General features: G+C 65.7%; 52 protein-coding genes, 4 tRNA genes and 1 pseudogene (2 of these 57 only partly in view). 38 read left to right on the forward strand and 19 right to left on the reverse strand.

Translation table 11 applies throughout. The features are described from left to right. On the reverse strand, positions 1–866 hold the 5' end (the start) of the coding sequence (locus CAG41_RS05650; protein ID WP_085578292.1) for a response regulator. The gene continues 1,888 nt to the left of window position 1, outside the view; only the first 866 of its 2,754 coding nucleotides appear in the window; the start codon lies at positions 864–866; its stop codon lies beyond the left edge, outside the window. A gap of 217 nt (positions 867–1,083) precedes the next feature. Here CAG41_RS05650 and CAG41_RS05655 point away from each other — a divergent pair, with 217 nt between their 5' ends. The 7 genes from CAG41_RS05655 to CAG41_RS05685 all read left to right on the forward strand — a co-directional run bounded on the left by CAG41_RS05655 (position 1,084) and on the right by CAG41_RS05685 (position 9,417). Next, positions 1,084–1,806, forward strand: coding sequence for a response regulator transcription factor (locus tag CAG41_RS05655; RefSeq protein ID WP_085578181.1), 723 nt, complete (start codon positions 1,084–1,086; stop codon positions 1,804–1,806). Further along, positions 1,793–3,211: a sensor histidine kinase gene (locus tag CAG41_RS05660; RefSeq protein ID WP_085629645.1), complete on the forward strand. Its 1,419-nt coding sequence runs from the start codon at positions 1,793–1,795 to the stop codon at positions 3,209–3,211. The genes CAG41_RS05655 and CAG41_RS05660 overlap by 14 nt, the downstream gene beginning before the upstream one ends. Positions 3,212–3,331: 120 nt before the next feature. Next, complete coding sequence (cysM, locus tag CAG41_RS05665) at positions 3,332–4,234, forward strand: cysteine synthase CysM (RefSeq protein WP_170929933.1); 903 nt, start codon at positions 3,332–3,334, stop codon at positions 4,232–4,234. Continuing rightward, a complete protein-coding gene (gene rlmD / locus CAG41_RS05670) occupies positions 4,234–5,586 on the forward strand; it encodes a 23S rRNA (uracil(1939)-C(5))-methyltransferase RlmD (protein WP_085706771.1) in 1,353 nt (450 codons plus the stop codon). The genes cysM and rlmD overlap by 1 nt, the downstream gene beginning before the upstream one ends. A 124-nt stretch (positions 5,587–5,710) precedes the next feature. Further along, positions 5,711–7,954 carry a GTP diphosphokinase gene (gene relA / locus CAG41_RS05675; protein WP_085706772.1) on the forward strand — a complete coding sequence of 748 codons (2,244 nt, stop codon included), beginning with the start codon at positions 5,711–5,713 and terminating at the stop codon, positions 7,952–7,954. A gap of 57 nt (positions 7,955–8,011) precedes the next feature. Further along, positions 8,012–8,848, forward strand: coding sequence for a nucleoside triphosphate pyrophosphohydrolase (mazG, locus tag CAG41_RS05680; protein ID WP_085629649.1), 837 nt, complete (start codon positions 8,012–8,014; stop codon positions 8,846–8,848). A gap of 26 nt (positions 8,849–8,874) precedes the next feature. Further along, complete coding sequence (locus tag CAG41_RS05685) at positions 8,875–9,417, forward strand: DUF2058 domain-containing protein (protein ID WP_085578175.1); 543 nt, start codon at positions 8,875–8,877, stop codon at positions 9,415–9,417. A gap of 73 nt (positions 9,418–9,490) precedes the next feature. Here the strand turns inward: CAG41_RS05685 and CAG41_RS05690 are convergent, their stop codons facing one another. The 6 genes from CAG41_RS05690 to CAG41_RS05715 form a co-directional block, all read right to left on the reverse strand. After that, on the reverse strand, positions 9,491–9,673 hold the full coding sequence (locus tag CAG41_RS05690; RefSeq protein WP_085578174.1) for a hypothetical protein: 183 nt from the start codon (positions 9,671–9,673) through the stop codon (positions 9,491–9,493). Between the two features lie 323 nt (positions 9,674–9,996). Continuing rightward, positions 9,997–11,217 (reverse strand): beta-ketoacyl-ACP synthase I, encoded by a 1,221-nt coding sequence (gene fabB / locus CAG41_RS05695; protein WP_085578173.1) that lies wholly within the window; start codon positions 11,215–11,217, stop codon positions 9,997–9,999. 11 nt (positions 11,218–11,228) lie between these two features. After that, complete coding sequence (gene fabA, locus CAG41_RS05700) at positions 11,229–11,744, reverse strand: 3-hydroxyacyl-[acyl-carrier-protein] dehydratase FabA (protein ID WP_085578172.1); 516 nt, start codon at positions 11,742–11,744, stop codon at positions 11,229–11,231. A 247-nt stretch (positions 11,745–11,991) separates the two neighbouring features. Continuing rightward, entirely contained in the window at positions 11,992–13,896 is a 1,905-nt protein-coding gene (locus CAG41_RS05705; RefSeq protein ID WP_085629651.1) for an ATP-binding protein, read from the reverse strand. Further along, positions 13,893–14,828, reverse strand: a complete 936-nt coding sequence (locus tag CAG41_RS05710) for an ABC transporter substrate-binding protein (protein WP_085578170.1) — start codon at positions 14,826–14,828, stop codon at positions 13,893–13,895. The genes CAG41_RS05705 and CAG41_RS05710 overlap by 4 nt, the downstream gene beginning before the upstream one ends. 1 nt (position 14,829) lies before the next feature. Next, on the reverse strand, positions 14,830–16,953 hold the full coding sequence (locus tag CAG41_RS05715; RefSeq protein ID WP_085706773.1) for a TonB-dependent siderophore receptor: 2,124 nt from the start codon (positions 16,951–16,953) through the stop codon (positions 14,830–14,832). A 196-nt stretch (positions 16,954–17,149) separates the two neighbouring features. Between CAG41_RS05715 and CAG41_RS05720 the strand changes: the two genes are divergently transcribed. From CAG41_RS05720 to CAG41_RS05760, 9 genes are all read left to right on the forward strand, one after another. Continuing rightward, entirely contained in the window at positions 17,150–18,175 is a 1,026-nt protein-coding gene (locus CAG41_RS05720; RefSeq protein ID WP_085706774.1) for an NAD(P)H-dependent glycerol-3-phosphate dehydrogenase, read from the forward strand. Between the two features lie 18 nt (positions 18,176–18,193). Continuing rightward, entirely contained in the window at positions 18,194–18,541 is a 348-nt protein-coding gene (locus CAG41_RS05725) for a DUF4389 domain-containing protein (protein ID WP_085578167.1), read from the forward strand. Further along, positions 18,538–18,990 carry a phosphohistidine phosphatase SixA gene (gene sixA / locus CAG41_RS05730; RefSeq protein ID WP_085578166.1) on the forward strand — a complete coding sequence of 151 codons (453 nt, stop codon included), beginning with the start codon at positions 18,538–18,540 and terminating at the stop codon, positions 18,988–18,990. Before CAG41_RS05725 ends, sixA begins: the two co-directional genes overlap by 4 nt. Before the next feature lie 208 nt (positions 18,991–19,198). After that, positions 19,199–20,854 carry an AMP-binding protein gene (locus CAG41_RS05735; protein WP_085578165.1) on the forward strand — a complete coding sequence of 552 codons (1,656 nt, stop codon included), beginning with the start codon at positions 19,199–19,201 and terminating at the stop codon, positions 20,852–20,854. Positions 20,855–20,886: 32 nt separating this feature from the next. Next, positions 20,887–21,330, forward strand: coding sequence for a hotdog fold thioesterase (locus CAG41_RS05740; RefSeq protein ID WP_085629657.1), 444 nt, complete (start codon positions 20,887–20,889; stop codon positions 21,328–21,330). 119 nt (positions 21,331–21,449) lie between these two features. Beyond that, the gene (locus CAG41_RS05745) at positions 21,450–22,256 is read left to right on the forward strand and encodes an alpha/beta fold hydrolase (protein ID WP_085578163.1); all 807 of its coding nucleotides are present in this window, start codon (positions 21,450–21,452) and stop codon (positions 22,254–22,256) included. Next, complete coding sequence (locus CAG41_RS05750) at positions 22,253–23,107, forward strand: alpha/beta hydrolase (RefSeq protein WP_085706775.1); 855 nt, start codon at positions 22,253–22,255, stop codon at positions 23,105–23,107. The genes CAG41_RS05745 and CAG41_RS05750 overlap by 4 nt, the downstream gene beginning before the upstream one ends. Before the next feature lie 124 nt (positions 23,108–23,231). Further along, complete coding sequence (locus tag CAG41_RS05755) at positions 23,232–24,038, forward strand: DUF4892 domain-containing protein (protein WP_085578290.1); 807 nt, start codon at positions 23,232–23,234, stop codon at positions 24,036–24,038. 68 nt (positions 24,039–24,106) lie between these two features. Continuing rightward, the gene (locus CAG41_RS05760; protein WP_085578161.1) at positions 24,107–25,159 is read left to right on the forward strand and encodes an AI-2E family transporter; all 1,053 of its coding nucleotides are present in this window, start codon (positions 24,107–24,109) and stop codon (positions 25,157–25,159) included. A 209-nt stretch (positions 25,160–25,368) separates the two neighbouring features. Here CAG41_RS05760 and xopAW read toward each other — a convergent pair whose 3' ends face one another. The 3 genes from xopAW to CAG41_RS05775 form a co-directional block, all read right to left on the reverse strand. Then, entirely contained in the window at positions 25,369–26,226 is an 858-nt protein-coding gene (gene xopAW, locus CAG41_RS05765; protein ID WP_085629661.1) for an EF-hand domain-containing protein, read from the reverse strand. Between the two features lie 211 nt (positions 26,227–26,437). Beyond that, entirely contained in the window at positions 26,438–27,487 is a 1,050-nt protein-coding gene (locus CAG41_RS05770; protein ID WP_085629663.1) for a cell wall metabolism sensor histidine kinase WalK, read from the reverse strand. Continuing rightward, positions 27,487–28,236 carry a response regulator gene (locus CAG41_RS05775; protein WP_085578158.1) on the reverse strand — a complete coding sequence of 250 codons (750 nt, stop codon included), beginning with the start codon at positions 28,234–28,236 and terminating at the stop codon, positions 27,487–27,489. The genes CAG41_RS05770 and CAG41_RS05775 overlap by 1 nt, the downstream gene beginning before the upstream one ends. A gap of 295 nt (positions 28,237–28,531) precedes the next feature. Between CAG41_RS05775 and pyrF the strand changes: the two genes are divergently transcribed. Continuing rightward, the gene (gene pyrF, locus CAG41_RS05780) at positions 28,532–29,230 is read left to right on the forward strand and encodes an orotidine-5'-phosphate decarboxylase (protein ID WP_170929932.1); all 699 of its coding nucleotides are present in this window, start codon (positions 28,532–28,534) and stop codon (positions 29,228–29,230) included. Between the two features lie 76 nt (positions 29,231–29,306). Here pyrF and CAG41_RS05785 read toward each other — a convergent pair whose 3' ends face one another. Then, entirely contained in the window at positions 29,307–30,311 is a 1,005-nt protein-coding gene (locus CAG41_RS05785; RefSeq protein ID WP_085706776.1) for an NADP-dependent oxidoreductase, read from the reverse strand. A 238-nt stretch (positions 30,312–30,549) separates the two neighbouring features. On the opposite strand from CAG41_RS05785, the gene CAG41_RS05790 reads away from it, so the two are divergent. The 4 genes and pseudogenes from CAG41_RS05790 to CAG41_RS29120 all read left to right on the forward strand — a co-directional run bounded on the left by CAG41_RS05790 (position 30,550) and on the right by CAG41_RS29120 (position 34,952). Continuing rightward, positions 30,550–31,311, forward strand: a complete 762-nt coding sequence (locus CAG41_RS05790; protein WP_085578155.1) for an SDR family oxidoreductase — start codon at positions 30,550–30,552, stop codon at positions 31,309–31,311. A 191-nt stretch (positions 31,312–31,502) separates the two neighbouring features. After that, positions 31,503–32,876 (forward strand): PLP-dependent aminotransferase family protein, encoded by a 1,374-nt coding sequence (locus CAG41_RS05795; protein ID WP_085656033.1) that lies wholly within the window; start codon positions 31,503–31,505, stop codon positions 32,874–32,876. Between the two features lie 990 nt (positions 32,877–33,866). Next, a pseudogene (locus CAG41_RS29115) lies at positions 33,867–34,094 on the forward strand (HAMP domain-containing protein); the annotation flags it as partial. Continuing rightward, complete coding sequence (locus CAG41_RS29120; RefSeq protein WP_371857105.1) at positions 34,089–34,952, forward strand: methyl-accepting chemotaxis protein; 864 nt, start codon at positions 34,089–34,091, stop codon at positions 34,950–34,952. The pseudogene CAG41_RS29115 and the gene CAG41_RS29120, both read left to right, overlap by 6 nt. A gap of 79 nt (positions 34,953–35,031) precedes the next feature. On the opposite strand, the gene CAG41_RS05805 is transcribed toward CAG41_RS29120, so the two are convergent. Next, entirely contained in the window at positions 35,032–35,790 is a 759-nt protein-coding gene (locus CAG41_RS05805) for a hypothetical protein (RefSeq protein WP_225927212.1), read from the reverse strand. Positions 35,791–36,177: 387 nt separating this feature from the next. On the opposite strand from CAG41_RS05805, the gene CAG41_RS05810 reads away from it, so the two are divergent. The 4 genes from CAG41_RS05810 (at position 36,178) to CAG41_RS05825 (ending at position 36,590) form a co-directional block, all read left to right on the forward strand. After that, positions 36,178–36,253: transfer RNA gene (locus CAG41_RS05810), tRNA-Glu, on the forward strand. 2 nt (positions 36,254–36,255) lie between these two features. After that, positions 36,256–36,331, forward strand: a tRNA-Gly gene (locus CAG41_RS05815). 104 nt (positions 36,332–36,435) lie between these two features. Further along, positions 36,436–36,511: transfer RNA gene (locus CAG41_RS05820), tRNA-Glu, on the forward strand. 3 nt (positions 36,512–36,514) lie between these two features. After that, a tRNA-Gly gene (locus CAG41_RS05825) sits at positions 36,515–36,590 on the forward strand. 153 nt (positions 36,591–36,743) lie between these two features. Here CAG41_RS05825 and CAG41_RS05830 read toward each other — a convergent pair. The 4 genes from CAG41_RS05830 to CAG41_RS05845 all read right to left on the reverse strand — a co-directional run bounded on the left by CAG41_RS05830 (position 36,744) and on the right by CAG41_RS05845 (position 40,809). Then, positions 36,744–38,483, reverse strand: a complete 1,740-nt coding sequence (locus CAG41_RS05830; RefSeq protein WP_085578151.1) for a dipeptidase — start codon at positions 38,481–38,483, stop codon at positions 36,744–36,746. Between the two features lie 199 nt (positions 38,484–38,682). Next, a complete protein-coding gene (locus tag CAG41_RS05835; RefSeq protein ID WP_085578150.1) occupies positions 38,683–39,321 on the reverse strand; it encodes a LysE family translocator in 639 nt (212 codons plus the stop codon). A 1-nt stretch (position 39,322) separates the two neighbouring features. Next, the gene (locus CAG41_RS05840; RefSeq protein WP_085578149.1) at positions 39,323–40,093 is read right to left on the reverse strand and encodes a 2OG-Fe(II) oxygenase; all 771 of its coding nucleotides are present in this window, start codon (positions 40,091–40,093) and stop codon (positions 39,323–39,325) included. 89 nt (positions 40,094–40,182) lie between these two features. Further along, positions 40,183–40,809 (reverse strand): hypothetical protein, encoded by a 627-nt coding sequence (locus CAG41_RS05845; RefSeq protein WP_085629667.1) that lies wholly within the window; start codon positions 40,807–40,809, stop codon positions 40,183–40,185. A gap of 90 nt (positions 40,810–40,899) precedes the next feature. Here CAG41_RS05845 and CAG41_RS05850 point away from each other — a divergent pair, with 90 nt between their 5' ends. Continuing rightward, a complete protein-coding gene (locus CAG41_RS05850) occupies positions 40,900–41,898 on the forward strand; it encodes a LysR family transcriptional regulator (protein WP_085578147.1) in 999 nt (332 codons plus the stop codon). Between the two features lie 62 nt (positions 41,899–41,960). On the opposite strand, the gene CAG41_RS05855 is transcribed toward CAG41_RS05850, so the two are convergent. Next, a complete protein-coding gene (locus CAG41_RS05855) occupies positions 41,961–42,368 on the reverse strand; it encodes a PA2817 family protein (protein ID WP_085578146.1) in 408 nt (135 codons plus the stop codon). 88 nt (positions 42,369–42,456) lie between these two features. Further along, entirely contained in the window at positions 42,457–44,904 is a 2,448-nt protein-coding gene (locus CAG41_RS05860; protein ID WP_085706777.1) for an acyl-CoA dehydrogenase, read from the reverse strand. Positions 44,905–45,152: 248 nt separating this feature from the next. Between CAG41_RS05860 and CAG41_RS05865 the strand changes: the two genes are divergently transcribed. The 4 genes from CAG41_RS05865 (at position 45,153) to CAG41_RS05880 (ending at position 48,332) form a co-directional block, all read left to right on the forward strand. Beyond that, complete coding sequence (locus tag CAG41_RS05865) at positions 45,153–45,824, forward strand: transglutaminase family protein (RefSeq protein WP_085629671.1); 672 nt, start codon at positions 45,153–45,155, stop codon at positions 45,822–45,824. Between the two features lie 43 nt (positions 45,825–45,867). Then, positions 45,868–46,491: a glutathione S-transferase family protein gene (locus CAG41_RS05870; protein ID WP_085706778.1), complete on the forward strand. Its 624-nt coding sequence runs from the start codon at positions 45,868–45,870 to the stop codon at positions 46,489–46,491. A 132-nt stretch (positions 46,492–46,623) separates the two neighbouring features. Next, positions 46,624–47,556 (forward strand): ABC transporter ATP-binding protein, encoded by a 933-nt coding sequence (locus CAG41_RS05875; RefSeq protein ID WP_085578142.1) that lies wholly within the window; start codon positions 46,624–46,626, stop codon positions 47,554–47,556. After that, positions 47,553–48,332: an ABC transporter permease gene (locus tag CAG41_RS05880; RefSeq protein WP_085578141.1), complete on the forward strand. Its 780-nt coding sequence runs from the start codon at positions 47,553–47,555 to the stop codon at positions 48,330–48,332. The genes CAG41_RS05875 and CAG41_RS05880 overlap by 4 nt, the downstream gene beginning before the upstream one ends. A 92-nt stretch (positions 48,333–48,424) precedes the next feature. Here CAG41_RS05880 and CAG41_RS05885 read toward each other — a convergent pair whose 3' ends face one another. Beyond that, the gene (locus CAG41_RS05885) at positions 48,425–48,943 is read right to left on the reverse strand and encodes a DUF2062 domain-containing protein (protein WP_085629673.1); all 519 of its coding nucleotides are present in this window, start codon (positions 48,941–48,943) and stop codon (positions 48,425–48,427) included. A gap of 136 nt (positions 48,944–49,079) precedes the next feature. Between CAG41_RS05885 and CAG41_RS05890 the strand changes: the two genes are divergently transcribed. From CAG41_RS05890 to murB, 8 genes are all read left to right on the forward strand, one after another. Next, complete coding sequence (locus CAG41_RS05890) at positions 49,080–51,323, forward strand: DNA internalization-related competence protein ComEC/Rec2 (RefSeq protein ID WP_085706779.1); 2,244 nt, start codon at positions 49,080–49,082, stop codon at positions 51,321–51,323. An 89-nt stretch (positions 51,324–51,412) separates the two neighbouring features. Further along, positions 51,413–52,048 (forward strand): MotA/TolQ/ExbB proton channel family protein, encoded by a 636-nt coding sequence (locus CAG41_RS05895; protein ID WP_170929931.1) that lies wholly within the window; start codon positions 51,413–51,415, stop codon positions 52,046–52,048. Then, positions 52,045–52,473 (forward strand): biopolymer transporter ExbD, encoded by a 429-nt coding sequence (locus CAG41_RS05900; protein WP_085578137.1) that lies wholly within the window; start codon positions 52,045–52,047, stop codon positions 52,471–52,473. The genes CAG41_RS05895 and CAG41_RS05900 overlap by 4 nt, the downstream gene beginning before the upstream one ends. Beyond that, the gene (gene lpxK, locus CAG41_RS05905; RefSeq protein WP_085706780.1) at positions 52,473–53,483 is read left to right on the forward strand and encodes a tetraacyldisaccharide 4'-kinase; all 1,011 of its coding nucleotides are present in this window, start codon (positions 52,473–52,475) and stop codon (positions 53,481–53,483) included. The genes CAG41_RS05900 and lpxK overlap by 1 nt, the downstream gene beginning before the upstream one ends. A 24-nt stretch (positions 53,484–53,507) precedes the next feature. Continuing rightward, positions 53,508–53,693, forward strand: a complete 186-nt coding sequence (locus CAG41_RS05910; RefSeq protein WP_085578288.1) for a Trm112 family protein — start codon at positions 53,508–53,510, stop codon at positions 53,691–53,693. Continuing rightward, complete coding sequence (gene kdsB / locus CAG41_RS05915) at positions 53,690–54,454, forward strand: 3-deoxy-manno-octulosonate cytidylyltransferase (RefSeq protein WP_085636719.1); 765 nt, start codon at positions 53,690–53,692, stop codon at positions 54,452–54,454. Before CAG41_RS05910 ends, kdsB begins: the two co-directional genes overlap by 4 nt. Continuing rightward, entirely contained in the window at positions 54,454–54,918 is a 465-nt protein-coding gene (locus tag CAG41_RS05920) for a low molecular weight protein-tyrosine-phosphatase (RefSeq protein ID WP_085578134.1), read from the forward strand. Before kdsB ends, CAG41_RS05920 begins: the two co-directional genes overlap by 1 nt. Beyond that, positions 54,915–55,211 carry the start of a UDP-N-acetylmuramate dehydrogenase gene (gene murB / locus CAG41_RS05925; RefSeq protein WP_085578133.1) on the forward strand. Its footprint extends 723 nt past the window's final position, so 297 of the gene's 1,020 nt are visible here — the first part of the coding sequence; the start codon lies at positions 54,915–54,917; its stop codon lies off the right edge, out of view. Before CAG41_RS05920 ends, murB begins: the two co-directional genes overlap by 4 nt.

Consider the following 55,211-nt stretch of genomic DNA (forward strand, 5'->3'; position numbering starts at 1 on the left):
AGGAACTCGGATTTGATCCGGCTCGCCTCCAGGGCTTCCTTGCGCGCCAGGTCCAGTTCGATGTTCTGGATCTCGATGGTTTCGAGGTTCTGGCGCACGTCTTCGGTGGCCTGGTCGACGCTGTGCTGCAGTTCTTCCCGGGCGTTCTGCAAGGTGCCGGCCATGCGGTTGATGCCGGAGGCCAGCTCGTCGAGTTCCTGGCTGCCGAGGGGCGGCAGGCGGGTTTCCAGGTGGCCGTCCTTGAGCTGCGCGACGGCTTGCTTGATCTGGCTCAGCGGCCGGTTGATGGTGCGCCCCATGCGCACGGCCAACAGCGCCGCGCCGGCCAGGCCTGCGCCGATCAGCAGCAGGCTGGCGAACAGGCTGCGGTAGCCGCGCAGCAGCATGCCGTTGTGCGACAGTTCCAGTTCGACCCAGCCGAGCAGGCGGTCGGACTCTTCGGGGATCAGTTCGCCGGCCAGGTTGCGGTGCTTGCCGAACACCGGCAGCAGGTAGCGGGTCGCATCGTTGCCGCTGCGCCGCAGCAGTTGCAGGCTGTCGCCGCTGGGGGCCTGGTTGAGCATGGTCGGGCCGGCGTGGGCCAGGGGCGAGCGGTCCGGCGCCAGGAAGGTCACGGCGCGCACGTCGGACTGCTCCAGGGACTGGGTGGCGATGCGTTCGAGCAGTTCGCTGTCGCCGTGGCCCATGGCCGGCGCCACCAGCGGCGCCAGTTGCTCGGCGATCATTTCGCCGCGCTGCATCAGTTGGGCCTGCAGGTCGACTTGCTGCGTCCAGGTGAAGTAGCCGCCCAGCACCAGCGCCATCAGGCTGGTGGGCAACAGGGTCAGCAACAGCACGCGACCTTTGATTCCCAGTTTCTTGAGCACGCCCATCTCCCGCATCCCGCTGATCCGTTGACTCTCGCGTGCGTCCGGCACGCGGCTTTGGCGCAGTGTAGCGATTTGCTCGCGGGCAATCTTGGGAAAAATGCCGCCGCCGTCCATCGGCCGCAGCCGCGACGTCCGTCTGCCGGATCAGGCTCGGGTTGCCCGGCGCCCGGCAATCTTGAATAATCCGCCAACTGAGAATTATTTGCAGATAGTCATGACTCCTGTCTCTGTTGGCCAGCCCCGCATCCTTTCCATCGAAGACGATCCTGTGCTCGGTGCCTATGTCCACGAGCACCTGGGCCGCAGCGGCTTTCAGGTGACCTGGTGCCGCAACGGCCAGGAGGGCCTCGATGTCGCCCGGCACCAGCCGTTCGACGTGGTGCTGATGGACATCCTGCTGCCGGGGCTGGACGGGCTCGATGTGCTCACGCAACTGCGCCAGAGCCACTCCACGCCGGTGCTGCTGATGTCCGCCCTGGGCGCCGAAGCCGACCGCATCAGCGGCTTTCGCCTCGGCGCCGACGACTACCTGCCCAAGCCGTTCAGCATGGCCGAGCTGCATGTGCGCATCGAGGCGATCCTGCGGCGCGTCGCGCTCGACCGGCGTCCGGCGCCGTTGGCCGAACCCGTCGCGGCGGGCGCGCTGCGTTTCGACGATGAACAGTGCGATGTGTCCTACCAAGGCCGGCCCGCCGGCCTGACCCGCAGCGAGTACCGCCTGCTGGAGACCCTCGACCGCAACCCCGAAGAGGTGCTGAGCAAGGCCTTCCTCTATCAGCACGTGCTGCAGCGCGGCTACGCGCCCCACGACCGCAGCCTCGACATGCACATCAGCCAGATCCGCCGCAAACTCAAGGCCGTCGGCTACGGCGAGCGCGAAGTGCGCACGGTGTGGGGCAAGGGCTACGTATTGAGCGCACCCGATGAAACCGTCTGAGCTGCCGGGGCGGCACTCGCTGTTCTGGAAACTTGCCTGCCTGCTGGTGGCGTTCTGTCTGCTGATGATCTGGCTGAGCTGGTCCTGGGGCCGCTACATGGAGCAGCGCAATCAGTTCCTGTCCGACGAGGCCCGGGGCACGTTGGCCCGTTATGCGGCCGAGGCCGAGCAGGCCTGGCGGGCAGGGCGGCAGGAGGGCGTCGACGCCTGGCTGCGGACCATGCACTGGCGCGAGGCGGGTTGGGTCGGAGTGATCGGCGGCCACCTGCAATCGTTGGGCAGCCAGCCGTTGAGCGAGGCCGAGACCCTGCGCCTGACCTTCCTGCGCGGGCCTGACTGGCCGATCCACAAAAAGGGCCTGCCGTGGCTGCGGGTGCCGTTCCCCGAGAACCCCTCCGCCGGCAGCCTGGTGATCGAGCTGCCCGAGCGCTTCCTGCCGGGGCGCTACAAGACGTTCTGGCGGGTCATCACCAACGGGGTGATCCCCGGCCTGTTCACGCTGCTGCTGTGCGTCGGCCTGTACCGCCTGCTGGTGATGCCGCTGAACAACCTGCGCGAACAGGCCAACGCCTGGCGCGCCGACCAACTGAATGTGCGGCTGTCGAGCGGCATCACCGAGCGTCCCGACGAACTCGGCGAACTGGCCCGGGCCTTCGACTCGATGGCCGAGCGCCTGCAATCGACCGTCGCGCTGCAGCAGCAACTGTTGCGCGACCTGTCCCACGAACTGCGCACGCCATTGAGCCGCCTGCGGGTGGCCAGCGAAGGCGAGCAGGCGCTGTTGCCGTTGCGCGAACGGATCGGGCGCGAGGTCGACATCATGCAGCGGCTGGTGGAAGACACCCTCCAGCTGGCCTGGCTCGACACCGAGCGCACGCCGCTGCCCGACGAGGCGATCCAGATCCAGGCCCTGTGGGAAATGCTGACCGACAACGCCTGCTACGAAAGCGGCTGGCCGAGCCTGCAGCTGCAGTGCACGGTGGAGGCCTCCTGCTGGGTGCGCGGCCACCTCAACACCTTGGCCCAGGCGCTGGAAAACATTCTGCGCAACGCCATCCGCCATTCGCCGCCGGGCGGCGTGGTGCGGCTCGGCGGGCGGCGCGACGGCGATTGCTGGCACCTGTGGCTGGAGGATCAGGGGGGCGGCGTGGCCGAGGCGGACCTGGAGCGGATCTTCTCGCCGTTCATCCGGCTCGACGGCTCGCGGCCCGGCGACGGCGGGTTCGGCCTGGGCCTGAGCATCGCGCGCAATGCGGTGCAGCGTCAGGGCGGCAGGCTGTGGGCCGAGAACGGCGCAGACGGCTTGCGGCTGAACCTGCGGTTGAAGGCGCACGACGCCGCCTGCGAGGCGGTGCAGGGCCGGCCTGCGCCGGCGGCGGACGGGCTGCAGCCGCAGATCAGCTGACGGCCCCACGGTTTCTTCACTTATTCCCATAAGCCATAAGCACCATACTTTGCGTGATATGGCCGGCGCGGGTTTGCCGGTATGATAGGCGCCCCCGCTGTCCGGATTGCGAAAAACGCCATGACCTTGCAGTACCCAACCATCGCCGATTGCGTCGGCAACACGCCGCTGGTGCGTTTGCAGCGCCTGCCCGGCGCCACCAGCAACACCCTCTTGCTCAAGCTGGAAGGCAACAACCCGGCGGGTTCGGTCAAGGATCGTCCGGCGTTGTCGATGATCACCCGCGCCGAGCTGCGCGGGCAGATCCGTCCCGGCGACACGCTCATCGAGGCGACCTCGGGCAACACCGGGATCGCCCTGGCGATGGCCGCTGCGATCAAGGGCTACAAGATGATCCTGATCATGCCGGACAACTCCACCGCCGAGCGCAAGGCGGCGATGACCGCCTACGGCGCCGAGCTGATCCTGGTCACCCAGGAAGAGGGCATGGAAGGCGCCCGCGACCTGGCCCAGCGGATGGAGGCCGAAGGCCGCGGCAAGGTGCTCGACCAGTTCGCCAACGGCGACAACCCCGAAGCCCACTACGCCACCACCGGCCCGGAGATCTGGCGCCAGACCCAGGGCACCATCACCCATTTCGTCAGTTCCATGGGCACCACCGGCACCATCATGGGCGTGTCGCGCTACCTCAAGGAACAGAACGACAACGTGCAGATCATCGGCCTGCAACCGATGGAAGGCTCGGCCATTCCCGGCATCCGCCGCTGGCCGCAGGAATACCTGCCGAAGATCTACCAGGCCGACCGCGTCGACCGCATCGTCGACATGGCGCAGAGCGAAGCCGAAGATGTCACCCGTCGCCTGGCCCGCGAAGAAGGCATCTTCTGCGGCGTGTCCTCGGGCGGTGCGGTGGCGGCGATGCTGCGCTTGTCCAAGGAAGTCGAGAACGCGGTGATCGTCGCGATCATCTGCGACCGCGGCGACCGCTACCTGTCGACCGGCCTGTTCGACGCGCCCAACTGATGGCCAAGCAAGCAAGAGGCCTGCGCTTCCAGCCCACCGGCGGCAGCAAGGCCCCGCAACTCCCGACCGGCAAGAAGCAGCGCCTGAGCATCGAGCGCCTGGCCAATGACGGTCGCGGCATCGCGTTCTTCGAAGGCCGCACCTGGTTCGTCCTCGGCGCCCTCGCAGGCGAGGAGGTCGAGGCGCGGGTGCTCGGCGCCCACGGCAAAGTGGTCGAGGCCCGCGCCGAGCGCGTGCTCAAGGCCAGCGAACTGCGCCGTCCGGCCCTTTGCCCGCACGCGGGCCGCTGCGGCGGCTGCAGCGTGCAGCACCTGCCCCACGCTGAACAGCTTGCCCTGAAACAGCGCATGCTGGCCGAGCAGCTGTCGCGGGTCGCCGGCGTCGAACCGCAAGAATGGGCCGCGCCGTTGACCGGCCCCGAATTCGGCTACCGGCGCCGCGCCCGGGTGGCGGTGCGCTGGGACGCCAAGGCGAAGCGGCTGGACGTGGGCTTTCGCGCCGCCGGCAGCCAGGACATTGTCGCGATCGACGAGTGCCCGGTGCTGGTACAGCCCTTGCAGCCGATCATGAGCCGGCTGCCGGACATGCTCCGCCGCTTGGGCAAGCCTCAGGCGCTGGGGCATGTGGAACTGTTCAGCGGCTCGTCGCTGGCGGTGCTGCTGCGGCACACGGCGCCGCTGTCGGATGCGGACCTGACGATCCTCAAGGATTTCTGCGCGTTCCACGGGGCGCAGCTGTGGCTGCACGGCGAAGGCGAGCCGCAGCCGGCGGACCCTAGGCAGTCGCTGGGCTACCGCCTGGAGACGTGGGGGCTGGAGCTGGCCTGGCGTCCGGGCGACTTCATCCAGGTCAACGCCGGCGTCAACGAGGCGATGGTCGCCCAGGCGTTGGAGTGGCTCAAGCCCACGGGCGATGAGCGTGTGCTCGACCTGTTCTGCGGCCTGGGCAACTTCGCCTTGCCGTTGGCCAAGGCCGTGCGTGAGGTGGTGGCGGTCGAAGGCGTGCAGACGATGGTCGACCGTGCGGCGGAGAACGCCGCCAGCAACAATTTGCATAACACAAAGTTTTTTCAGGCCGATTTATCCCAGCCTTTGACCGATGCCGAATGGATCGGAAACGGCTTTTCTGCGGTACTCTTGGACCCACCCCGTGACGGTGCTTTCGAGGTGGTGCGCAAGCTGGCGACCCTGGGTGCCCAACGGCTGGTGTACGTGTCGTGCAACCCTGCAACTCTGGCGCGCGACACGGTCGAATTGATCAAGCAGGGCTACCGGTTAAAACGTGCCGGGATTCTCGATATGTTTCCTCAGACGGCGCATGTCGAGGCCATGGCGTTATTTGAAGCGGGCTAGGATGGCCCGTCTGATCCGTCTGGTCCGCCCGGACAGCGCTCGTCCCAGCCCCGCGAGCGCGAACGGGCAATGAAGGTCAGCGATTTGACGCATTGAATCTGCGTCGTAGGGAAGGTAAAGCAAGATGGTACAGGTGAGAGCACACCAGCCGATCAACACCGACGGCAGTATCAATCTCGAGGCTTGGCTCGATCATGCGGTCAGCGTCGATCTGGCGCTGGATCGCGAAGCCTTGAAGGAGGCCTGCGAATACGCCCGTCAGGCCGAGCAGCAATCCAAAGCGGCGAACAATCTGTGGGCCGAGGGCAGCGGCAGCTTCAGCACCGGTCTTGAGATCGCCGAGATCCTGGCCGACCTCAAGCTCGACCAGGATTCCCTGGTGGCCGCCGTGCTGTACCGCGGCGTGCGCGAAGGCCAGATCGAGCTCGCGGCGGTCAGCCAGCGGTTCGGCCCGGTGGTCGCCAAGCTGATCGACGGCGTGCAGCGCATGGCGGCGATCAGCGCCAGCCTCAGCCCCCGTCAGTCCATGGTGCTGGGCACCCAGGGCCAGGTCGAGAACCTGCGCAAGATGCTGGTGGCCATGGTCGACGACGTGCGCGTCGCGCTGATCAAGCTGGCCGAGCGCACCTGCGCGATCCGGGCGGTGAAGACCGCCGACGACGAGAAGCGCAACCGGGTCGCCCGGGAGGTGTTCGACATCTATGCGCCGCTGGCGCACAGGCTCGGCATCGGCCACATCAAGTGGGAGCTGGAGGACCTGTCCTTCCGCTACCTGGAGCCTGACCAGTACAAGCAGATCGCCAAGCTGCTGCACGAGCGGCGGCTCGACCGCGAACGCTTCATCAGCGACGTGATGACCCAGCTCAAGAACGAACTGCAGGCCACCGGCGTCGAGGCCGACATCAGCGGCCGGGCCAAGCACATCTATTCGATCTGGCGAAAGATGCAGCGCAAGGGCCTGGAGTTCAGCCAGATCTACGACGTGCGCGCCGTGCGCGTGCTGGTGCCGGAGATGCGCGACTGCTACACCGCGCTCGGCATCGTCCACACCCTGTGGCGGCACATCCCCAAAGAGTTCGACGACTACATCGCCAACCCGAAGGAGAACGGCTACCGCTCGCTGCACACCGCCGTGATCGGCCCGGAAGGCAAGGTGCTGGAGGTGCAGATCCGTACCCACGCCATGCACGAGGAGGCCGAACTCGGCGTCTGCGCGCACTGGCGCTACAAGGGCACCGACGTCAAGTCCGGCTCCAACCACTACGAAGAGAAGATCTCCTGGCTGCGTCAGGTGCTCGAGTGGCATGAAGAGCTGGGCGACATCGGCGGACTGGCCGAACAGCTGCGGGTCGACATCGAGCCGGACCGGGTCTACATCTTCACCCCGGACGGCCATGCCATCGACCTGCCCAAGGGCGCGACGCCGCTGGACTTCGCCTACCGCGTGCACACCGAGATCGGCCACAACTGCCGCGGCGCCAAGATCAACGGGCGGATCGTGCCGCTCAACTACAGCCTGCAGACCGGCGAGCAGGTCGAGATCATCACCAGCAAGCACGGCACCCCGAGCCGCGACTGGCTGAACCCGAACCTGGGGTACGTCACCACGTCCCGGGCGCGGGCCAAGATCGTCCACTGGTTCAAGCTGCAGGCCCGGGACCAGAACGTCGCGGCGGGCAAGACCCTGCTCGAGCGCGAGCTCAACCGCCTCGGCCTGCCGGCGGTGGACTTCGACAAGCTGGCCGACAAGGCCAACATGAAGACCGCCGAAGACCTGTTCGCCGCCCTCGGTGCCGGCGACCTGCGCCTGGCGCAGCTGGTCAACCTGGCGCAGCAGCTGGTCGAGCCGGAGCGCGGCAACGAGCAGCTGGAGCTGATCCCGCGCAAGGCCGCCGGCTACAAGCCGGGCAAGCGCGGCGACATCCAGATCCAGGGCGTCGGCAACCTGATGACGCAGATGGCCGGCTGCTGCCAGCCGTTGCCGGGCGACGCGATCGTCGGCTACATCACCCAGGGCCGCGGCGTGAGCATCCACCGCCAGGACTGCGCCTCGGTGCTGCAACTGGCCGGCCGCGAGCCGGAGCGCATCATCCAGGTCAGCTGGGGCCCGGTGCCGGTGCTCACCTACCCGGTGGACATCGTCATCCGCGCCTACGACCGTTCCGGGCTGCTGCGTGACGTCTCGCAAGTGCTGCTCAACGAGCGCATCAACGTGCTGGCGGTCAACACCCGCTCGAACAAGGAGGACAACACCGCGCTGATGTCCCTGACCATCGAGATCCCGGGGCTGGACGCGCTGGGGCGGTTGCTGGGGCGGATTTCCCAGTTGCCGAACATCATCGAGACGCGGCGCAACCGCACGCCTTGAGGAGCAACGGCGCAAGCGGGCTTGTCCGCTTGCGCAGGGTTTTGTGGTGAGACAGACATGACGTACAGCCTGGAAGACCTGCTGCACCTGATGAACCGTCTGCGGGATCCGCAGTACGGCTGCCCGTGGGACATCAAGCAGACCTACTCCACCATCGTCCCGCACACCCTGGAAGAGGCCTACGAGGTCGCCGACGCCATCGAGCGCGGCGATTTCGATCACTTGCAGGGCGAGTTGGGCGATCTGCTGTTCCAGGTGGTGTATTACAGCCAGTTGGCCCGGGAGGAGGGTCGGTTCGAGTTCGCCGGCGTGGTGGACAGCATCACCCGCAAGCTGGTGCGCCGTCACCCGCACGTGTTTCCCACCGGCGACCTGTATGCGCCGCTGGACGTGCCGCGGCTGAACGAAGAGCAGGTCAAGGAGCGTTGGGAAGAGATCAAGGCCGAAGAGCGCGCCGAGAAATCCGCCGAGCCGCAGCAACTGTCGCTGCTCGACGACGTGCCCGCCGCGCTGCCGGCCTTGTCGCGCTCGGCCAAGCTGCAGAAGCGCGCCGGGCAGGTCGGTTTCGACTGGCCGGACGCTTTGCCGGTGCTGGACAAGGTACGCGAGGAGCTCGACGAGGTGCTTGAGGCCATGTCGGAAAACGACCCGGCGGCGGTGGCCGACGAGATCGGCGATCTGCTGTTTTCGGTGGTCAACCTGGCCCGGCACCTGAAGGTCGATCCGGAAACCGCGCTGCGCGGCGCCAACGGCAAGTTCGAGCGGCGTTTCCGTTTTATCGAACAGGCATTGCGCGACACCCGTCGTCCCATGGAAGATTGCACCCTCGAAGAGTTGGACGCCTTGTGGGGCGAAGCCAAACGACAGGAAAAGAATGCGCCCGGCTGCGGCTGAGCAATTTGCCCAAGTGAGTAAGCACCATGAGTATTTCCCTTCGCGACCAGTTGCTCAAGGCAGGGCTGGTCAACCAAAAGCAGGTCAAGCAAGTCAGCAAGGACAAGCAAAAGCAGCAACGCCTGGCCCACAAGGGGCAAATCGAGCTGGACGACTCGCAGCAGCGCGCGGCCCAGGAGGCCCAGGCCGAGAAGGTCAAGCGCGACCAGGAGCTGAACCGCCAGCAGCAGGAAAAGGCCGAGGCCAAGGCCCGCGCCGCGCAGATCAAGCAATTGATCGAGGTGTCGCGCCTGCCGAAGCTGAACACCGAGGACTACTACAACTTCGTCGATGACAAGAAGGTCAAGCGCCTTTCGGTCAACACGCTGATGCGCAACAAGCTCAGCAGCGGTTCGCTGGCGATCGTGCACCACGCCGGCGGCTACGAAGTGATCCCGCGCGAGGCCGCCCTGAAGATCCAGGAGCGCGATCCGCAGCGCATCGTGCAGATGAACGAGAAGACCGAAGAGGTCACGGACGAGGACGATCCGTACGCGGCCTATCAGATCCCTGACGATCTGATGTGGTAAGCGTCCGACACGCATAACGACGAACCCCGCTCATGGCGGGGTTCGTCGTTATGGATGCTGTGTCGCTTGCCGCTCAGCCCTGTTCGCGCTGGCGCTCCAGCAGCTCCAGCTCGGCCTTGTAGCTGTGGGCGTCGGCCTCGTTGTGGAACATCCCCACCAGCAAGTCCTGTTGATGCACGTCCCAGATCCGTACGCCGGCGGCCACGCCTTCATGGGACATGTGTGAATCGTCGCGTTCAGTCACTTTTACAGTCATCTGCTAGCTCCAATCTCTGTTATCTGCAGCAAGGCATGTGCAGGACTCTTTTATAGAGTTTGTTAGCTTGCTAAGTAAACGTTCGATTTCTGCAATGTATCCTTGCGGATTTCGCAACAGTGCTGGAGCCCGCGTGATACGCGACATTCAGTCGCAGGGCGGGAAGTTGCATGACAGATGTTTCATGTTGGCGGGGCGTTGCGCACCCCTTTGCGCAAGCCGTTGTGCCTTGGCGGGCGTCCGGCGGCGAGGTTTCTCCAGGCGAAAAAAAAACGCCCCGAACCGGTCGGGGCGTTTTTCATGTGCGGCTCAGCAGCGTGAAATCACTTGCCGGTCCAGCGCTTCAGCACCAGGGTGGCGTTGGTGCCGCCGAAGCCGAAGCTGTTGCTCATCACGGTGTCGATCTTGGCGTTCTCGCGGGTCTGGGTCAGCACCGGCAGGTCGGCCACTTCCGGATCCAGCTCGTCGATGTTGGCGGAGCCGGCGATGAAGTTGCCTTCCATCATCAGCATGCAGTAGATCGCTTCGTGAACGCCGGCGGCGCCCAGGGAGTGACCCGACAGGCTCTTGGTGGAGCTGATGGCCGGCGCCTTGTCACCGAAGACTTCGCGCACGCCTTTCATTTCCGCGACGTCGCCGACCGGGGTTGAGGTGCCGTGGGTGTTCAGGTAGTCGATCGGGGTGTCGACGGTGGACAGCGCCTGCTGCATGCAGCGGATCGCGCCTTCGCCGCTCGGGGCGACCATGTCGTAGCCGTCGGAGGTCGCGCCGTAGCCGACGATTTCCGCGTAGATCTTCGCGCCGCGGGCCAGAGCGTGCTCCAGCTCCTCGACCACCACCATGCCGCCGCCGCCGGCGATGACGAAACCGTCACGGTCGGCGTCGTAGGCGCGGGAGGCCTTTTCCGGGGTGTCGTTGCGCTTGCTGGACAGGGCGCCCATGGCGTCGAACAGGAACGACTGGCTCCAGTGCTCTTCTTCGCCGCCGCCGGCGAAGACGATGTCCTGCTTGCCCATCTGGATCTGTTCCATCGCGGTGCCGATGCAGTGGGCGCTGGTGGCGCAGGCGGAGGCGATGGAGTAGTTCAGGCCCTTGATCTTGAACGGTGTGGCCAGGCAGGCCGACACGGTGCTGCTCATGGTGCGGGTCACGCGGTACGGGCCGACGCGCTTGACGCCTTTCTCGCGCAGGATGTCCAGCGCTTCCATCTGGTTCAGGGTGGAGGCGCCGCCGGAGCCGGCGATCAGGCCGGTGCGCGGGTTGGACACCTGCTCTTCGGTCAGGCCGGAGTCCTTGATCGCGTCAGCCATCGCCAGGTAGGCGTAGGCGGCTGCGTGACCGACGAAACGGTAGACCTTGCGGTCGATCAGTTCTTCGAGGTTGAGGTCGATGGAGCCGGAAACCTGGCTACGCAGACCCATTTCGGCGTATTCCGGGTTGAACCGGATGCCAGGGCGGCTTGCACGCAGGTTGGCGGAGACGGTCTCTTTGTCATTGCCCAGGCAAGAAACGATGCCCAGACCAGTGATAACGACGCGGCGCATGCGGATAACCCTTAGAAGTTGTCAGTGGAGGTGAACACGCCGACCCGTAGGCCTTCGGCGGTGTAGATTTCGCGACCGTCGACGCTGACCGAACCATCGGCGATGGCCATGTTCAGCTTGCCCTTGAGGACGCGCTTGATATGAATGTTGTAGGTGACTTTGCTGGCGGTCGGCAGCACCTGGCCGAAGAACTTCACTTCGCCCGAACCCAGCGCACGGCCGCGGCCCGGCAGGCCTTGCCAGCCCAGGAAGAAGCCGACCAGTTGCCACATGGCGTCCAGGCCCAGGCAGCCCGGCATCACCGGATCGCCTTCGAAATGGCAGGCGAAGAACCACAGGTCCGGGGTGATGTCCAGCTCGGCGACCAATTCACCTTTGCCGTACTTGCCGCCTTCTTCGCAGATGTGGGTGATGCGATCCACCATCAGCATGTTCGGGGCGGGCAGTTGCGCGTTACCTGGGCCGAACAGCTCACCGCGACTGCAGCGCAGCAGGTCTTCCCGGGTAAAGGCGTTTTGTTTGGTCATGCGAGCTCCTCAATAGTCCCATGCGGCAGGTGGGGCGTTCTTCCCGGCCGACCGAAGCGTTCATGCCTCGATCCGGCAGCCTACTCATAGACTATTGCGTTGTAGTGAAAGTCACAGCACCAAGGACATGAATGTACACTTGTGCACTGAAATTTTTATTCAAGCCCCTTTTGAGGCCCGTTCGGGAGCCTAAGACTGCCGCACTTTCGCTTTCCACGCCAGTCGCAGATGCTTGAAAGGCTGTCCCTTACTGCACCCAGCGCTGCATGATCTGCTGCAAATCGTTGCGTTTGAACGGCTTGGCCAGATAGTCGTTCATCCCCGCCGACAGGCAGTTTTCCCGGTCGCCCTGCAAGGCGTTGGCGGTCAGCGCGATGATCGGCACATCGTTGCAGGCGGGCAGGCGGCGGATCTGGCGCGTCGCCTCGTAGCCGTCGATGACCGGCAGCCGGCAGTCCATCAGGATAGCTTCGAATCGCTGCCCGTCGGCGCAGCGCACCGCTTGCGCGCCGTCGGTGGCGATGCTGACGGCAAAGCCCAGGCTGCGCAGCATCGCTTCGATCACGGTCTGGTTGACCGGGTTGTCCTCCACCAGCAGCACCTTGCGCCCTTCGCCGTGGCCGTCGCCGGCCAAGAGGCGTGGCGCCGCCAGTGTCGGCAACGCCTGCTTATATATAGCCAAGGGGATTTCCAGGGTAAACACCGAACCGCGGCCTTCTTCGCTCTGCGCCCGCAGGGTGCCGCCCATCCGTTCGGCGAGGGTGCGGGCGATCGGCAGGCCCAGCCCCGTCCCGCCGTAGCGTCGGGAGATCGAACTGTCGGCCTGCTGGAACGCGTTGAACATCAGTTCCAGGCTTTGCGCAGAGATGCCGATGCCGCTGTCGCGCACCGAGCAGGTGAACCAGAGCAGTTCGTGGTCCAGCGACTGCCACTGCGCTTCGATGCCGACCTGGCCCTGTTCGGTGAACTTCAGCGCGTTGCCCACCAGGTTGACCAGAATCTGCCGGATCCGCGTCGGATCGCCTTGCACCTGCAGATCGCGCATGTCGTCCGGGATCCGCAACTGCAGGCTCAAGCCGCGCTGCAGGGCGCTGTGCTGGAACGACTGGGCGCAGGCGGCGATCAGGTCGGCCAGGTTGAAGGGGATGTGCTCCAGTTCCAGCTCCGAACGCTCGATGCGCGAGAAGTCCAGGATGTCGTTGATGACCTTGAGCAAGTGCTCGGTGGACTCGGACGCCAGGGCGGCGTACTCGATCTGCTCTTCGGTCATCTCGGTGGTCTCAAGCAACTGCAGCATGCCGAGGACGCCGTTCATGGGCGTGCGCAGTTCATGGCTCATCATCGCCAGGAAGTCCGATTTGGCGTTGTTGGCCTTTTCCGCCTCTTCGCGGGTCTGGATCAGTTGCGCCATGGCCTGCTGCTGTTCGCGGCTGGCCTGTTCCAGGGCCTGGGCCAGGTTGTTGATGTGCTGCGACAGGGCGCCCAGTTCGGTGTCGTCGACGATCGGCAGCGGCGTCTTGAAGTCGCCGTCCTGGATGGCCCGCACCGCATGGCCGATGTCGCGGATCGGCTGGGACAGGCTGCCGGCCAGCCGCCGTGCCAGGACGAAGGTGAACAGCAGGGCGAACAGCGCGAGGATGCCGGCCTTGAGCAGGATTTCCTGCTGGCGCTGGCTGAAGGCGTCGCTGGACAGGCCGACGATCACCCGGCCCAGGTAATCCTCGCCGGTGCCGTTCCTGGCCGGACGGCTGTCCTGGAAAAAGTCGTTGTGCAGGGCGATCCGCTGCAGCCTGACCGGCGCCTGGAACACCTCGACCTGATGCGGGCGGTTGTGGGCGTTCGCCGCTTGCTCGACGTAGGCCAGCACTCGGTTGCCGCTGTCCTGCACCTCCAGGAAACGTACGTTGGGCGTAGCCAGGGTGGCTTTGAGCAGGCTCTCCAGCACTTCGTTGTTGCCGGAGATCACCCCGTATTCGGTGGCCGGCGCCAGTTGGTTGGCGATCAGTTGGCCGGTGCGGGTGAGCTCCTGGCGCAGATCCTGGATGCGCACGAAGGTGAAGAAGGTGATCAGGAGCAAAGTCAGCAACAGCGCAGGGCCCAGGCTGATCAGTTGGGTGCGGGTGTTGATGTCCCAGCGGCGGCGGAAAATCATGGGCGGCGCTCTCCTTCGGCCAAATCCTTGGCCACAGACACTTCATCGGGCAGTTCGATACCTAAGGAACGAGCCACCTGGGCATTGCTTGAGACCTTGAAACGATCGGGGTAGAGCGTGCGCGGCCAGTTGGCCGGCGGACGGTCGAGCAAGGCGTCGAGAATGGCCAGCCAGTCGCTCTGGTCGCTGTAGCTGCTGGCCAGGCTGCCGGCGCGCACGAACGCGACGTTGGGGCCGATCAGCGCCAGTTGTCGGGAATAACTGCTGAGCAGCAGGTTTTTCGCGGTCTTGGGGTTGTACAGGTCAGGGTCGTCGAGCCCCAGCAGCACGTCGCTGTTTTTCAGCAGGGCCTGCAACGGGCGGCTGTCGCGGGTGTTGTCCCAGCGCTCGCCGACGATTTCCAGATCCAGCGACCGGGCCGCCAGGTGCAGCTCCTGCAAAAGAAACTCGCTGTGCCGGTCGAACAGCACGCCGACCCGGCGGGCCTGGGGCAGGAGCCGGCGGATCAGCTGCAGTTGGCGGCCGGGCATCGGGTCGCTCCACAGCAGGCTCAGGTGCGACGGCGGCTGGGCGTTGCCGAAGCGTTGCTGCGCTTGCAGGCGGCTGATGCGCAGCACCAGGGTGGCCGGCCCCGGGGTCTCTTGCAGGCGCCAGTCCAGGCTCGGCAGATCCAGCAGGATCAGGCGCAGGCTGGCCGGCAGCTTGCCCGGGGCCGGCAGGCTGGCCAACGGCTGGAAGCGTACGCGGTCGGTGGGGCGCAGCTCGCTCAGGGCCTGGACGAAGGACTGCACCCCCGGGCTTTCCTCGGCGCCAGTCAACAGGATGTCCGCCGCCTGCACGGCCACGCCGTGCAGCCACGCTGTCAGGAACAGGCAGAGCCCGGCCAGCCAGTGGCCGACGCCCGGCATCTTCCGTGACAGGGGCAGACGCATCTTAAAACTCCAGCTCCGCGCTGAGGTACATCACGCGGCGGTCGTCGTAGTTGTTGTCGACGAACGTGGTCGGCTCATGGTCCAGACGCTGCTGCACCACGCCGGCCAATTGCAGCTGGGCCTTGCCCAGGGGGATGCGTTTGGCGATGCGCGTGTTCACCCGCTCGAAGCGGTAACCGTTGAGCGCGTTGTCGCCGTAGTAGAAGAGGGCGCTGCTCCAGCCCCGGCCCCAGTCGCGCAGCCAGCCGGCGGAACCGCTGTTGCGCGCGGTGAACTGTTGGTCCTGGGGGTTGCTGGCCTGCGCGTCGACGAAGGCATAGGTCAGGCGCAACCGGTCGGCGGCGCTCAGGCGCCAGTCCGCCTGGGTTTCGGTGCCGCGGAAGCGGGCGCTGTTGGCGTTGCTGGCGATGAACTGATTGTTGCGCAGCGGCTCGCTGATCATGCCGGTGATTTCGTCGTAGAACAGTTTCACGTCCAGGGCCAGGCCCAGGTCGGCGAAAAAGCCGTTGTAGCCCAGTTCCCGCGAACGCATGCGTTCCTGGTCGAGGTCGCCGGGGCCGCGGGTCTTGACGAAGTAGCGGGCCGAGGACTGACCGTAGGCGTAGGGCCGCAGCCCCGAGACCTGATAGCTCCAGTTGACGTTGTTCTCGAACATGCCCGGCGAACGGATCGCCTCCGAATACACCGCGCGCAGGCCGTGGCGCGGATTGATCAGGTAATTGACCGCGAACCTGGGCGTCAGCGAACTGCCCACCAGCCGGGTGTCTTCGAACATCGCACCGCCCTGCAGCAGCCAATGTTCGCTGGCGCGCCACTCCAACTGGCCGAACGTGCGCCAGGTGGTGTCGTCCAGCGTGCCGTTGAAATAGGTTTCGGACTCGGCCCGGTCGTAACGGTAGTTCATGCCGCTGACCAGGCGCAGGCTGTCGGACAGGCTGAGGGTGTCCTGCAGTTCTAGGTCATAGCGCGACTCGCGGATGCTCTGGTCGATGTCGCCGCACACGGTGCGGCTGGCGCCGTTGCGCCACTGGTCCAGCACCTGGTTGGCCAGCGCCATCTCGGCCGGCGTGCCGGGCGGTGCGCCGGGGCCGGTGAAGCGGTTCATGTTGCGCGCCAGCAGTTCGGTGTAGTTGGGGTTGAGTTTCCACAGCTCGGTCAGTTGCGGACTGAACGACACTTCGGCGTCGCAGGCGCGCCAGGTCTGCTGCCGGTCCCAGTGCTGCGCCGAACCCTGCACATACAGGCTGTGGTCGGGATTGACGTCGAGGTTCCAGCGCACCGAGCCGGCGTAGTCCTTGGCGATCACGTCGGAATTGTTGCCGGCCGCGGTGATGCCGTAGAACACCGGCCGGTAGGTGTAGGGGCGCTGGTTGGTGCCGTCCTTCGCGTTGATCTGCCAATCCAGGCTCTGATCGTCGCTGAGCGTGTGGCTGACCGCCAGGCTGAAGCGGTCCAGGCGTCGGCTGTCGCGGTAGTCGGCGCCGGTGCGGTCTTCATCGAAGCCGTCGTCCTGCTGGCCGGACAGCGACAGGCGCAGGTTGCCGCCGTTCCAGCCGGTGCCTTGGCTGGCGTAGTAGTCGTTGATGCCGCGCTGGCCGCGGCTGATCTTGACGCGCGTGCCGTGGCTGTCCGCCGGGTTGCGCGTGATGATGTTGACCACCGCCATCAGCGCATTGGCGCCGTAGCTGACGGTGTTGGGGCCGCGGAACACCTCGATGCGCTCCACGTCTTCCATGGCCACCGGGATGTCGCTCCAGTCCACCGTGGCCAGGCCGGCGCGGTACACCGAACGGCCGTCGATCAGCACCTGCATGCGCCGTGCCTGGGTGGCGTTGGTGCCGTGGTAGTTGACGGCGGCCTGGTTGCCGCTGATGTCGCCGACCATCATGCCCGGCACCAGGCGCAGCAGTTCGCTGATGTCCCGGGCGCCGCTGGCGTTGATCAGTTCGCTGTCGAGCACGGTCATGCTGCCGGGCACTTCGGCCGGCGACTGTTTCAGGCGGGTGGCGGTCAGGATCTGCGGCAGGGCCTCGCTGTCCAGAAAGAGGTCGTCCGCCAGCACGGCCGGGCTGAACAGCAGCGCCAGCAGCAGGGAGGAACGTGTGGAAGATGGGCCAAAAGACACGAGACAGCCTTGATAGCGAATAAGTGGCGCGCATGTTAACCGAGCGCAGTGACTTTTCCATTCACGATGCAGGCATTTTCCTCGGTTTTATTGGTCTTCTTCCTACATGCGGCGGTAATTGTTGCCGGGGCTGTCCCGGCGGGGGCCGCCCCGTATAATGCCGCCATCGCCACTGGTATGGATTGACGGATTACATATGACTGTACAGCGCCCGATCGCGGTCCTGGGAGGCGGAAGTTTCGGTACCGCCGTGGCCAATCTGTTGGCCGAGAACGGCCATCAAGTCCGGCAGTGGATGCGCGACCCCGAGCAGGCCGAGGCCATCCGGGTCAACCGCGAGAACCCGCGTTACCTCAAAGGCATCAAGATCCTGCCTCAGGTGACCCCCGTCACCGACCTGCAAGAGACCCTCGACGCCTGCGACCTGTGCTTTGTCGCGCTGCCTTCCAGCGCGCTGCGCACCGTGCTGGCCAGCCATGCCGAACGGCTGCGGGGCAAGATGCTGGTCAGCCTGACCAAGGGCATCGAAGCCCACACCTTCAAGCTGATGAGCCAGATCCTCGAAGAGATCGCCCCAGAGGCGCGCATCGGCGTGCTGTCCGGGCCGAACCTGGCGCGGGAGATCGCCGAGCATGCGTTGACCGCCACGGTGGTCGCCAGCGAGGACGAAGACCTGTGCCGCCAGGTGCAGGCCGCGCTGCACGGGCGCACCTTCCGCGTCTACGCCAGCGCCGACCGCTTCGGCGTGGAGTTGGGCGGGGCGCTGAAGAACGTCTACGCGATCATCGCCGGCATGGCGGTGGCGCTGGACATGGGCGAAAACACCAAGAGCATGCTGATCACCCGAGCCCTGGCCGAGATGACCCGGTTCGCGGTGAACCAGGGCGCCAACCCGATGACTTTCCTGGGGCTGGCCGGGGTGGGCGATCTGATCGTCACCTGTTCGTCGCCCAAGAGCCGCAACTACCAGGTCGGCTTCGCCCTGGGCCAAGGGCTGAGCCTGGACGAGGCGGTGTCGCGCCTGGGCGAGGTGGCCGAAGGGGTCAACACGCTCAAGGTGCTCAAGGCCAAGGCGCAGGAGGTCGGCGTGTACATGCCGCTGGTCGCCGGGCTGCATGCGATTCTGTTCGAAGGGCGCACGCTGGAGCAGGTCATCGGCCTGTTGATGCGCGGCGAGCCGAAGACCGATGTCGATTTCATTTCCACCAGTGGTTTCAACTGAGTCAGCAGGGGACGAGACATGAGCGATCCGAAAAACGAAGCGGGCTACGAATCCATTCTCCTGCGGGTACTGTGGATGATCGTGTACGCGCTGGTCTGGCAGGTGGCGCAGTTCATCCTCGGGGCCGTGGTGCTGGTGCAGTTGATCTATCGTTTGATCTACGGCGCCCCGAACGCCGGCCTGATGAACTTCGGCGACAGCCTGAGCCAGTTCCTGGCCCAGATCGGCCGTTTCGGCAGTTTCCACAGCGACCAGAAACCCTGGCCGTTCGCCGACTGGCCGACGCCGCGCACCCCGGAAGGCGAAGCGCCGCACACCGTTGCGCCGGCTGCGCACCCGGTTCGAGATGAGGAACCCAAGCTATGAAACTCTGGGTATTGCGTCACGGCGAGGCCGAGCCCTACGGCTCGCGCGCCGACTCCGAGCGGGAACTGACCGCCCATGGCCGCAAGGAAGTGCTGAGCAGCGCGGCCAGGCTGATGGGCCAGCCGCTGACGGCGATCTACGCCAGCCCCTATCTGCGGGCGCAGCAGACGGCGCAACTGGTGCGCGAGGCGCTCGGCTTCGAGCCGGAGATCCGCACGGTGGATTGGCTCATGCCGGAAACCGACCCGGACAAGGTCGCCGAGCAACTGGTGTCGGTCAGCAATGTCTTGCTGGTCAGCCACAACCCGCTGGTGGGGCACCTGTTGAGCTACCTGCAGCACGGCGCCGGCTATCCGCCGGAGAAGGTCAGCACCGCCGGGCTGGCCGAACTTGAGCACAGCGAACTGCTGATCGGCTCGATGACGCTCAACAGCCTCAAGCATCCTTGAGGCGCAGGCGCCTGCTCCCACTTTGGTTTTCGGCGGCCGCAGATTCTGTATGCACCCCGGATCCCTGTGGGAGCGGGCTTGCCCGCGATGGCGTCAGACGGCGCACCGCAGCACGGGATTGCCTTGAAATGATTTGTGCGAAATTTCCAACCAAGCACTTGCTTGGTTGACTACGCTTGCTCCTGACCCAAAACCAGGAGCGAGTCCCATGCCTGCCCCTTTCCGATTGCCGCTGGACGTGTTCTACGAACGCGAGGCCCGTCACCCCCGACAACGCTTCCTGGTGCAGCCCCTCGGCGGCGGGCAGGTCGAAACCCTGACCTGGGCCGACGTCGGCCATCAGGCCCGTTGTGCGGCGCACTGGCTGCGCGCCCGCGAACTGCCCCAGGGCAGCCACATCGCCCTGATCTCGAAGAACTGCGCGCACTGGATCATCGCCGATCTGGCGATCTGGATGGCCGGGCACGTGTCGGTGCCGCTCTATCCGAACCTCACCGCCGAGTCGGCCGGCCAGGTGCTGCGCCATTCGGACAGCGTGCTGGCGTTCATCGGCAAGCTGGACGACTGGCCGGCGATGTCGGCCGGCGTGCCAGAGGGCCTGCCGACCGTCAGCCTGCCGCTGCATCCTGGGGGCAGCTTCGACTTCAGCTGGGAAGACCTGCAGCGCAGCTCGCCGATCCAGGACGATCCGCGTCCCGACGCCGATCAACTGGCGACCATCATCTACACCTCCGGCACCACCGGCCTGCCCAAGGGCGTGATGCACAGCTTCGGCAACCTCGGTTTCGCCACCACCCGCGGCACGCAGCTGTTCGGCCTGGGCGAGCATGACCGGTTGCTGTCCTATCTGCCGCTGTGCCATGTCGCCGAGCGCATGTTCGTCGAACTGGCGGCGGTCTACACCGGCCAGACGGTGTTCTTCGCCGAAAGCCTCGACACCTTCCTAACCGACCTGCGACGGGCGCGGCCGACGGCGATGTTCGGCGTGCCGCGGATCTGGACCAAGTTCCAGATGGGGGTGTACGGCAAGATCCCGGCCAAGCGTCTCGATTTTCTGCTGGGGTTGCCCTTCATCGGCAAGCGGGTCGGCCACAAGGTGCTGGCCGGGCTGGGGCTGGACGCCCTGCGCGTGGCGCTGTCCGGCGCGGCGCCGGTGCCGCAGGCCTTGCTCGACTGGTATCAGAAGCTTGGCCTTGAGGTGCTGGAGGTCTACGGCATGACCGAAAGCTGCGGCTATTCGCACATCTGCCTGCCCGGCGAGTACCGGCAGGGCTGGATCGGCAAGCCGTGCCCGGACGTCGAGGTGCGCATCGACGCGTCCGGCGAAGTGCTGGTGCGCAGCCGGGCGAACATGCTCGGCTACTACAAGGATCCGCAGAAGACCGCCGAGACCCTGACCGACGACGGCTTCCTGCGCACCGGCGACAAGGGCGAGCAGGATGCCGAGGGGCGCCTGCGCCTGACCGGGCGGCTGAAGGAAATCTTCAAGACCAGCAAAGGCAAGTACGTGGCGCCGGCGCCCATCGAGAACCGCCTGGCGGTGCATTCGCGGATCGAGCAGGTGTGCGTGGTCGGGGACGGCCTGATCGCGCCGCTGGGGCTGTGCGTGCTGTCGCTCGCCGGCCGGGACGAGGGCCGCGCCGGGCTGCATTCGAGCCTGGAAAGGCTGCTGGAGGACGTCAACGCCGCACTCGACAAGCACGAGCGCCTGCATCGGCTGGTGGTGGTCAAGGACACGTGGGCGGTGGAGAACGGCTTCCTGACGCCGACCCTGAAGATCAAGCGCAACGTCATCGAGGACGCCTACGGGGCAAGCTTTGCTCAATGGAGCGAGCGCGGCGAGGCGGTGCTGTGGCAGGATTGAGCGACGAACAAAACAATAAAGGGAACCCTGCGATGAGCCTGTGGCGCACCACCCCGAACATCGAGCAGTTGAACGCGATCCAGAAAAACACCATCGGCGAAGTGCTGGACATCCGCTTCGAAGCCTTCGACGACGAGTCCCTGACCGCCAGCATGGTGATCGACCACCGCACGCACCAGCCCTATGGCTTGCTGCACGGCGGCGCCTCGGTGGTGCTGGCCGAGACCGTCGGCTCGATGGCCAGCTACCTGTGCATCGACGCCAGCAAATTCTATTGCGTGGGCCTGGAGATCAACGCCAACCACTTGCGCGGCCTGCGCAGCGGGCGGGTGACGGCGGTGGCCAAGGCCATTCACTTAGGGCGCACCACCCATGTCTGGGACATCCGCCTGACCAGCGACGAAGGCAAGGCCAGTTGCGTGTCGCGGCTGACCATGGCGGTGGTGCCGCTGGGCGAGCGACCGCCGGCGCGCTGAGTGACGATTGCGCCATAGCCATGACCGGACTGTCATCATTCCTGGCAGTTACGGTCATTGCTGCGCGGCGCGCTCTTGCGGACAATCGCCGCATGTTTTCCGCTCATGGATCTGCCGGTATGCCGCAACCGATTTTCTTCGCCCACGCCAACGGGTTCCCTTCGGGCACCTACGGCAAACTGTTCGCGGCGCTGGCGCCGGAATACCGGGTCGCGCATCTGGAGCAGCACGCCCATGACCCGCGTTTCCCGGCGGACGACAACTGGCACAACCTCGTGGACGAGCTGGTTCATCACCTGCGCCAGCAAGACGAACCGGTGTGGGGCGTCGGCCACTCCTTCGGCGGCATGCTGCACCTGCATGCCGCCCTGCGGTGCCCGGAGCTGTACCGCGGGGTGGTGATGCTCGACTCGCCGGTGCTGACCCGCACCGATCAGTGGGTGATCCGCGCCGCCAAGCGTTTCGGCTTCATCGACCGGCTGACCCCGGCAGGGCGCACCCTGGGCCGGCGCGAAGAGTTCGCCGACCTCGCCAGCGCCCGCAGCTACTTCGCCGGCAAGACCCTGTTCCGGGGCTTCGACCCGGAATGCTTCGATGCCTACCTGCAGCACGGCCTGCACAAGGTCGGCGACAAGCTGCGCCTGCGCTTCGACCCGGCCACCGAAATCAGCATCTACCGCAGCGTGCCGCACACCAGCCCCGGCCGCACCCGTCAGCTGAAAGTGCCGCTGGCGGTGGTGCGCGGGCACAAGAGCCGGGTGGTGATGAACCACCACACCCGTCACGTCGGGCGCCTGCCCCAGGGCGAGGCGCTGAGCATGCCCGGCGGCCACATGTTTCCCCTCGAACGCCCGCAGGACACGGCGCGGCTGCTCAAAGGGCTGTTCGAACGCTGGGACAGCCGCCAAAGCAAGGACTGCGCATGAGCCCGGCCGTCGAAGAGGTGCGCCTGAGCCTGCCGCACATCGAACTGGCGGCGCACCTGTTCGGCCCCGAAGACGGCCTGCCGGTGATCGCCCTGCATGGCTGGCTGGACAACGCCAACAGCTTCGCCCGCCTGGCGCCGATGCTCAAAGGCCTGCGCATCGTCGCCCTGGACATGGCCGGCCACGGGCATTCCGGGCACCGCCCGAACGGCGCCGGCTATGCGCTGTGGGACTACGCCCACGATGTGCTGCAAGTCGCCGAGCAATTGGGCTGGACGCGCTTCGGCCTGCTCGGGCATTCGCTGGGGGCCATCGTTTCGCTGGTGCTGGCCGGCTCGATGCCGGAGCGCATCAGCCACCTGGCGCTGATCGACGGGGTGATCCCGCCCACCGACAAGGGCGAAAACGCCGCCGAACGCATGGGCATGGCCCTCCAGGCGCAACTGGATCTGCGGGACAAGCGCAAACCGGTCTACGCCACCCTCGACCGCGCCATCGAAGCGCGCATGAAAGGCCTGGTGGCGGTCAGCCGCGAGGCCGCCGAACTGCTGGCGCAACGCGGGCTGATGCCGGTGCCGGGCGGCTACACCTGGCGCACCGACAATCGCCTGACCTTGCCGTCGCCGCTGCGCCTGACCCAGGAGCAGGCGCTGGCGTTCGTCCAGCGCATCACCTGCCCCGCGCAATTGGTGGTGGCGGCCGACGGCATGCTGGCCAAGCATCCGCAGCTGCTGGAGCGTCTACCCTTCAGTCGTGAACAGCTGCCCGGCGGGCACCACCTGCACCTGAACGACACGTCCGGCGCGGGGCTTGTCGCAGACTGTTTCAATCGGTTCTTCGCCATTCCTTGACTTGCGCCGGGCAACTGTCGAGGCTGGGCGGGTTGAAATGGGAGACGACCAAGATGGATTTCCACACCGCAACCCCGCACCGCCTCCAGGGCGCCCAGGCCATGCCGATCCGATGAGCCTGCGCATTCGATTCATCAGCCTGCTGGCGCTGGGCTGCTTCAGCGCCGCGGCGTCGGCCGCCGACCTGCCCGGCAGCCAGGATCTGCCGATCGTGCCGCGCCTGGCCGACGCCCAGATCGTCGATTACCGCGCGCCCGTCGAGATGGAACGCATCTACCCGTTGGGCGCCATCCGCAAGATCAGCGGCCAGTTGCGCTTCGACGGCCAGGTCGGTGCCCGCGGCCAGACCACCTCCGTCACCTATGAGCTGCCGCCGGAGCATTCCTCCACCGAAGCCTTCACCGTCGCCCGCGAGGCCCTGCAGAAGCAGGACGCCGAACTGCTGTTCTGGTGTCAGGCCCGGGATTGCGGCGAAAGCAGCCTGTGGGCCAACGAAGTGTTCGGCAACGCCAAGCTGTACGGCGCCGACGAGCAGCAGGCCTATCTGCTGCTGAGGCTGGCGGCGCCACGGGACAACACGCTGGTGGCGCTCTACGGCATCACGCGGGGCAACCGCAAGGCCTACCTGCACGTCGAGCAGTTCGAGTCCGGCGCGCCGCTCGGTGACCTGCTGCCGACCTCCGCGACCCTGCTGCGCCAGCTCAAGAGCACCGGCGAGCTGGATTTCCCGAAACTCTCCGGCGAGCCGGACGACACCTGGCTGCGCCTGCTGTCCCGTGGGCTGAACCTCGACACTACGCTGCGGGTGACGGTCGCAGGACCGAAGGCCGAGGCCTGGCGCCAGGCGCTGATCGGCTCCGGCGTGCGTGCGGCCCGAATGGAAACCGGCAGCGGGGATGGTTCCGGCCTGCGCATCGACCTGTTGCGCTAGGCACATCGGGCGGACACGGGCGGCGTGTTCGCCTACTCTTTGGCTGAATCATTGTTTCGGGACCTCACATGCTCAATAACGATCGGCTGTTGGTGCAGATCCTCCTGCTGGTGCTGTTCGGCGCCAGCCTGTGGGTGATGGCGCCGTTCTGGTCGGCGCTGTTCTGGGGCGCGGTGCTGGCGTTCGCCAGCTGGCCGCTGATGCGCCTGCTGACCCGTTGGCTCAATGGCCGCGAGTCCCTGGCGGCGCTGGTGCTGACCCTGGGCTGGATGCTGCTGGTGGCGGCGCCGCTGGTATGGCTGGGGTTCAACCTGGCCGACCATGTGCGTGACGCCACGTCGTTCATCAAGGACGTGCAGGTCGACGGCCTGCCGGAGGCGCCGGACTGGCTGGGCGCCGTGCCGCTGGTGGGCGAGCGGCTGGTGCGGGTCTGGAACAGCATCGATCAGCAGGGCGCCGCGGTGATCGTGGCGGTCAAGCCTTACCTCGGGCAGGTCGGCAACTGGCTGCTGGCGCGCAGCGCGCAGATCGGCAGCGGCATGCTCGAACTGACCCTGAGCATCGTCTTCGTGTTCTTCTTCTACCGTGACGGCCCGCGGTTGGCGGCGTTCGTCCACAGCCTGCTCGAGCGGCTGATCGGCGACCGCGCCGGTTACTACATCGAACTGGTGGCCGGCACGGTGCAGCGGGTGGTCAACGGGGTGATCGGCACGGCGGCGGCCCAGGGGCTGCTGGCGCTGATCGGCTTCCTGATTGCCGGGGTGCCGGGGGCGCTGGTGCTGGGGATCGTCACCTTCCTGCTCAGCCTGATCCCGATGGGGCCGCCGCTGGTGTGGATCCCGGCCACGGCGTGGCTGGCCTGGAAGGGCGACTACGGGATGGCGGTATTTCTCGGGATCTGGGGCACGTTCATCATCAGCGGCGTGGACAACGTGCTCAAGCCCTACCTGATCAGCCGCGGCGGCAACCTGCCGCTGGTGATCGTGCTGCTCGGAGTGTTCGGCGGCTTGATCGCGTTCGGCTTCATCGGCCTGTTCATCGGGCCGACCCTGTTGGCGGTGGCCTACAGCCTGCTGACCGACTGGAGCAAGAGCCAGGCGCGGGTCGAAGACCGGCGCTGAGGCGTTGCCCGGCCATCGGCTGCGCCCCCATCGCCAGCAGGCTGGCTCCCACAGGGTTTTGCGTTGAACGACAATCTCGCGTTCAGCAGAGATCCCCTGTAGGAGCCAGCCTGCTGGCGATGGCGTCAGTCGAGGCGCCGCAAGGCCGGATCAAGGCAGTTGCGCCCACAGGAACCTGCAAGAGCGGGCCTGCCCGTCATGCCTTCGGCTCAAGTCGACACATTCAGGTACTTGCCCACCGGCGCCGCGTTGTCGAGCGAGTACTGCTTGCTCAGGTTGGCGATCATGCGGTTCAGCGCCTGGGCCGTGGACTGTCGGGTGTCGGCCGTCGCTTCGTCGTTCGGGCGTTCGCGGCCGGCCTGCAGCGCAGCCTTCAACTCGTCGCTGCTGACACCGCCGCTGCCGTCGCTGTCCAGCACCTTGAGCAGCGCGGCGGCGTTGTCGGTGTCGGAGGACGAGGCGCTGGCGCCGGTCTGCACGGCGCTGCTCAGTTCGGTGGCGGTGACGCTGCCGTCGCTGTCGGCATCGAGCTGGCTGAACAGTTCATCGCCGGACATCGGCTGCTGCGGCGGCGATGGAGGAGCGAGGCTGGCGGCGAGCTCGTCCTGGCTGACGACGCCGTCCTGGTTCTTGTCCAAAACCGAGAAGATTTCGCTGCTGTCGGCAGTGCTGCCGGCGCTGGTCAGGCCGGTGCTCAGTTCGTCGCCGCTGATGGCGCCGTCGCCGTCGGTGTCCAGGGCGCTGATCAGGGCATCGGCCAGTTCGGTGTTCGGCGCTTGGTCGTGGGGCGGTGGCGGCGGAGGCGCCATGGCGGTCATTTCTTCGGCGCTGAGGCTGCCGCTGGCATCGCTGTCCAGATCGCCGAACTGCTGGCTCAGGCTGACCAGCAGGCCATCGTCGGACTTCTGCGACAGGGCGCTGCCCAATTCGTCCTGATCCACCGAACCGTCGCCGTTGCTGTCGAGCTTGGCGAACAGCTCCTTCTGCAGTTGCTGGCTGCGGGCGTTTTGCATGGCGGTGCTGCTGGTGCCGGTATAGCTCGTGTAGTTGCTGACGCTGCCGATCATCGGGCTCACTCCTTGGGCTGGAAACCGGTGGGTGCACCGGCTTGTGCAGCCTCGGGGGGCGAGTTGTCGTGGGTATGTGGGTTTTGTACCGGGCAGTACACACGCGTGAGGGCGAGGCTGCTGGCGAAGGCGTTCTGTCAGCCAGTCTCTCTGGTGGGGGTGAGGGCCCTATCGCGAGCAGGCTCGCCCTTATAGAGGGCTCGGCCGGATCTCAGGCGCGGGGCAGGAGGATGACGGCGGTGAGACCGCCGCCCGGGGTCTCTTCCAGGGTCAGTTGCCCGCCGAGGCGCTGCGCCGCCTCCCGGGCGATGGTCATGCCCAGGCCGACGCCGCCGGAGTTGCGGTTGCGCGAGCCTTCCAGCCGGTAGAACGGCTCGAACACCGCTTCGCGTTTGTCCGCCGCGATGCCGGGGCCGTGATCGACCACCCGGATCAGCAAGTGCCCGCGTTGGTCGTGCAGTTCGATGTGCGCCTGGCCGGCGTAGCGCAGGGCGTTGTCCATCAGGTTGTTGATGCACGAACGCAGCGCCATCGGCTGCACCTGCAACGGCGCGCAGTGGCCGCTGACCTGGACGTCGGCGCCCTGGTCCTGGGCGTTCTCGCACAACGACTCGACCAGCGCCTGCACGTCCATCCACTGCAACGCTTCGCTGGTGCGCTGTTCGTGCAGGTAGGTCAGGGTAGCGTCGAGCATGCCGATCATGTCGTCCAGGTCCTGGCGCATCTGGCCTTGCAGGCGGTCGTCGCTGATGTTCTCCAGGCGCAGCTTCAGGCGCGACAGCGGCGTGCGCAGGTCATGGGACACCGCGCCGAGCATCCGGGCGCGCTGCTGCACCTGCTCGCGGATGCGTCGCTGCATCAGGTTGAAGGTGTGCGCCGCCTGCCGCGCCTCCCGCGGGCCGGATTCGTCCAGCGGCGGGCTGTCGAGATCCTCGCTCAGGCGTTCGGCGGCGTCGCTCAGGCGCTGGATCGGCCGGCTCAGCAGCTTGGCGCCGTACCAGGCGGCAATCATCAGCGAGACGAACTGGAAGGTCAGCGGCACCAGCGGGCCGCCGAACCAGGGCCGGGGAGGGCGTTGGGCAAAGCGCGGGTCCGGCGGCCGCTTGGGGTCGAACTGCCCGGAGAACTGCGCAGGCATCGGGGGCGGCGGCGGAGGGCCGTACAGCCTGAACCAGGCGAAGGCCAACAGGTGCGCCAGGACGATCGCCAGAAAGAGCACGCCGAACAGGCGGCCGAACAGCGTGTCGAAGCGCGCCCGCATCAGCCGATGTCCCGCGCGTCGAACAGGTAGCCCTCGCCGCGCACGGTCTTGATCAGCTGCGGCGCTTTCGGGTCGTCGCCCAGCTTTTGCCGCAGGCGCGACACCAGCAGGTCGATGCTGCGGTCGAACGCCTCGATCGAGCGTCCCCGGGCGGCGTCGAGCAGCTGTTCGCGGCTGAGCACCCGGCGCGGGCGTTCGATGAAGACCCACAGCAGGCGGAACTCGGCGTTGGACAGCGGCACGACCAGGCCGTCGTCGGCGATCAGCTGGCGCAGGACGCTGTTCAGGCGCCAGTTGTCGAAGCGGATGTTGGCGCGCTGCTCGGTGCGGTCGTCGCGCACACGACGCAGGATCGTCTGGATCCGCGCCACCAGCTCCCGGGGCTCGAACGGCTTGGCCATGTAGTCGTCGGCGCCCAGTTCCAGGCCGATGATGCGGTCGGTGGGTTCGCAGCGGGCGGTGAGCATCAGGATCGGGATGTCCGACTCGGCGCGCAGCCAGCGGCACAGCGACAGACCGTCCTCGCCGGGCAGCATCAGGTCGAGCACCACCACGTCGAAATGTTCGGCCAGCAGGGCCTGGCGCATGGCGGCGCCGTCGCTGACACCGCTGGCGTGGATGTTGAAGCGGGCCAGGTAGTCGATCATCAGCTCGCGGATCGGCACGTCATCGTCGACGATCAGCGCGCGGATGCTCCAGCGCTTGTCGTCTTTGTGCTCTTCGTTCACGGGGGCTTGGGTGTTGTGCATGGGGCTGTTCATCTGCCAGTGGGCCGCCAACCACAAAGATAGGCTGCGAGGTTGTGGTTTCAGCATAGGCGTCCGGCCGTGGGGCGGGAAGGGCTGCTGTAGGGACGTGTTGCGGCGGGCGAGGCTAGCGCGCACGCATGTTGCCGGCGTGTCGGTTGTGTATCGGGATCGACACAATAGCGCCGAACGCCGCCCCGGACACGGCCTTCGCCACGATTTGCCGATCATCGGGTGCCGCGCGGGCGCCGGTTCCGCTACAATGCGCGCCGATTTCGACTTGCCTGAGAGCCCGCCCATGTCCGCCTGCCAGACACCCATCATCGTCGCCCTGGATTTCCCTACCCGTGACGCCGCCCTGAAGCTGGCCGACCAGTTGGACCCGAAGCTGTGCCGGGTCAAGGTGGGCAAGGAACTGTTCACCAGCTGCGCCTCGGAAATCGTCGGCACCCTGCGCGACAAGGGGTTCGAGGTGTTCCTTGACCTGAAATTCCATGATATCCCCAACACCACCGCGATGGCGGTCAAGGCCGCCGCCGAGATGGGTGTGTGGATGGTCAACGTGCACTGCTCCGGCGGCCTGCGCATGATGGCGGCCTGCCGCGAAGAGCTGGCCAAGCGCAGCGGCCCGCAGCCGCTGCTGATCGGCGTGACCGTGCTGACCAGCATGGAGCGCGAGGATCTGGCCGGCATCGGCCTGGACATCGAGCCTCAGGAGCAGGTGCTGCGCCTGGCCGCCTTGGCCGAAAAGGCCGGAATGGACGGCCTGGTGTGCTCGGCCCAGGAAGCCCAGGCCTTGAAGGCGGCGCATCCGGCGCTGCAACTGGTGACCCCGGGGATCCGTCCGGCGGGCAGCGCCCAGGACGACCAGCGCCGTATCCTGACCCCGCGCCAGGCGCTGGACGCAGGCTCCGACTACCTGGTGATCGGTCGCCCGATCAGCCAGGCGGCGGATCCGGCCAAGGCCCTGGCGGCGGTCGTGGCCGAGCTGGCCTGACCCGGACATAGCCGAACATCTGCGGGAGCGGCGGTGCAACCTTGCACCGTCGCTCCCGCAGTGGTTTCCGGGGGCTTCAGACCTTCAGCACCAACTTGCCGAAGTTCTCGCCGCTGAACAGCTTCGCCAGCGTCTCGGGGAAGGTCTCCAGCCCTTCGACGATGTCTTCCCGGCTCTTGAGCTGTCCCTTGGCCAGCCAGCCGGCCATTTCCTTGGCGGCGTCGGCGTACTGCGCGGCGTAGTCCAGCACCACGAACCCTTCCATCCGTGCGCGGTTGACCAGCAACGACAGGTAGTTGGCCGGGCCTTTGACCGCTTCTTTGTTGTTGTACTGGCTGATGGCGCCGCAGATCACCACCCGCGCCTTGAAATTCAGTTGGCTGAGCACCGCGTCGAGGATGTCGCCGCCGACGTTGTCGAAGTACACGTCCACGCCTTTCGGGCATTCGCGCTTGAGGCCGGCCAGCACGTTTTCGCTCTTGTAGTCGATGACCCCGTCGAAGCCCAGTTCATCGACCAGGTATTTGCACTTGTCGGCGCCGCCGGCGATGCCGACCACCCGGCAGCCTTTGATTTTCGCGATCTGCCCGGCGATGCTGCCCACGGCCCCGGCCGCGCCGGACAGCACCACCGTGTCGCCGGCCTTCGGTGCGCCGACGTCCAGCAGCGCGAAGTAGGCGGTCATGCCGGTCATGCCCAGCGCCGACAGATAGACCGGCAGCGGCGCCAGTTTCGGATCGACCTTGTAGAAGCCCTCCGGCTCGCCGAGGTAGTAGTCCTGCACGCCCAAGGCGCCGTTGACGTAGTCGCCGACCGCGAAACCGGGGTGGTTCGAGGCGGTGACCCGGCCCACGCCCAAGGCGCGCATGACCTCGCCGATGTTCACCGGCGGAATGTAGGACTTGCCTTCGTTCATCCAGCCGCGCATGGCCGGATCCAGGGACAGGTATTCGTTCTTGACCAGGATCTGCCCGGCCGCCGGTTCGCCGACCGGTACGGTCTGATAGGTGAAGGTTTCGCGGGTCGCGGCGCCCACGGGGCGGTTGGCGAGCAGGAACTGGCGGTTGTTCTGGGTAGTCATGGCAGGCACTCGGACGGTGTGAAGCCTTGTTGATAGACCGTCATCGCCGATGCCGCAAGGTCGGCTGACGGGGCGAATGCAGGTTTATCCGATTCGGTGATAGTGCTGCAGGGGTATCCATCACTGGGATCCATGGGCCGCCAACGGGGCTCTTGATAGTGCTGACGCGCCGCCGGCCGTTGTGGCTATCCTCGACGCCGATGTTTCCCTGTGCTGACAATCCTTCGAGGACACAACAATGAGCATGACGTTTTCCGGCCAGGTTGCCGTAGTGACGGGCGCGGCCAACGGCATCGGCCGCGCCACCGCCCTGGCGTTCGCCGCCGAGGGCCTGAAGGTGGTGGTGGCGGACCTGGATGCGGCTGGAGGGGAAGGCACGGTGGCGCTGATCCGCGCCGCCGGCGGTGAAGCGACCTTTGTGCGCTGCAACGTCACCGTCGAAAGCGAAGTGAAAAATCTGATGGACGAAGTGATCAACGCCTACGGCCGTCTCGACTATGCCTTCAACAACGCCGGCATCGAGATCGAGAAGGGCAAGCTGGCCGAAGGCTCGATGGACGAGTTCGACGCGATCATGGGCGTCAACGTCAAGGGCGTCTGGCTGTGCATGAAGTACCAGTTGCCGCTGTTGCTGGCCCAGGGTGGCGGGGCGATCGTCAACACCGCGTCGGTGGCCGGGCTCGGCGCCGCGCCGAAGATGAGCATCTATGCCGCCTCCAAGCATGCGGTGATCGGCCTGACCAAGTCGGCGGCCATCGAGTACGCCAAGAAAAAGATCCGGGTCAACGCTGTGTGTCCGGCGGTGATCGACACCGACATGTTCCGCCGGGCCTACGAGGCCGATCCGAAGAAAGGCGAGTTCGCCAACGCGATGCATCCGGTCGGCCGCATCGGCAAGGTCGAGGAGATCGCCAGCGCGGTGCTGTACCTGTGCAGCGACGGCGCGGCGTTCACCACCGGCCATTCCCTGGCGGTGGACGGCGGCGTCACGGCGTTCTGAATGCAGGCGGGACAACGCCTCGGGAAACCCGCCTTCGTGCGGGTTTTTTGTTTTCAACTGGCTCGGTGAGCCATTTAAACATTGTATTTCAAATAGTTAGGGGAGCCCCTTTTGGCGGCGTTGTCGCACAACGTGCCCGGCGCCGCTGTGCTTTACTGCCGTCAGCAAAACGGACAGGAGTTGGCTTGCTCATGGAATTGAGAATTGATCGACAGGCACTGGTGCCCGTCGTCCAGCAGATCGTTGACGGACTGACCGAATGGATCCTGCAGGGCGACGTGGCCCCGTCCACGCGATTGCCGTCCGTACGGCAGATCGCGCGCTGCAACCTGCTCAGCCAGTCGTGCGTGGCCGAGGCCTGCGAGCGTCTGGTGGCCCAAGGCCTTTTGGCGGCGCGGCCGGGTTCGGGCTTCATGGTGGCCCCGGGAGGCTCGGTGAGATGTAGCGGCGCCGCCTATGCCGTGGGGGCGCCAGGCCAGGCCGAGGCGTTGATGCTGGGCTGCGGCGTGCTGCCCGAGAGCTGGCGCGAACCCGATGACCTCAGCTATGCGATCCGTCAGGTGGCCCGCACGGACATGGCCGGCCTGTTCAACTACGGCACGCCGCTGGGTCTGCCGGCCCTGCGCGCGCAGATCGTCAAACGCCTCAAGGGCCTGGACATCCAGGTCGGCGACGAACAGGTGCTGACCACGGCCGGGGCCAGCCAGGGCCTCGACCTGATCGTACGGGCGCTGTTCAAGGCGGGCGATAGCGTGCTCGTCGAGTCCCCCGGCTACGCGCCGCTGTTCGATCTCCTGCGGTTGCAGGGCGTGCGCATGCTCGAGGTGCGGCGGCTGCCCGACGGTCCGGACACCGAGGCGCTCGAGGCGCTGATCCGAAGCCTGCGGCCCAAGGCACTGTTCATCAACAGCCATCACCAGAACCCCACGGGCAGCAGCCTGGCGCCGGCGGTGGCCAGGCGGGTCCTGCAACTGTGCACGACCCACGGCGTGCGTCTGATCGAAGACGACGTCTACGCGGACCTGCATCATGGCCGAGGCGTACGGCTGGCGGCCCAGGGCGACGGGCAGGGCGTGATCTACGTCGGCAGTTTCTCCAAGACCCTCAGCAGTTCGCTGCGGGTCGGCTTCGTGGCGTCCGATGCCGACACCATCGCGCAGTTGGCCCGCGTCAAGACGGTCAGCAGCCTGGGCGGGTCAGGCTTCTGCGAAGCGGTGATGGCGAGCCTGCTGGCCAGCGGTGCCTACCGCAAACTGGTGCAGCGTCAGCGGCAGCGTCTGAGCACCGACCGCACGGCCGCGCTGGAGATGTTGGAGGAGGCCGATTGGGAGGTGTTCGGCAAACCGGCAGGGGGGCTGTTCATCTGGGCCCGCCCGACCCGGGACGACCAGGCGTGGGTGCGCGAGCGGGCGCGCGGTTGCGGCGTGATGCTGGCATCGGCCGATGCGTTCAGCCCCAGCGGCGAATGCAGCGACTGGCAGCGCATCAACGTGGCCTACGCCTGCGATCCCCGGGCCCGGCGGTTCTTCCGGGGAGTGGCGGCAGATCGACCTCGAATGTTCTGAAAACGACGGGTGTCTAGCTTTTTGCCATTATTCCGACGCCAGAGACTTGTGCTGTTCCATGGCCGTTGCGAATCTTCGGCTACAGACAATGGCAGGGGACTACGCGCAATGATTTCGGCCGTGCAAGGACGTTTTGCCAACCTCGGTATGGCGAAAAAACTGGGTGTCGGGTTTGTTCTGGTGCTGCTGTTGACCGCCCTGGTGGCAGCCATCGGCGTCTGGTCCCTGCAAACGATCAGTCAGCGCTTCGACGGCCTCAAGCAGATGTCATCGCTCAACAGCGGCCTGCTCAAGGTGCGTCTGCTGGAGCAGGACTACGCGCTGCACGCCAATCCGAAAACCGTCGACGCCTTGCACGAGGGCGTCGACGGCCTGTTGGCCCTGGCCGCACAGCTCAAGGCGCAATCGGCGGTCAACGCTTCGGTGATGAGCGACGTCGAACAGTCGCTGGGCGCCTACCGCAAGGCGTTCGACGAGTTCGTGTCCCTGACCCAGGCCAAGGATCTGGCGCTGGAGATGGCCAGCTGGTCGGTGTCCAGCGTGGCCAACAACCTGGACGTGCTGCAGGCCGGTCTGGCCGATGACGGCGCGTACACCCTCAAGGATTCCGAGGGCAAGGACGGTGCGCAGTTCATTGAGCAGGCCAGCCAGGTCAGCCAGGTGTCGCGCCTGATGCTGCAGGCGATGAACGAGGCGCGGGTGCGCCTGGACCAGAGCCGCAAGGGCGATGCCGACAGCGCCGGCAAAGGCAACATCGAGCAGGCGGCCCAGGCCTTGTCCCAGGCCGAGCAGTTGAAGACGACGGTCAAGGACGAGGGCTATCTGACGGTGCTCAACGAGGTGTCCGGGCACATCGCCGGTTTCAACGACAAGCTGGCCGAGTACACCGGCCTGCTGGCTCAGGAAAAGACCGTGTACGAACAACTGCATCAGCGCGCCGCCGAGGTGGTGGCGCGGGTCGATCAGGCCTATGCCGACGAAGACGGCTCGATGCAGGCGGAACTGAAGAAAAACTCGGTGCTGATCGTCGGGTCTTCGGCGTTGGCGTTGCTGGTGGGCCTGGTCGCGGCCTGGGTGATCACCCGCCTGATCGTCGCGCCGCTGCGCAGCGTGATCCGTGTCGCGCAGCAGATCGCCGCCGGCGACCTGAGTTCGAAGGTGGAAGTGACCCGCCGCGATGAGATCGGCCAACTGATGGCCGCCATGCAGCAGATGGGCGACGGGCTCAGTGCCATCGTCAGCGGATTGCAGGCGGGCATCGAGCAATTGGCCGGTTCGGCGCAGTCGCTGTCGGCGGTCACCGAGCAGACCAACCTTGAGGTCAGCAGCCAGAAGGAAGAGACCGAACAGGTCGCCACGGCCATGAACCAGATGACCGCCACCGTCCATGACGTGGCGCGCAACGCTGAAGAGGCGGCGCTGGCGGCGCAGACGGCCGACGGCAAGGTCGAGAGCGGCCAGCAGGTAGTGCGCCAGAGCATGGCGCGCATCGAGCAGTTGGCGGAGTCGGCGACGACCGCCAGTTCCAGCATCGAAAGCCTCAGCGCGGAAATCCAGAACATCGGCACGGTGCTCGGTGTGATCAAGAGCGTCGCCGAGCAGACCAACCTGCTGGCGCTCAACGCGGCCATCGAGGCGGCCCGGGCCGGCGAGCAGGGCAGGGGCTTCGCGGTGGTGGCCGACGAGGTACGCGCGCTGGCGCGGCGTACCCAGCAGTCGACGGAAGAGATCGAGCGGCTGGTGAGCGCGCTCCGGGCGGCGGCGCATGCGTCGGTGCAGCAGATCCAGAGCAGCGGCGAACTGGTGAAGCTGGCGGTCAGCGATGCCCTGCAGACGGAAAGCGCGCTAGGCAGCATCGCGGCGGCGGTGTCGTTGATCCAGCAGATGAATCAGCAGATCGCGGCGGCGGCCGAGGAACAGAGTTCCGTGGCCGAGGAGATCAACCGCAGCGTGACCAGCATCCGGGCGAGCGCGGACCAGTCCTCGATTGCGATGCAGGGCAATGCGGCGTCCAGCGTGGAACTGGCGCAGCTGGGGCATGAACTGAAGGGGATGGTGGGGCACTTCAGGCTCTGAACCCCACGCGCGACGCGCCCCGGTTTATGCCAGCCACAAAAAAGCCACCTTGCGGTGGCTTTTCTCATTGCGGATCCGATCAGTCGTAGATCACACGTTTCTTCCAGTCCGCATCGGCTTCGACTTCCTTCAGGCCGGCGGTCAACTGGTTCTCTTCGCCTTCCACCGGCGCGATCTTGTCCATGACCTGCGCGTTGGCCCGGGCCAGGAGCTTTTCCAGGTACTCCAGCTGTTCGGCGTAGATCCGTGGATCCTGCTGCTTGCGCAGGTACTGGACGCCGCGCTCGAAGGCCAGGCGGGCCTGGCCCGGCTGGTTCTGCTGCAGGAAGTGTTGGCCGAGGTTGTTGAAGAACTCGATGTGCAGCAGCACCAGGATATGGCGCACTTCGCGGACCCAGTGCTTGGCTTCGTTCGGCGGCAGGAAGCCGTCCTGGGCGGCGCGGGTGATCTGGCCGTGCAGGGCTTCGAGCAGGAAGCGCACGTCCTTGGCCTTGGCTTCGGTCTGGATCGGCGACGGCGGGTTGTTGACCGGGATCGATTCGCCCTGGGCCACCAGCGCGCTCAGTTCGGTGATGCGTGCCTTGGTGGTGGCGCTGGTCTTTTCCAGGTTCAGCAGGCGCTGGCAGACGTTCAGCTCCAGACGGGTCAGCAGCAGCTTGAGGGCCGGGGTCATGAACTGGCCGGGGAAGGTTTCGGTCAGTTCGCCGCAGCGGCGCAGGCGGTCGTTGAGCTCGACCTTGGTGCGGGCCTTCTCCAGTTTGTTGTTTTCCACCACATGGTTCATGTAGCCAATGGCGATCAGTAGGGCGATCCCGGCTACGACTAGCAGGGTGATCATGAGTGGTGTCACCGGTAAGACCTCTTTATAGGGTTCACGATCGAGTGTAGTGGCTAGGCATTTAAGCGCCTAGGGCCGCTCGACGAGTTGGATCGGCGTGGCTGAACCTGTATCGGCCAGGCGCCTGCTTATATGAATGCTGGCGCGTGGGGTTCAGATTGCCATCACCTATGCCGTGGACTATAGCGCCTTGGCGGGTGTCGGAATATAGGCGTCAAACGCCGGACGGCAGAAAAGCCCGGACGGCCTCTGAAAGCAGGTCGAAGTCATTGATTTAAATAAATTTATATCAGGGGGTTGACGACCTCTCAAACCATCCATAGAATGCGCGCCACTTGCAGCGTAAAGCACACAGCGAAACGAAGCAGGGAGTGAATGTTGTAGCGTGTCCCCTTCGTCTAGTGGCCTAGGACACCGCCCTTTCACGGCGGTAACAGGGGTTCGAGTCCCCTAGGGGACGCCAATGCGGGAATAGCTCAGTTGGTAGAGCACGACCTTGCCAAGGTCGGGGTCGCGAGTTCGAGTCTCGTTTCCCGCTCCAATTTTAAACGGCACTGCTTTCGGGCAGGGTCGAGTGAAACCAGAACCAAGTCTTCGGATGCGGATCTGGACACCGAAACACACACCATGTGTTCCGGGTAGCGTGTCCCCTTCGTCTAGTGGCCTAGGACACCGCCCTTTCACGGCGGTAACAGGGGTTCGAGTCCCCTAGGGGACGCCATTTGCGGGAATAGCTCAGTTGGTAGAGCACGACCTTGCCAAGGTCGGGGTCGCGAGTTCGAGTCTCGTTTCCCGCTCCAATTTCACAGAAACGCCGCTCAGAGATGAGCGGCGTTTTTGTTTGTCCAGAGTTTGTGTGGCCTGTGGGCGCGAGCCTGCCCGCGCTGACGGTGCGTCAGCCAATGCAGCGCTGAAGGGTCGGGCCCGCCGCTCGGGCAGGCCCTGTCATCTCCTCAAAGCGTCGGCAATTGCCCGATGCGTCCCATCATTTCCGTCACGATCTGCAGATCCAGCAAAAACTGCTCGTTGGTCTTGAACTCGCCGTCGGTGTGGCCGGTGTACTTCTCTTCAGGCCGGGCCAAGCCGAACTGCACGCCGTTGGGCAATTCGTGCACCGACGTGGCGCCGGCCGACGTGCCGAACTCATGCTTCATGCCCAGGTTTTCGCTGGCCACGGCCAGCAAGGCCTTGACCCACTCGCCTTCGGGGTTGCGGTACATCGGTTCGGCCACCGAGTAGTCGAAGTTGACCGCGACCTTGTTCTTCTTGCTCCAGGCCGCCAGCTTGTCGGCGATTTCCGTCTTGAGCACCTCCGGCGTCTTGCCCTTCGGCACGCGCAGGTTCACCGCCAGCTTGAAGTCTTTCTCGTCTTTCCCGACATAGGTCAAGGAGGTGGTCAGCGGCCCCATGAACGCATCCGAGAAGCCCACGCCCAGCTTGTTGCCCTTGTAGTCCAGGCCCCAGTTGTCGGCGGCGTAGCGGGCCGCATCGGTGTAGGCGTTGCGCTTGAGCGCGACTTTGCCGTCGAGGCCGTGAATGAAATCGAGCATCCGCGCCACCGGGTTCACCCCGGATTCGGGTTCGGAGGAGTGGGCGGAAACACCGGTGACCGAGAGTTTGACGTCCTTGCCGTCGACCTTGGCGCTGACCTGGAAGTCCCCGCCGTTGCGCTTGGCGTACTCATCGCCGGCCTTCTGCAGGCCGGCCGCCAGTTCGGCGGGCTTGTCGGTCACCAGGGTGACGACCGAAACCGAAGGAATCTGGTTGGTCGCCAGGCCGCCGGTCATCGAAACGATCTCGGCGCCCTTGCCCTCGGCCTTGCGCAGAGGGAAATGGGCCATCACGGTGCCGTAGCCCTTTTCGGCGATCACCACCGGGTAGCCGCCGTCCAGCGCGAGGTTGTACTCCGGCGTCGGGTTGCGTTCGAAGTAGTAAGGGATCGCATCGCCGGTGGTCTCTTCGGTGGTGTCCACCAGCAGCTTGAAGTTGCGCGCCAGCGGCAGCTTCTCTTCCTTGATGACCTTCATCGCGTACAGCGTCACCACAATGCCGTTCTTGTCGTCTTCGGTGCCGCGTCCGTACATGCGGTCGCCGATCACGGTGACCTTGAACGGGTCGAGGCGGGTGCCGTCCTGCAGAACCCAGTTCTCCGGCGTCACCGGCACCACGTCGGCGTGGGCGTGGATGCCCACGACTTCCTTGCCGCTGCCTTCCAGGGAGATCTCGTAGACGCGGTTGTCGATGTTGCGATAGTTCAGGTTGAACGCCTGGGCGAGGCTTTTGATCTTGTCGGCGATCTTGATGAATTCAGGGTTCTCGTGCTGGGCGACGCCGTCCTTGCGGAAGGTCGGGATCTCCACCAGTTCGCGCAGGGTCTCCTTGGCCGCATTGCCGTACTTGACCCGGGTATAGAGGCCGAGCAGGCGATGGATCTCGTTGCGTTGTTCGGCGGTCAGGTCCTTGTTGTCGAGGAATGCCTTGATGGCCGGGCCGACGTCTGCGGTGTTGCCCAGGTCGCTCTTGGCCAGGTTGCCCAGAAACTGCCGGAAATCGGTGGCCGGCGTCTCGCTGAAGGTTTTGATGATGGCCGCGCTCTGCTGCGGCGTGACGTTGGCGGCGGCAGGCAGGGCGAGCGCGGACAGGCCGGCCAGGATCAGGGTCGAAGCGGCTAGGCGCTTGAAGGGGACGTTCATTGCTGTGGGCATTCCTTTGCAGGCGGTGAGTGGGAAATGTCTGAACGATCAGACAGATACTTTTCCAAACTAACACCGCCATCCCACGATAGGGGAGCCCCGGAAACGGGATCTGTCGCACAGAACCGCAAATTCGGCGCAGAAACGAAAAAGGCCCGACCCTGACTGACGGGTCGAGCCTTTCACTGATCCGACTGTGCTACATCGACAGCACCAGACGCCCGGCAAACAGAATCAGGATCACCCCCATGCTGCGCTCGAACCAGTGTCCCAGGCGCATGAACAGCAGGCGCACCCGGCTGCTGGAGAAGAACAGCGCGACGATCACGAACCACAAGGCGTTCACGCTGCACATCCAGACGCCGTACAGCGCCTGTATTTCAAGGGGCGTGGTGGCGCTGATGACGGTGGTGAAGATCGCCAGGAAAAACAGCGTGGCCTTGGGGTTGGTGGCGTTGGTCAGGAACCCGGTGGTGAAGGCCTTGAACAGCGACTGTCCCTCAGGCGTTTCGGTCGTGGGCTTGTCTCCTTCCAGGGCCGACTTGGGCTGGCTGCGGATCAGGCTGATGCCGAGGTAGAAGATGTAGGCGCCGCCCACCACCTTGGCCACCGTCAGCAGCCAGGGCGTGGCGTGCATCAAGGCGCCGACGCCCAGCAGGGTGTACAGCACGTGCACGGAAATGCCTGCGCCGATGCCCAGCGCCGTGCAGATGCCGACCAGCCGGCCGAAACGCACGCTTTGGCGGATGGTGACGGCGAAGTCCGGCCCGGGAGCGACCACGGCCAGAAAGTGGATAGTGGCCAGCGCGAGAAACTCGCCCAGATAGTTCGATTGCATTTCAGCTCCAGAAAGTCAGGGGGGAAGCGTTGCCGCGGTAGCCCACGAAGAAGGACAGGCTCAGGCGCGGATCGGCCACGCCGGGCGTCACCGAATGCATGCGCCGCGAGTTGAACATGATGAAATCCCCCGGCTGCGGCCGCACTTCCAGCGCTGGCGGGCCGAGCAGCTGCGGGTCGATGCCGTAGCTGTCGCCGCGCATTTCGTCGAACCGGTCGGGGGAGATGTCGTCGTTCCACATCTGCAGCGCGCCGCCTTCGGTCGGCATGTTCAGGTACACGTTGCAGGCGAACTGCGCCGCCAGGCTCTTGGCCTGGAAACTCTCCGGCGCATCCTTGGCGAAAATGTCGTGGTGGGCCAGGAAGCACACGCCCGGCTTCACCACCCGGGAGAGGCCGACGTACATCTTGCGGCCGTAGAGGTTTTCCAGATGGGCCCCGGCGGGCCAGGATTCGTCGAGCATGCAGCGCAAGGTGTCGACCGGCGAAGAGTAGGGCGCGCAGCGGTTGCGCAACTCAGCGATGTTGCTGGTGGCGCGCTCGAAGTAGTCCTCGATCAGCAGCGGCTGGTTTTCCGCCTCGTAGAAGGCCATGCCGATGCGGCCGATGCTGGGGGCGTTGATGTAGCCCTCGAAGCCGGGGGCCAGGATCTTGTCGCCAATCTGGATCGCCAGCGCCTGGGGCAAAAAGCCTTTGACGCGGATGGCGAGGACTTCTTCGTTGGCCAGTTTTTTTATGCACGTCTCATCGAGACGCTCGACGTCAAGCATCATGTTGTCAGGTCCATCTATCGAATAGTCAACGGAACCGGCGAAGACGGTTCCCCGGCGTCGGACGCTGCGCAAGTCAGCGTCCGAAATGCTCAATCCACGCTGTAGTGGACGGATAACGTGCCCTTTTTCTGCGAAAGGGACGCGATCGTGACTGTGCCCAAATCCTTCAGGCTACGAACATGGGTGCCGCCGCAGCCGTAGGCCGGCAGCGCACCGAAACCGATTTCCCGTGCGCCTTCGCGCAGGGAGGTCAAGCGGGGCAGGTCGTGTTCGATCCATTGCCCGATGCCGTATTGAACGGTCTGCGCGTCGACTTCCTGCGCTGCGTCCCCCGGCTTGAACTGTACCCGGCCTTCGTCCGGCCAGTGATGGGCCTTTATGGGCGTCCAGCCCAGGGCCTGCACGAAATGGCCGATCAGGTGGCCGGCCGAATGCATGCGGGTGTTGAAGCGGCGGCGTTGTTCGTCGACGCGGATCTGCACCATGCCCGGCGCAACCGGCCGGTCGACGTAGTGGACGATCCGCTCCGGCTCTTGCACCACGCGCAGCACCTGGCTTTCGCCGATCCATCCGGTGTCGCAGGGCTGGCCGCCGCCTTGCGGGTGGAACAGGGTCGCGCGCAGCACCACGGCGAATTCGCTTTCGTGGGGCGTGCAGTCGAGGACTTCCACATTGGCCTTGAGGTCATCACTATGGAAAAAGAGGCGGAGCGTCATATTCCATGCCCTTATTAAAGTTTCTTTTTTAATTATATGAATCGTGCAATAACGTGATAATCCGTTCAAAGATCAAAGGACTGTTGCGCTGTGAGCATAAATCTACCGCTGCCGCTGCTGGGTGAAATGGCGATCTTCGTCAAGGTCGTGGAGACCGGCAGCTTCTCCGAGGCGGCCCGCCAACTGGGCTCTTCGCCATCGGCGGTCAGCCGCAGCATTTCCCGTCTGGAGAAGGCTCTGGCCACGCGGCTGCTGCAGCGCACCACACGCAAGCTGCGCCTGAGCGACGGCGGGGAAGAGGTGTTCAAGCGTTGCCGGGAAATGGTCAGCGCCGCCAGGTCGGTGATGGAGATCAGTGGCCAGTACACCCATGAGGCCGAAGGGCTGGTGCGGGTCAGCGTGCCGAAAGCGGTGGGGCGGTTCGTGATCCATCCGCACATGCCGGAGTTCTTGCGCCGCTATCCCAAGGTCGATGTGGAATTGTTGCTGGAGGACCGTCAGGTGGATCTGATCGACGATCATGTCGACCTGGCGATCCGCATCACCGACCGCCCTCCGGCCGGGCTGGTCGGGCGTCAGTTGCTGACCATCGACCATCTGTTGTGCGCCACGCCGCAGTATCTGGCCGAACACGGCACGCCGACCCACCCCCACGATTTGCTCAACCACAGTTGCATCTATCTGGGCGAAACCCCGAGCGATGCGCGCTGGAAGTTCAAGAAAGGCAGCAAGTCAGTGACCGTCGGCGTACGCGGCCGGTATGCCGCCAACCACACCGGCGTGCGCTTGGGGGCGGTGCTGCAGCACATCGGGATCGGCAGCCTGCCGTACTTCACCGCCCGTTATGCCCTGGAGCAGGGCCTGGTCGTGCAGGTGCTGCCAGACTGGACGTTCCTGGCGTCCTACCACGGCGGGTTGTGGTTGCTGCATTCGCCGACGCGGTATTTGCCGCCCAAGCTGCGGGTGTTCATCGACTATCTGGTGGCGTGCCTGGAAAAGGAACCGACCCTGAGCAAGCCCGGCAAGCCGGGTGGCGCGAACAAGGTCATGGCCGCCTACGAACTGCCGGAAAGCGACGGCCTGCTGTAGGCAAGCGCAATGAAAAGGCCCGCATGGACAACCATGCGGGCCTTTTCGTATCACCGGGAGACTCAGTGCTTGATGTCTTGGTCCGGCATCGCCAGCAACTGCTTTTCCTGGTTCCAGTCGAACGGTTCGTCGTTCTGTTCGGCTTCGTAGCGACGCTCTTCCAGCGCCTGGTAAAGGTCGATCTCTTCGTCGGCCAGGTAGTGCAGGCAGTCGCCGCCGAAGTACCACAGCAGATCCCGCGGGATCAGGTGGGCGATCTGCGGGTAGCGGCTGATGATCTGGCACAGGATGTCCTGGCCCAGGTACTGGCTCTCGATCGGGTCGACCGGCAGTTGTGCGCGGAGCTCGTCGAAGCGCTCCAGGAACAGGGCATGGCTCTCTTCAGGCACTTGATCAGCCTCGCCCACGGCGACCAGGATGGTGCGCAGGTGGTCGAGCAAAACCAGATGATCGGCAACGATGTTGGACACGGGATAAGTCCTCAAGAGCAAAACGGGCGCGGAGTATAAAGCCACCGCGCCCCTTTTTCACGGCCAAAGCGCCGCATGGCCCGAAGGCTCAGCGCACCTTGCCTTCGGCCAGCGCCAGTTGCGCCTTGTCGAAGTCATCGACATCGATCACCTTGCGTCGCGCCGCCTCGGCGTTGCGCAGGGTCTGGGCCTCCATCGGCTGCAGCACGCCGGCCTCCAGCGCCGCTTCGATGGCATGTTCCCCTGCGGACGGTCTGACCTGCCCGCTCTTGAGCGCCGTGTGCAGCTTTTTGTGCAGCGGCTGCGCAGCCGACAGCAGGTCGCTGGCGTGCTGCAGGGCGCCCACCGGATCCTCGGCCGACTGCGGTCGATAGCAGCCGCCCAACAGTTCCTCCAAGGCCGGATCTCCCTTGGCGCGGCCGATGACGGCCGCCACTTCGGCGCCGAGCCTGTCCGACGGGCCCTTGTGGCGTCGGCCGAACGGAAACACGACAAGCCGCAGCAGGCAGCCGAACACCCGGTTCGGGAAGTTGGTCAGCAACTCGTCCAGCGCCTTCTCCGATTGGCCGAGGCTTTCCTCCATCGCCCAGGTGAACAGCGGCTCCATGTGCTCCGGTGAGTCCAGGTCGTGGTAGCGCTTGAGCGCCGCCGAGGCCAGGTACAGGTTGCTCAGCACATCGCCCAGCCGCGCCGACAGCCGTTCGCGGCGCTTCAGTTCGCCGCCCAGCAGCATCATGCTCAGGTCGGCCAGCAGGGCGAAGGCCGCCGCCTGGCGGTTGAGCGCGCGGAAATACCCTTGGCTGAGCCGGTTTCCCGGCGCCTTTTCGAAGTGGCCCAGGCCCAGGTTCAGCACCAGGGTGCTGGCGGCGTTGCCCACGGCGAAGCCGATGTGCCTGAGCAACAGGCCGTCGAACTCCTTCAGCGCCTGTTCCTTGTCTTCGCGGCCGGCCAGGGCCATTTCCTTGAGCACGAACGGATGGCAGCGGATCGCGCCCTGGCCGAAGATCATCAGGTTGCGCGACAGGATGTTCGCGCCTTCGACGGTGATGAAGATCGGCGCGCCGTTCCAGCTGCGCCCCAGGTAGTTGTTCGGGCCCATGATGATCGCCTTGCCGCCGTGCACGTCCATGGCGTGGCTGATGCATTCGCGGCCGCGTTCGGTGAGGTGGTACTTGAGGATCGCCGACAGCACCGAAGGCTTCTCGCCCAGGTCCACCGCATTGGCGGTCAGCATCCGCGCGGCGTCCATCATCCAGGCGTTGCCGCCGATGCGCGCCATGGCTTCCTGGATGCCTTCGAAGGCGGACAGCGGCACGTTGAACTGCTCGCGAACCTGCGCGTACTGCCCGGTCACCAGGCTGGTGAACTTGGCCGCGCCGGTGCCGACCGCCGGCAACGAGATCGAACGCCCCACCGACAGGCAGTTCATCAGCATCATCCAGCCCTTGCCGAGCATGTCCCGACCGCCGATGAGGAAGTCCAGGGGGATGAACACGTCCGTTCCCGAGTTCGGTCCGTTCATGAACGCCGCGCCCAGCGGCAGGTGGCGACGGCCGATGTTCACGCCGGGGGTGTCGGTGGGGATCAGCGCCAGGCTGATGCCCAGGTCCTCTTGGTCGCCCAGCAGGTGATCGGGGTCATAGGCCTTGAAGGCGAGGCCGAGCAGGGTGGCGACCGGGCCGAGGGTGATGTAGCGCTTTTCCCAGTTCAGGCGCAGGCCGAGGGTTTCCTCGCCTTCCCACTGGCCTTTGCAGATGATGCCGGTGTCGGGCATGGCGCCGGCGTCGGAGCCGGCGAGCGGCCCGGTGAGGGCGAAGCACGGGATGTCGTCGCCACGGGCCAGGCGCGGCAGATAGTGGTTGCGCTGCTCGTCGGTGCCGTAGTGCAGCAGCAGCTCGGCCGGCCCCAGGGAGTTGGGCACCATGACCGTTGAGGCGAGGTCGCCGCTGCGGGTGGCCAGCTTCATCGCCACCTGGGAGTGGGCATAGGCCGAGAAGCCCTTGCCGCCGAACTCCTTGGGAATGATCAGGGCAAAGAAGCCGTGTTCCTTGATGTGCGTCCAGGCTTCGGGCGGCAGATCCATCGCCTGGCCGATCTGCCAGTCGCTGACCATCGCGCACAGTTCTTCGGTGGGGCCGTCGATGAACGCCTGTTCCTCTTCGGTCAGCTCGGCCTTGGGATAGGACAGCAGCTTGTCCCAGTCGGGACGCCCGCTGAACAGTTCGCCGTCCCACCAGACCGTGCCGGCGTCGATGGCGTCGCGTTCGGTCTGCGACATCGGCGGCAGGGTCTTCTGGAACCAGGCGAACAGCGGTGCGCTGAAGTGCCGGCGGCGCAGGTCCGGCAGCAGCAGCGGGGCGGCGACCAGCGCCAGTACGATCCATAACACCAGCAAGAGCCCGCCGGGAGCCCGCCCGAAAATGCCCATGGCCAGCAGGTAGGCGGCGACGATGCCCAGCGCCGGCAGCGGTGCGGTCCGGCGATGGGCGAGATACGCCACGCCGACGATCAGAACCAGTATCCACAACAACAGCATATTGAGTCCTCCGTGAACCAGGGCAAAACGACCTCCCAGAGCTTAGACGGCATCCGCGAAAACGGACGGTCGGATCGGGCTGACTGAACGCGTGGGAAGCCCCGGATGGCTTTCGTAAGTTCGGTGGGCAACAGCTGTGGGAAATCGTTCGTCAATCCCGCAGCTTTGCGTGCATGTTTGGCCGAAACGTCGTTATCTCTGCGCCCGGGCGCTCGCTAGACTCGGGATTCACCCAGGAGATAACCGTCATGCGCGAGTATTTGAGTCCCGGCCGCTTCATTGATAGCGACCACCCCGCGGTGGTGGAGTTCGCAGAACTGCACCGTGGCCCGGACCGCGATCCGCGCGCGCAGGCGGTCAGTCTCTATTACGCCGTGCGCGAGGCGGTGCGCTACAACCCCTATACCTTCAGCCGCGACCCGGACACCCTGCGCGGCAGTTATGCCCTGGCCGCGGGCGAGAGCTATTGCGTGCCCAAGGCCACGCTGCTGGCCGGTTGCGCACGGCATTGCGGGATCGCCGCGCGCATCGGCCTGGCCGACGTGCGCAATCATCTGTCGACCCCGCGCCTGCTGGAGCTGCTCAGGAGCGATGTGTTCGCCATGCACGGTTACACCGAGCTGTTCCTGGACGGCCGCTGGGTCAAGGCCACGCCGGCGTTCAACCAAGGGCTCTGCGAGCTGTTCAACGTCGCGCCGCTGGAGTTCGACGGGGTTCATGACAGCGTGTTCCACCCCTACAACCGCGACGGCGAACTGCTGATGGAGTACCTGGTGGATCACGGCCAGTTCGCCGACGTGCCGGACGACTTGTTTTTCGGGCATATCAGGCAGTGCTACCCGCACCTGTTCGGCGAGGGGCAGCCGCCGTTGCTGGGAGACATGCAGGGCGACCTGACGTGTGATGCCAAGGGCGGCTGATCCGGCGTATGCTGCCCGCCCGTTCAATGGAAAGGAGGCGGTCATGCTGAAGATCTGGGGTCGCAAGAATTCGTCGAATGTCAGGAAACCGCTGTGGGCCGCCGAAGAGCTGGGGCTGGCCTACGAGGCGATCGATGCCGGCGGCGCGTTCGGCGTGGTCGATACGCCGCAGTACCGGGCCATGAACCCGAACGGCCGGGTGCCGGTGATCGAGGACGACGGTCTGGTGCTGTGGGAGTCCAACGCCATCGTCCGTTACCTGTTGGCCACGCATGCGGCCGGCACCGCCTGGTATCCGGCCGATCCGCGCACCCGCGCCGTCGCCGACAAGTGGATGGACTGGACGACCTCCAGTTTCGCCGGGCCGTTTCGCACCGTGTTCTGGGGTGTGCTGCGCACGCCGGCCCAGCAACAGGACTGGCCGGCGATCCACGCCGCCGTCAAGGAATGCGAAGGGCTGCTGGCGATGTCCGACGAAGCCCTGAAGCAGCAGCCGTACTTATCCGGAAACGAAATCGGCATGGGCGACATTCCGCTGGGCAGTTTCATCTATGCCTGGTTCGAAATGCCCATCGAGCGGGCGCCGTTGCCGCACCTGCAGGCCTGGTACGAGCGACTGAAGCAGCGTCCGGCTTACCGCAAGGCGGTCATGACCGCGTTGACTTAATACCTACTATCGACACACTTGACTGTACTTGTGCGGCGACGGCAAGCACCATGGCGCCCATGCGTCGCGGTTGTTTCCCTCGCCGCCGGCTTTTCCCCATTCCATATTTCCTTCTTGGTGCGTAAATCCGATATGAGTTCCGCTCTGTCCATCCGGCAGCTAACCAAAACCTACGGCAACGGGTTCCAGGCCTTGAACGGTATCGATCTGGACGTCGCCGAAGGTGATTTCTTCGCCTTGCTCGGCCCCAACGGCGCCGGCAAGTCCACGACCATCGGCATCCTGTCGACCCTGGTGAACAAGACCAGCGGCACGGTCAACATTTTCGGCAACGACCTGGACAAGAACCCCGCCGCGCTCAAGCGCTCGATCGGCGTGGTGCCCCAGGAGTTCAACTTCAACCAGTTCGAAAAGACCTTCGACATCGTCGTGACCCAGGCCGGCTACTACGGCATCCCGGCGCGGATCGCCAAGGAGCGCGCCGAGCAGTACCTGACCCAGCTCGGCCTGTGGGACAAGCGCGACGTGCCGTCGCGTTCGCTGTCCGGCGGCATGAAGCGGCGCCTGATGATCGCCCGCGCGCTGATCCACGAGCCGCGCCTGTTGATCCTCGACGAACCGACCGCAGGCGTCGACATCGAACTGCGCCGCTCGATGTGGAGCTTCCTCACCGAGCTCAACCAGAAGGGCATCACGATCATCCTCACCACGCATTACCTGGAGGAGGCCGAGCAGCTGTGCCGCAACATCGGCATCATCGACCACGGCACCATCGTCGAGAACACCAGCATGCGGCAACTGCTCGGCCAACTGCATGTGGAGACCTTCCTGCTCGACCTCAAGACCGGCCTGCAGGCCGCGCCGCAACTGGCCGGCTATCCGTGCCGGCTGGTGGACGGCCACACCCTGGAGGTCCAGGTCGACAAATCCATGGGCATCACCGCGCTGTTCGGCCAACTGGCCCTGCAGAACATCGAAGTGCTGAGCCTGCGCAACAAAACCAATCGCCTCGAGGAGCTGTTCGTGTCTTTGGTCGAGAAGAACCTGTCGAAGGTGGCGGTATGAGTTCCGAACTGCGCCCCAACCTCGTCGCCCTGAACACCATCGTCTACCGCGAGGTCAAACGCTTCACCCGGATCTGGCCGCAGACCCTGCTGCCGCCGGCGATCACCATGGTCCTGTACTTCGTGATCTTCGGCAACCTGATCGGTCGGCAGATCGGCGACATGGGCGGCTTCACCTACATGGAGTACATCGTGCCGGGGCTGATCATGATGTCGGTGATCACCAACTCCTACGGCAACGTGGTGTCGAGCTTTTTCGGCAGCAAGTTCCAGCGTTCCATCGAAGAACTGATGGTCTCCCCGGTGTCGCCGCACACGATCCTGGTCGGCTACACCCTGGGCGGCGTGCTGCGCGGCCTGATGGTGGGCATCATCGTGACCCTGCTGTCGCTGTTCTTCACCCGCCTGCAGGTGCATCACCTGGGCGTGACCGTGCTGGTGGTGATGCTGACCGCGACGATCTTCTCGCTGCTGGGCTTCATCAACGCGGTGTTTGCGCGCAACTTCGACGACATTTCGATCATCCCGACCTTCGTGCTGACCCCGCTGACCTACCTGGGCGGCGTGTTCTATTCGATCAGCCTGCTGCCGCCGTTCTGGCAGACCGTGTCGCTGGCCAACCCGGTGCTGCACATGGTCAACGCGTTCCGCTACGGGATCCTCGGCGTGTCGGACATCAGCATCGGCACCGCCATCACGTTCATGCTGGTGGCCACGGTGGTGCTGTACATCGGTTGCGCACGGTTGCTGGTGAGCGGGCGCGGAATGCGCACCTAAGAACCGGTTGCGTTCATCGCCAGCCCGCTGGCGATGGCTGCACACCAGGCACCCCAAAGAAAACGGCCTCCAGTGATGGAGGCCGTTTGCGTTCATGGCATTCGGTTCTTCTTGCGGCGCGCCCATTGCCGGGCCACCCACCAGCGCCAGTACATCATCACCGTGAAATAGGCGAGGGCGCCCAGCGCCAGCCCTGTCACCACCGACCCCAGCAGGAACGGCTTCCACAGGGTGGAGAGTTCGCCGCTGATCCATTCCCAGGTCAGTTCGTCGGGCAGGGTCCTGGCCGGAACGTCCATCAGCCACGCGCCGGCCTGATAGGTGCAGAAGAACACTGCCGGCATGGTGATCGGGTTGGTCAGCCAGACCAGGCTGACGGCGATCGGCATGTTGCCGCGCACCATGATCGCCAGCACGGCCGCCACCAGCATCTGCGCCGGGATCGGCAGGAACGCCGCGAACAGGCCGACCGCCATGGCGCGGGCCACCGAGTGGCGGTTGAGGTGCCAGAGGTTGGGGTCATGCAGCAACGTGCCGAGAAAGCGTAAGGACTTGTGTTCCCTGATGCTCGTCGGATCGGGCATGTAACGTTTGAATAGGCGCCGGGGCATAAGGCTTCTCGGTCGGTCAAGGCGGCAAGTATGTCTGGATTCTAGAAGCGGCCCATTCAGACTTTGTGACAATTGTTGACGACGCCAGGGCCCCGGATCCGCTATGCCTGAAGGCGGGACTCTCAAGGACGGGCGTATGCGCACAGGGATGATGGCGCTGGCAGCCGGTCTGCTGGCCCCGGTTTTTTTGCCGGCCTTGCCGCCGGTCGGGCTTTTGTGGGCGATGCCGGTGGCGGTGCTGATGCTGCTGCCGTTTCGCAGCTATCCATTGGCTTTTCTGCTGTTCGGTTTCATGTGGACGGGCCTCGGCGCCCATTGGGCGTTGGACGACCGCTTGCCGGCGGCGCTGGAGGGCGAGACCCGTTGGGTCGAGGGGCGGGTGACCGGCCTGCCGCAGAACGGCGCAGGCGTGGTGCGGTTCGAGCTGGCCGACGCCCGTTCGCGCCATGAACGGCTGCCGGCGAAGATGCGCCTGGCGTGGTACGACGGGCCGCCGGTCAACAGCGGCGAGCGCTGGCGGCTGGCGGTGAAGCTCAAGCGCCCGGGCGGCCTGCTCAATCCCGACGCCTTCGACCCCGAGGCCTGGTCGCTGGCGCAGCGCATCGGCGCGACCGGCACGGTCAAGGACGGCCAACGGTTGTCGGCGGCGCAGGGGGCCTGGCGCGACGGCGTCCGTCAGCGCCTGCTCGCCGTGGACGCGCAGGGCCGCAATGCCGCGCTGGCGGCGCTGGTGCTGGGCGACGGCTCGGGGCTGGCGCGCGAAGACTGGCAGATCCTTCAGGACACCGGCACCGTGCACCTATTGGTGATCTCGGGCCAGCACATCGGCCTTTTGGCGGCGGTCGTCTATGGGCTGGTCGCCGGCCTGGCGAGGTGGGGCCTGTGGCCGGTGCGTTGGCCTTGGTTGCCGTGGGCCTGCGGCCTGGCGTTCGCGACGGCCCTGGGATACGGGCTGCTGACCGGGTTCGACGTGCCGGTGCGGCGCGCCTGCGTGATGGTCGCGCTGGTGCTGCTGTGGCGCCTGCGCTTTCGCCATCTGGGCCTCTGGTGGCCGCTGCTGCTGGCGTTCGACGCCGTTTTGCTGATGGATCCGCTGGCCAGCCTGCGCCCGGGGTTCTGGCTGTCGTTTGCGGCGGTGGCGGTGCTGATCTTCACCTTCGGCGGACGTTTGGGGCCATGGCGATGGTGGCAGACCTGGACGCGGGCGCAATGGCTGATTGCGCTCGGGCTGTGCCCGGTGCTGTTGGCGCTGGGCTTGCCGGTCAGCCTCAGCGGGCCGCTGGTCAACCTGCTGGCGGTGCCCTGGGTCAGTCTGGCGGTGCTGCCGCCGGCCTTGCTCGGCACCTTGCTGCTGCCGGTTGCGCCGGTGGGAGAAGCCCTGCTGTGGCTGGCCGGCGGACTGATCGAGGGGCTGTTCCGCGGTCTGGCCGTGATCGCCGGGCAATGGCCGGCATGGACGCCTGCCATGGTCTCGGGCTGGGTCTTGGCGGCGGGAGGGCTGGGGGCCTTTCTGCTGCTGTTGCCCAGGGGTGTGCCGATGCGCCCCTTGGGCTGGCCGTTGCTGTTGCTGCTGGCGGCGCCGCCCCGGGAACGGCTGGACGAGGGCGTGGCCGACGTCTGGCAGCTCGATGTCGGGCAGGGCCTGGCGGTGCTGGTGCGTACTCGCCATCACGCGTTGCTGTTTGACGCCGGTCCGCGCATGGGCGATTTCGATGCCGGTGAGCGGGTGGTGTTGCCGGCCCTGCGCAAACTGGATGTCGGGCGGCTGGACCTGCTGTTGCTCAGCCATGCCGACGCCGACCATGCCGGCGGAGCACAGGCGCTGATGCGCGGGCTGCCGGTCGGCCGGGTGATGAGCGGCGATCCGGGAGGGCTTCCCGCCGGATTGACGGCGGAGGCGTGCGCCAGCGGTCGGCAATGGCAGTGGGACGGCGTCGGTTTCCGGCTGTGGCAATGGGACGCGGCCCATGACAGCAATCAACGCTCTTGTGTCTTGCAGGTCGACGCCGCCGGTGAGCGCCTGCTGCTGACCGGCGACATCGATGCCGCCGCCGAGCGCGCCCTGCTCGACAGCCCGTTGGCGCAGCCGGTGCGCTGGCTGCAGGCGCCGCACCACGGCAGCCGCACGTCATCGTCGATGGCGTTGCTCAGGGGCTTGCGTCCCGAGTCCGTGCTGATTTCCCGGGGGCAAGGCAATTCGTTCGGCCATCCGCACCCCACCGTGACCGCGCGTTACCGCCATCAGGGCATCCACGTCTACGACAGCGCCCGGCACGGCGCCATCCACCTTCGGCTCGGCCGGTTCCAGCCGCCCCGTACTCTGCGCCAGCAGCGACGGTTCTGGCGCGACGCGCCGCCGCCGGCCGAGACGCACCGTTGAGCCGCCGCAGGGCACGGTCGTCGGAGCGACGGGTCGTCATCGCGAACCGGTATGGTAAAGTGGCGCACTTTTTCGAGGGGGCTGTCACTGTGTGGGAATTGGTCAAATCCGGCGGCTGGATGATGTTGCCGATCATTCTGAGTTCCGTCGCCGCCATGGCGATCGTCGCCGAGCGCCTGTGGACCCTGCGGGCCAGCCGCGTGACCCCGGAGCACCTGCTCGGCCAGGTCTGGGTGTGGATCAAGGACAAGCAGCTCAACAAGGAAAAACTCAAGGAACTGCGCGCCAATTCGCCGCTGGGCGAGATCCTCGCGGCGGGCCTGGCCAACTCCAAGCACGGTCGCGAGATCATGAAGGAGTGCATCGAGGAGGCGGCCGCCCGGGTCATCCACGAGCTGGAGCGCTACGTCAACGCCCTGGGCACCATCGCCGCCATGGCTCCGCTGCTGGGCCTTTTGGGCACGGTGCTGGGCATGATCGACATTTTCAGTGCGTTCACCGGCTCCGGCATGACCACCAACGCGTCCGTGCTGGCCGGCGGCATCTCGAAGGCGTTGATCACCACGGCGGCGGGCCTGATGGTGGGCATTCCGTCGGTGTTCTTCCACCGTTTCCTGCAGCGGCGCATCGATGAGCTGGTGGTGGGCATGGAGCAGGAAGCGATCAAGCTGGTCGAGGTGGTGCAGGGCGACCGTGACGTCGACCTGGCCGGAGCCAAAGCGTGAAGTTCCGTCGCAAGCCCCGGGAAACCATCGACATCAACCTCGCGTCGCTGATCGACGTGGTGTTCATCCTGCTGCTGTTTTTCGTCGTGACCACCACGTTCACCCGTGAGACCCAGCTGCGCGTCGACCTGCCGGAAGCGGTCAGCGGTTCGCCCGCCGAAGACCAGCAGGTCAAGCAGTTGGACGTCGCCATCAACGCCGAGGGCGTGTTCTCGGTGAACAACCGGATCCTGCCGAAGAGCGATCTGGCGACCCTGATGGAAGCCATGCAGAAGGAATCCAACGGCGACACCAACATGCCGTTGTCGATCAGCGCCGACGGCAAGACCCAGCACCAATCGGTGATCACCGCCATGGACGCGGCCGGCAAGCTCGGTTTCAGCCATCTGCGCATGACCACGGTCGAGGCGGCGCCCAAATCCTGATGGCCATGTCCGATCGATTGCTCGCTGCCTGGTACGCGGGGCATCCGGCCCTGAGCCTGCTGCGGCCGCTGGAGTGGCTGTACCGCCGCGTCGTCGACGGCAAGCGCCGGCGCTTCCTGGACGGCGAAGGCGCGATCTATCAGGCGCCGGTGCCGGTGGTCGTGGTCGGCAACATCACGGTCGGCGGCACCGGCAAGACGCCGATGATCCTCTGGCTGATCGAGCACTGCCGGCGCAGCGGCCTGCGGGTCGGCGTGGTCAGCCGCGGTTACGGCGCCCGGCCGCCGCAATTTCCTTGGCGGGTCGAGGCCGATCAGGGCGCCGACGTCGCCGGCGACGAGCCGTTGCTGATCGTGCGGCGCACCGGCGTGCCGCTGATGATCGACCCCGACCGCAGCGCTGCCGTCAAAGCCTTGCTCGAGCGCGAGCCGCTGGATCTGATCCTGTCCGACGACGGCATGCAGCATTACCGGCTGGCCCGGGACCTGGAGCTGGTGCTGATCGACGCCGCCCGCGGCCTGGGCAACCGGCGCTGCCTGCCCGTAGGGCCGCTGCGCGAACCGGTCGAGCGCCTGCAGAGCGTCGACGGCGTGCTGTACAACGGCGCCGCCGCCGACCGCGACGACGGTTTCGCCTTCCGCCTGCAACCCACGGCGCTGGTCAACCTGCGCAGCGGCGAACGCCGGCCGCTGGATCATTTCCCTGCCGGCCAGGCCCTGCACGCGGTGGCCGGGATCGGCAATCCGCAACGTTTCTTCAATACCCTCGAAGCGCTAGACTGGCGACCGGTTCCGCATGCGTTTGCCGACCACGCCGAGTACAGCGTGCAGGCCTTGAATTTCACGCCGTCATTGCCGTTGGTGATGACCGAGAAGGACGCGGTGAAGTGCCGCGCCTTCGCCGCCGCCGACTGGTGGTACCTGGCGGTCGATGCCGTGCCGTCGCCGGCCTTCGTGGCCTGGTTCGACACCCAACTGATGCGCCTGCTGCCGGATCGGCTTTTGCCTTAAACCGTTTTCATCCAGGGAATGTTCATGGACACCAAACTGCTCGACATCCTCGCGTGCCCCGTCTGCAAAGGCCCGCTCAAGCTCAGCGCCGACAAGACCGAACTGATCAGCAAGGGCGCAGGCCTGGCCTACCCGATCCGCGACGGCATCCCGGTGATGCTCGAAAGCGAAGCCCGCACCCTGACCAGCGACGAGCGCCTGGACAAATGAGCACAGCGTTCACCGTCGTCATCCCGTCGCGCTTCGCCTCCACCCGCCTGCCGGGCAAGCCGCTGCTGCCGATCGCCGGCAAGCCGATGATCCAGCACGTCTGGGAACAGGCGAGCAAGAGCGGCGCCGACCGCGTGGTGGTGGCCACCGATGATGCGCGCATCGTCGAGGCCTGCAAGGCGTTTGGCGCCGAAGTGGTGCTGACCCGCGAAGACCACAATTCCGGCACCGACCGCCTGGCCGAAGTGGCCGCGAAACTGGGCCTGGCGCCGGACGCCATCGTGGTCAACGTGCAAGGCGACGAGCCGTTGATCCCGCCGAGCGTGATCGACCAGGTGGCCGCCAACCTCGCGGCCCACACCGAGGCGCGCATGGCCACCCTGGCCGAGCCGATCGAGGACGTGGACACGCTGTTCAACCCCAACGTGGTCAAGGTCGTCAGCGACCTCAACGGCCTGGCGCTGACCTTCAGCCGCTCGACCTTGCCGTGGGCCCGCGATGCGTTCGCCAAGAGCCGCGAGCAATTGCCGGAGGGCGTGCCGTACCGCCGCCACATCGGCATCTATGCCTACCGCGCCGGGTTCCTCCAGGACTTCGTGAACTGGGGCCCGTGCTGGCTGGAGAACACCGAGTCCCTGGAGCAGCTGCGTGCCCTGTGGCACGGCGTGCGCATCCATGTGGCCGACGCGCTGATCGCACCGCCGACGGGGGTCGACACCGCCGAAGACCTCGAGCGCGTCCGTCGCCTGCTGGAGGCCTGATGCGCGTTCTGTTCGTGTGTCTGGGCAACATCTGCCGCTCGCCCACCGCCGAAGGCGTGCTGCGCCACAAGCTGCGCGAAGCGGGGCTGGCGGGGCAGGTCGAAGTAGCCTCCGCCGGCACCGGCGACTGGCACGTCGGCAATCCGCCGGACAAGCGCAGCCAGGCGGCGGCGAAGCTGCGCGGCTATGACCTGTCGGCCCAACGGGCGCAGCAGGTCAGTCGGGCCGACTTCGCCAGCTACGACCTGATCCTGGCCATGGACAACAGCAACCTGCGCAACCTCAAGGCGATGCAGCCGTCTACCGGTAAGGCCGAACTGGATCTGTTCCTGCGCCGCTACGAAGGTGAGGTCGATGAAGTGCCGGATCCGTACTACGACGGCGATCAAGGGTTCGAGCAAGTGCTGGATCTGATCGAGCGCGCCTGCGACCAACTGCTGATCGAAGTGAAGGGGCGGCTATGAGTCTGTCGGTGCAACCGCAGGTTTCCCTGAAGCCGTTCAATACCTTTGGCGTGGACGTGCGGGCGCAGCTGTTCGCCGAAGCCCGCAACGATGCCGATGTGCGTGACGCGCTGGCTTATGCGGCGCAGCAGGACGTGCCGCTGCTGGTGATCGGCGGCGGCAGCAACCTGTTGCTGACGGCGGATGTGCCGGCGCTGGTGCTGCGCATGGTCAGCCGCGGGATCCGGGTGGTCGGCGACGACGGCGACCGTGTGGTGCTGGAAGCCGAGGCCGGGGAGCCGTGGCATCCGTTC

It is taken from the genome of Pseudomonas sp. B35(2017) (assembly GCF_002113645.1).
Lineage (GTDB): Bacteria > Pseudomonadota > Gammaproteobacteria > Pseudomonadales > Pseudomonadaceae > Aquipseudomonas > Aquipseudomonas ekonensis.

What these genes read in the sequence shown, in the direction of transcription:
- CAG41_RS05655 (WP_085578181.1), top strand. Translation starts at nt 1,084, where the DNA reads ATGACTCCTGTCTCTGTTGGCCAGCCCCGCATCCTTTCCATCGAAGAC.
- CAG41_RS05660 (WP_085629645.1), top strand. Translation starts at nt 1,793, where the DNA reads ATGAAACCGTCTGAGCTGCCGGGGCGGCACTCGCTGTTCTGGAAACTT.
- cysM (WP_170929933.1), top strand. Translation starts at nt 3,332, where the DNA reads ATGACCTTGCAGTACCCAACCATCGCCGATTGCGTCGGCAACACGCCG.
- rlmD (WP_085706771.1), top strand. Translation starts at nt 4,234, where the DNA reads ATGGCCAAGCAAGCAAGAGGCCTGCGCTTCCAGCCCACCGGCGGCAGC.
- relA (WP_085706772.1), top strand. Translation starts at nt 5,711, where the DNA reads ATGGTACAGGTGAGAGCACACCAGCCGATCAACACCGACGGCAGTATC.
- mazG (WP_085629649.1), top strand. Translation starts at nt 8,012, where the DNA reads ATGACGTACAGCCTGGAAGACCTGCTGCACCTGATGAACCGTCTGCGG.
- CAG41_RS05685 (WP_085578175.1), top strand. Translation starts at nt 8,875, where the DNA reads ATGAGTATTTCCCTTCGCGACCAGTTGCTCAAGGCAGGGCTGGTCAAC.
- CAG41_RS05690 (WP_085578174.1), bottom strand. Translation starts at nt 9,673, where the DNA reads ATGACTGTAAAAGTGACTGAACGCGACGATTCACACATGTCCCATGAA.
- fabB (WP_085578173.1), bottom strand. Translation starts at nt 11,217, where the DNA reads ATGCGCCGCGTCGTTATCACTGGTCTGGGCATCGTTTCTTGCCTGGGC.
- fabA (WP_085578172.1), bottom strand. Translation starts at nt 11,744, where the DNA reads ATGACCAAACAAAACGCCTTTACCCGGGAAGACCTGCTGCGCTGCAGT.
- CAG41_RS05705 (WP_085629651.1), bottom strand. Translation starts at nt 13,896, where the DNA reads ATGATTTTCCGCCGCCGCTGGGACATCAACACCCGCACCCAACTGATC.
- CAG41_RS05710 (WP_085578170.1), bottom strand. Translation starts at nt 14,828, where the DNA reads ATGCGTCTGCCCCTGTCACGGAAGATGCCGGGCGTCGGCCACTGGCTG.
- CAG41_RS05720 (WP_085706774.1), top strand. Translation starts at nt 17,150, where the DNA reads ATGACTGTACAGCGCCCGATCGCGGTCCTGGGAGGCGGAAGTTTCGGT.
- CAG41_RS05725 (WP_085578167.1), top strand. Translation starts at nt 18,194, where the DNA reads ATGAGCGATCCGAAAAACGAAGCGGGCTACGAATCCATTCTCCTGCGG.
- sixA (WP_085578166.1), top strand. Translation starts at nt 18,538, where the DNA reads ATGAAACTCTGGGTATTGCGTCACGGCGAGGCCGAGCCCTACGGCTCG.
- CAG41_RS05735 (WP_085578165.1), top strand. Translation starts at nt 19,199, where the DNA reads ATGCCTGCCCCTTTCCGATTGCCGCTGGACGTGTTCTACGAACGCGAG.
- CAG41_RS05740 (WP_085629657.1), top strand. Translation starts at nt 20,887, where the DNA reads ATGAGCCTGTGGCGCACCACCCCGAACATCGAGCAGTTGAACGCGATC.
- CAG41_RS05745 (WP_085578163.1), top strand. Translation starts at nt 21,450, where the DNA reads ATGCCGCAACCGATTTTCTTCGCCCACGCCAACGGGTTCCCTTCGGGC.
- CAG41_RS05750 (WP_085706775.1), top strand. Translation starts at nt 22,253, where the DNA reads ATGAGCCCGGCCGTCGAAGAGGTGCGCCTGAGCCTGCCGCACATCGAA.
- CAG41_RS05760 (WP_085578161.1), top strand. Translation starts at nt 24,107, where the DNA reads ATGCTCAATAACGATCGGCTGTTGGTGCAGATCCTCCTGCTGGTGCTG.
- xopAW (WP_085629661.1), bottom strand. Translation starts at nt 26,226, where the DNA reads ATGATCGGCAGCGTCAGCAACTACACGAGCTATACCGGCACCAGCAGC.
- CAG41_RS05770 (WP_085629663.1), bottom strand. Translation starts at nt 27,487, where the DNA reads ATGCGGGCGCGCTTCGACACGCTGTTCGGCCGCCTGTTCGGCGTGCTC.
- CAG41_RS05775 (WP_085578158.1), bottom strand. Translation starts at nt 28,236, where the DNA reads ATGCACAACACCCAAGCCCCCGTGAACGAAGAGCACAAAGACGACAAG.
- pyrF (WP_170929932.1), top strand. Translation starts at nt 28,532, where the DNA reads ATGTCCGCCTGCCAGACACCCATCATCGTCGCCCTGGATTTCCCTACC.
- CAG41_RS05785 (WP_085706776.1), bottom strand. Translation starts at nt 30,311, where the DNA reads ATGACTACCCAGAACAACCGCCAGTTCCTGCTCGCCAACCGCCCCGTG.
- CAG41_RS05790 (WP_085578155.1), top strand. Translation starts at nt 30,550, where the DNA reads ATGAGCATGACGTTTTCCGGCCAGGTTGCCGTAGTGACGGGCGCGGCC.
- CAG41_RS05795 (WP_085656033.1), top strand. Translation starts at nt 31,503, where the DNA reads ATGGAATTGAGAATTGATCGACAGGCACTGGTGCCCGTCGTCCAGCAG.
- CAG41_RS29120 (WP_371857105.1), top strand. Translation starts at nt 34,089, where the DNA reads ATGGGCGACGGGCTCAGTGCCATCGTCAGCGGATTGCAGGCGGGCATC.
- CAG41_RS05805 (WP_225927212.1), bottom strand. Translation starts at nt 35,790, where the DNA reads ATGATCACCCTGCTAGTCGTAGCCGGGATCGCCCTACTGATCGCCATT.
- CAG41_RS05830 (WP_085578151.1), bottom strand. Translation starts at nt 38,483, where the DNA reads ATGAACGTCCCCTTCAAGCGCCTAGCCGCTTCGACCCTGATCCTGGCC.
- CAG41_RS05835 (WP_085578150.1), bottom strand. Translation starts at nt 39,321, where the DNA reads ATGCAATCGAACTATCTGGGCGAGTTTCTCGCGCTGGCCACTATCCAC.
- CAG41_RS05840 (WP_085578149.1), bottom strand. Translation starts at nt 40,093, where the DNA reads ATGATGCTTGACGTCGAGCGTCTCGATGAGACGTGCATAAAAAAACTG.
- CAG41_RS05845 (WP_085629667.1), bottom strand. Translation starts at nt 40,809, where the DNA reads ATGACGCTCCGCCTCTTTTTCCATAGTGATGACCTCAAGGCCAATGTG.
- CAG41_RS05860 (WP_085706777.1), bottom strand. Translation starts at nt 44,904, where the DNA reads ATGCTGTTGTTGTGGATACTGGTTCTGATCGTCGGCGTGGCGTATCTC.
- CAG41_RS05865 (WP_085629671.1), top strand. Translation starts at nt 45,153, where the DNA reads ATGCGCGAGTATTTGAGTCCCGGCCGCTTCATTGATAGCGACCACCCC.
- CAG41_RS05870 (WP_085706778.1), top strand. Translation starts at nt 45,868, where the DNA reads ATGCTGAAGATCTGGGGTCGCAAGAATTCGTCGAATGTCAGGAAACCG.
- CAG41_RS05875 (WP_085578142.1), top strand. Translation starts at nt 46,624, where the DNA reads ATGAGTTCCGCTCTGTCCATCCGGCAGCTAACCAAAACCTACGGCAAC.
- CAG41_RS05880 (WP_085578141.1), top strand. Translation starts at nt 47,553, where the DNA reads ATGAGTTCCGAACTGCGCCCCAACCTCGTCGCCCTGAACACCATCGTC.
- CAG41_RS05885 (WP_085629673.1), bottom strand. Translation starts at nt 48,943, where the DNA reads ATGCCCCGGCGCCTATTCAAACGTTACATGCCCGATCCGACGAGCATC.
- CAG41_RS05890 (WP_085706779.1), top strand. Translation starts at nt 49,080, where the DNA reads ATGCGCACAGGGATGATGGCGCTGGCAGCCGGTCTGCTGGCCCCGGTT.
- lpxK (WP_085706780.1), top strand. Translation starts at nt 52,473, where the DNA reads ATGGCCATGTCCGATCGATTGCTCGCTGCCTGGTACGCGGGGCATCCG.
- CAG41_RS05910 (WP_085578288.1), top strand. Translation starts at nt 53,508, where the DNA reads ATGGACACCAAACTGCTCGACATCCTCGCGTGCCCCGTCTGCAAAGGC.
- kdsB (WP_085636719.1), top strand. Translation starts at nt 53,690, where the DNA reads ATGAGCACAGCGTTCACCGTCGTCATCCCGTCGCGCTTCGCCTCCACC.
- CAG41_RS05920 (WP_085578134.1), top strand. Translation starts at nt 54,454, where the DNA reads ATGCGCGTTCTGTTCGTGTGTCTGGGCAACATCTGCCGCTCGCCCACC.